The organism is Shewanella sp. SM20, assembly GCF_025654545.1.
Lineage (GTDB): Bacteria > Pseudomonadota > Gammaproteobacteria > Enterobacterales > Shewanellaceae > Shewanella > Shewanella oncorhynchi.
Genome location: NZ_JAKKRK010000021.1, coordinates 1 through 57671, shown reverse-complemented (window position 1 = coordinate 57671; position 57671 = coordinate 1). Strand labels below are relative to the sequence as shown.

Here is a 57671-nt window from a genome sequence, read left to right as displayed (position 1 = left end):
ATCATGGCCATACCATCGACATTGTCATCATTAGGCATACTAAAGTCTGTGATCAATAAGTCACATTCATGTTGTTCTAATGTACGCCATAATTCGGAAACATTATTTGCTTCAGCAACAATGTCACAACTTGGCTGCATTTCAGCCATCAAACTACGCACGCCAGTGAGTATAATAGGGTGATCGTCGGCAAGGATGATCTTAAAAGCCATATATAACTCCTCGTGATAATGTGAACTTATGGATGCCTTATCTATACTACTTGGCATCGGTGTTTTTTTCGAGACTTAATACACTTTGGTCATAGAGATGAGTGCTACTCAAAAAATGCGTTACCAACTTCTTTGCATCTTCAGTTGCTTATCCCTGCTATGCATGACTTTTATCACACATGCCGAACAGCCCAAAACCACAACAATTAGAGTAGGCGTACTCGCCAATGGCTGGGGACCTTTTCAACAAATTAATGACCAGATAACAACGGGATTTAGTGTCGAACTCATACAACTGCTCGCCAAAAATCTTAATTATCAAATTGACTGGAAGGTTTATCCCAATTGGATGAGCCTCTATTCTGCTGGCTGTAATGGGGAAGTCGATGTCTTGCTTGACGCTTTTCGTACTGTTGAACGTACTCAATGCCTTATGTTTAGCCGCTCATACTACACCTCCCCTACTGTTGTCGTTATTCGTTACGACAGCCGATTTTTTCGCGATGTGAGTGAATTTGGCCAAGCTCGGATCGCCGTTGAAAAAGGATTCTCGACGGAGAAATTAGTCAAACTGCATTATCCAACCGTAACAGAAGTAACATTTTCTAATACAGAACAAGCACTTTCCTCCGTCATTGATAAAACGACCGATGCCTATATCGGTAATCTTCATGTTGCTAACCAATACATTAGCGCACACCCTGAACTTCTTATCGTTGCCCAAGCCCCCCTGATGATGGAAAACTTACATTTAGGGATCACGAAGAACAATAGCCTGCTTGTAACACAACTCGATAACGCCTTAATGGCTCTGAGTGTAGAAGAGCGCAATGCTCTCGAAGTGACTTGGCTAGGTATGGGTGATCTTCATTTTTTAGGCCACAGTAATTTTCTACTTAGACCCAATGAACGCGAATGGCTGGCAGGTCTACCTTCACTCAGAGTCGGATTTGTAAGCCATTGGATGCCATTCTCTTCGGTTAACAATAACGGCATCTTGGTTGGTTTAATTGCTGATTACCTTGAGCAATTTAGAGAAAAACTAGGGCTAGATTATGCGGCGCAAAAAACCAGAACGTGGGATGAAATTCAAAGCGCACTCGTTAACCATGAGATTGATCTCGCCATTATTCCCACGCGATTGAAAGCACAATATCCAGACTGGCACATGAGCGAAGTGTTTACGTCTTTCCCTATTGTTATAGCCACTGCCCGCAACAGTCCGCGAATCGCGGGGCTGTCAGAACTGAACTTTCAACGCGTGGTCATCACAGATAATCTACTGCTGCCAAACATTAAAAAAGCCTATCCGAATATCGATGTTGTAGTTTCAGCCAATCCCGACGAGGGCCTGACCTTAGTAGCAAAGGGCAAAGCAGCAGCTTACATAGGTAATTTGGCCGTTGTGACTATGCTTATCGACGACAAATTTGACGATGAATTACGAGTAGCGGCACCAACGCCTTATAAAGATGAACTCGCTGTTGCCGTTCGTGAACCTTATTGGCCACTTATCCCATTAATTAACCGTGTTTTCTCCAGTATGAGTGAGAAAGAAAAACAGCAGATCCGCAATACTTGGCTAGCCGTAAATTACAGCGAAGGCATCTCTTGGCACACCTTACTCAAAACACTACTGCCGATTGCGATAGGGTTACTACTTTTCATTGGCGGCTTAACCATAGCCTATTTAAAACTCAGGCAAGAAATCAATAAACGGCGCATCGTCGAAAATGCTCTAGCCATCGCAAAAGAAAACGCCGAGCAAGCCACTAAAAGAAAAGCTGAATTTCTCGCAGCCATGAGCCATGAGATCCGCACGCCCATGAATGGGCTCGTGGGTATGGCAGAGCAACTCAGCTTTACCCCTCTTGGTATAGAACAAAAACAAATGGTGCAAATCATTAGCAATGGTGCGGAAGAAATCCTCCAGATCATTAATAACATTCTCGATTTCTCTAAAATAGACATGGGAAAAATGCGTCTGGAATCAACACCAATACTATTGCGTGAAGTTCTCGATAGTACGCTTAATATGGTCATGAATGATTTACGCACTAAAGGCTTAAGCCTCTACTTACACGTTGACCAAGGCGTAGCAGCACGGGTAACAGGAGACAGCCTTCGCATAAAGCAAATCCTATTCAACTGGGTAAATAACGCCATTAAATTCACTGAACGCGGGTTTATTGAAGTCTCAGTCAAGCTTGAAGCCGAACAAGAAGGTCAACAATTACTGCTCATTGGCGTACAAGATACGGGTATCGGCATGAACACTGAGACTCAAGCGCGAATATTCAATATTTTTGAGCAAGCTGATGTCTCGACAACACGTAGCTATGGTGGTGCAGGTTTGGGCCTTGCTATTAGCCATACACTCGCCGAAATGATGGGCGGCGACATTATCCTGAATAGCGCCCCTCATTTAGGCACATTTATTGGTTTACGCATTCGCTTACCTGTAGTGGCTCAGAATGAATTTGATGAACAATTGCAGGGATTAAAAGCATATATCGCCATCGGCGATATAAAATTACGTCACACTTTATCTTGGCATTTAGCTTCATTAGGCATTGTATTAACAGAGAATAAAGCCAATGCAGACCTGTTGTTTACTGATAATGCTTCGGATGATCGGCAACACATACTCTGCACTCACTTTAATGAAGCACTGGGTTATAGATATCAAAATGAGCAATGTTTATTGAATGCTAACCCCTTAACATCACAGGCTGTGAAGGATGTGTGTTACATCAACATGGGGTGGATTGATACTATTGTCTCAACCCCGCAAAGGGATATTCAATTTAAGTTTAACTGGCCAGAATGCAAAATATTATTAGTTGAAGATCATCAACTTAATCAGATATTGGTGCAGCGACAGCTGAAACAGTTACGCCTAACATGTGATATTGCAGATAACGGTGCCCAAGCGCTCGCCCTCATGCAAAAGACTCAATATGACTTAGTGTTATGCGATTGCCGCATGCCAGTGATGGATGGCTACACTTTTTGCCAACAAGTGAGATCGCAGGAAATCGAGGGGCAACATATTCCCATCATCGCACTCACGGCCAACGTGCTAAATGAGCAAAAACAAAAGTGCATGGCAGTTGGGATGGATGACTTACTGGCAAAACCACTGCACTTAGATGAGCTGTATGAAATGCTTTTGAAATGGCTACCGTCTGCAAAACCAGCACTTATCGATATAAAAATATTAGAGGATGCCTTTGGTCGCGAAGAGACATTAAGCAAAATGTTATTAATGTTTAAAACTGAGCTCGAAATCTCACTTCAGGATATTCAACTTAAAGCACCTCAACTTGCGGATAAGATCCATAGATGTGCGGGAACTATCAGTATGTTAGGACTCACATCAATAGCAGAGCACGCTTGGATACTCGAAGAAAAAATGAGGCAACAGGGAAATAATAATGCTGAAGCGGAATTGGCTCAATTTCAAACAACAATAGCCCAATTGATAACTGAGCTAGACGCGATAATGCGAAATCGCACCTAAATGGTGGCAGGTTTACTCAAAGTTATCATGGTGGACTAAGCTATTCCAAAATATGAATTTGTTCGGATTTGAGTGCCACCGTAGTTTGCATCCCCTTAGTAAGAGCAAGCTTTTGGGCAAAATGCAGCGAGACTTCGGTGTTAAGTTGTAACGGGGTGCCAGTGACGTAGCAGATAAGCCGAACGGATTCGCCCATCACCAGCATAGCGTCGATCGTGACATCTAATTTATTAAAACTGCGGCATAAACGCCCTTTGGAAATCGAATTAAAACGAATACCTTGATTGGGGATAACCCAACGGACTCGACTTCCCACAGGGCGATCTTTGCCATAGTCGCAGGCAATTAACTGCTCGCCAAATTTAAGCCAAGTGAGATTTTTAGTGCAGTCTTGAAATACCACTTCACCATCAAAAATATTTCTTAGCCCCATCTGCCTAGCCACAGCTTCATTTCGTGGCCGCGATAACACCTCGAAAGGTGCACCTTGCTGTAGCATCTTGCCTTGGCTGATCAAAATCATCGAATCAGCCAGCAGTAAGGCTTCATTTAAGTCGTGGGTGACCATAATCACTGGGCAAAGTAACTGTTCTTTGAGGCGCGCAAGCTCAAGGTATAAACGCTCGCGAGTTTCCCTGTCCACCGCAGAAAAAGGCTCATCCAGCAACAAAACCGACGGTTCGCGGGCAAGCGCTCTGGCAAGCGCAACGCGCTGGCGTTGGCCGCCCGATAAATGCGCCGGTAATCTATCAGGTAATCCCTGTAGATTGACCCGTTCGAGCCAATCTTTCGCGCGCGGTATGCGCTCCAATTTGGGGATATGGTCAAGTCCAGCGACTACGTTTTCTAAGGCAGTGAGATTCGGAAATAAGCCAAAATGCTGCGGCATATAACCGATATGGCGTTGCTGCGGGCTTAAGGCGATACGCGCTTTATCATCAAACCAAGGCCGATCGCCAAAGTGGATTTGTCCCGTATCGGGATGATTTAACCCAGCGATCATCCGTAGCAGTGTGGTTTTTCCACCGCCAGACGGCCCGACCACAGCAAGTACTTCACCCGCTTTACAGCGGAAATCGGCGTTGAGTTTAATGTGTTTATGATTTTGGATCTGACACTGCAGATCAGCGATGATTTGCGCCACGCTGACCTCCTAAACGCCGCGATAGACTGGTTGTTAGTGCTAACGCCGTCACGGCAAACAGCAATAAGACTAATGACATAGTGCCAGCAGCATTAAAATCGAATGATTGCACACTGTCATAAATTGCAATCGAAATCGTCTTGGTCTCGCCAGCAATATTGCCGCCCATCATCAGCACAACGCCAAACTCCCCAAGCACATGGGAGAAGCACAAAACTAATGCCGTTAACACACCCGGCCACACCATAGGCAATTCAATTTTAAGTAGAATTTTAAGTCGACTCATACCGCAACAAGCCGCTGCGTCGCGAACATCATTAGGTACAGTTTCAAAGGCGCGTTGTATCGGCTGCACTGCGAAGGGAATATTGACTAAAACGGAGGCGATAACCAGACCAGAAAAGTGAAACACGAGTTGCTGACCCATGACTTGCTCAATCCATTGTCCGAGCCAACTTTGACTGCCAAGCCCCACCAGCAAGTAATAACCAATCACAGTCGGCGGTAATACTAAGGGCACCATGATCAGCGCCTCGACCCAAGATTTGCCGACAAATTGACGATAGGCTAATGCCCGTCCAGCCAATATAGCTAGAGGAATCAACACTAAAACTGTGATGCCACTCAGCTTGACCGATAACCAAAGTGCCTGCCAATCCATCATGGTTGCTCTGGCAATGAAAAACCATAATCGGCCAAAACACGACGGGCACTATCGGCTCTTAAATAATCGTAAAAATGCTGAGCTGTTTCACCCGCCTTGGCCATTAATGCCATACGCTGAAACAGTGGGCTATGCATTTTTGCTGGCACTATGGCGTAATCACTATGTTTGGCAAAAGTAGGAGACATAGCTAAAGAGAGCGCAATAATCCCGCCCTGGGTTGAACCACTAATCGCAAACTGCCCTGCTTGGGACACATTTTCCCCAAGGATCAATTTAGGTTGAATCGCATCCCACAACTGCACAAACTGCAATGCTTCTTTGGCCTTTTCGCCATAGGGAGCGTGATCAGGATTAGCAATAGCAAAACGGGTAATTTTTCCTGCAGCGAGTGCTTCGGCTAACCCCTTAAGTTCAGGATCAACGGACAAACGACCGGTTTTAGGTACAACAATAGCGAGTTGCCCTTGGGCATAAAGAACGCCAGCATCACGGGCAACGCCAGCACTGTGCAATTGCTGAATATATTTTTCATCCGCAGATAAAAATAATTCATAGGGCGCCCCATTTTGGATTTGAGTAGCAAAATTGCCCGATGACCCATAGGATATTTTTACTTTTAGCCCAGTTTCATTGGTAAATTTTTGGCTAATATCATCGAGGGCAAAACGTAAATCAGAGGCAGCGGCAATTGCGGGAATCGCTGTATTATCCGCCGCTCGACTGCTAGATGGCGCGACCGCCAAGCACCAGAGTAATGCAAAAACACAGGTATGAAAGAAACGGGTCAAACTCTGCATTGGGTCACCTTAGTGCAATATTCGCGCGGGTCTTAAACTGGCAAGCTGCGTTGCGACTACGAGTTATCTGTCACACGACTAGTCTTTGTGTTGCCATAACTTAGCCGCTTGTTCATCGGCATCTTTCGCTTCAACCCAACTTTTACCTTGCTCGCCCGCTTCTAATTTCCAGAATGGCGCTTTGGTTTTTAAAAAGTCGATTAAGAATTCACAGGCAGCAAAAGCGGCCTTGCGATGGGCGCTGGTTACGCCGATAAACACAATCTGCTCACCCAGAGCCATAGTACCGACACGGTGAATAACCGTCACTTTATTGAGCGGCCAGCGGCTACGCGCCTCGGCAACGATTTGTTCTAACACGGCTTCGGTCATACCCGGATAGTGCTCTAAGGTTAAATCTGTCACCACGGCACCATCGTTAAAATCACGCACTTTGCCGACAAAAGTGACTACGGCACCATCGCTATCATCTTGAGCTAGCTGGCGATATTCGTCAGAAACACTAAAATCGACCTCTTGCACTCGAACTGCAGGTAATAAACGCATATTAACCTCCTGTAACCGGTGGGAAAAAGGCGACTTCATCACCATCGTTTACAGGTGTATCCCATTGGCTAATGGTCTGATTTACCGCCACCAGCAATTTGTCAGAGGTTAATACTTTAGCCCATTTGTCGTCGGTTGCCGCCAGCGTTGCCCGTAATGCTTCGGCAGTTTGTGTCTGCTCGCTCGCCTCTAGGCTTAATTTAGCTGTGCCCAACAATTCTCGAACTTGAGCAAAAAACAACACGTTAATCATAGTCTTCTCTCGTTTTTGATCTGCTAAACCTTAAAATGTCCCGACTTGCCGCCACGCTTTTCCAACAGACGGACTTGGGAGATCACCATATCTTTTTGCACGGCCTTGCACATGTCATAGATAGTTAACGCCGCCACTGAAGCCGCAGTTAACGCTTCCATCTCTACGCCCGTTTTGCCGGATAACTTGCACAGGCTAGTAATACGCACGCGGTTATGTTCAGGTTGTGCCTCTAAATCGACTTCAACTTTCGTTAGCATCAGCGGATGGCAGAGAGGGATAAGATCTGAGGTTTTTTTCGCAGCTTGAATGCCCGCAATACGCGCGGTCGCAAACACATCACCCTTGTGGTGGCTACCACTCATGATCATCTCGAGTGTCGTGCTCGCCATCTCGATAAAAGCTTCTGCACGGGCTTCGCGCTCGGTAACGGCTTTTTCAGTTACATCGACCATATGGGCATTGCCATCGGCATTAATATGAGTAAATACATTGCTCATTGGAGCGATCCTTTAATTGAGGTCAAAACAGGGTACAAGGGAAATTGAGCTTATACTCGCGCTAAATTGGCTATGGCAACAGACCTAAAATCAGGTCTAGCCGCCAATAGAGGCAAGATGCTGAGTGACACCTGTGATGCCTTGATGCAAGTAATGGGTTTCTTTCTTCTGGGCTAATTGACCGTGCAGACGCTCAATTAATTCCGCTTGCTGGTTAGAATGCTGTAGCAGATCACGTAAATCGACACCGGATTCCGTAAAGAGGCACAAGTGCAATTTACCCTTAGCAGATACCCGTAAACGGTTACAGGTAGCACAAAAATTATTGGCATAGGGCATGATCAAGCCGATACGGCCCTGATAATCGCTGCGGCTGAAATTTTGGGCTGGACCATCGGAGGCACTTGGCGTATCTAATTGCCAACCATCTGCCAGTAACTGTGCTTTGATGTCGGCGCCCGCTAGGTGATGGGCTTCAAAATACTCACGACCAAGACCCGTTTCCATCAGCTCGATAAAACGCAGGTCGATTGGCGTGTGTTTAATCCAGTGTAAAAAACGTGACAAATCTTTATCGTTTAAGCCTTTAAGCAGTACGGCGTTGATTTTTACTCGCTCGAAACCTGCCGACAAGGCGGCATCAATCCCCCGCATCACTTCATCAAACTTATTTTCGCCGGTGATCTGGTAAAACATTTTGGGATCTAAACTATCCACGGACACATTGATACGACGCAAGCCAGCATCGAACCATTCTTTGGCATGCTTTTCGAGTCGATATCCATTAGTGGTCGTCGCAATAGTATGAATGCGCGGGTTATCAGCGACGACACGAATGATGTCGGTAAAGTCTTTACGCAGGGTAGGTTCACCGCCTGTAATGCGGATTTTTTGGGTGCCGACTTGGCTAAATGCGGAGACTAAGTTTTCTATCTCATTGAGAGATAAGAATTTTGGTTTACCTTCAGGATGATAACCATCAGGAAGGCAGTAACTGCATTTGAAGTTACAAACGTCAGTGACTGACATCCGTAAATAGTGAAATTTTCGACCAAAGCTGTCTTGTAATTGAGACATGATCACCTTTCCAAGTGTGGGAGGTGAGAGCATTTCTTATCCCACCCCGGTGGCATTATTACCACGGCTACACCTCCATATCTTTCGACTTAGGCAGGCAAGCTCGGAGAACCGTCGTCGGTGATTATAGGCCGAAAGTACTCACTAGCTATACCCCTAAACAGGTATTTATTAACCTAGATCACGCTAGCGTGAATAATCTGTGACAGTCCTCACCTAAAGATTTGTATTGAATTAGACTAAACTGCAGCTTAATCCACTGTGACCTTATCTTATTTTCAGGTAAGGTGGTGCAAGCAATAAAACGCCCGTTTACAAACTACAACACTCGATAAAAATCGGGGAAACGTGAAGGAAGAGGTGAACTGATGGAACGCGAATCAATGGAATTCGATGTTGTTATCGTCGGTGCTGGTCCAGCTGGCTTGGCCACGGCATGTCGATTAATGCAAATATCACAGGATTCAGGTAAAGAAATTACCGTCTGTGTGGTAGAAAAAGGCTCAGAAGTGGGCGCGCATATTCTGTCAGGCGCTGTGTTCGAGACAAAAGTGCTAGACGAGCTATTCAGCGACTGGCGCGAAAAAGATGCTCCAATAAAAACCGCTGTCACCCACGACGAAATTTACCTACTCAGCTCCGCCACCGACGGCCGAGTGATGCCCAATGCCTTTGTGCCAAAAACCATGCACAACGACGGCAATTTTATTATCAGCGTCGGTAATCTGTCCCGCTGGCTTGCCAATCGCGCAGAAGAACTCGGTGTCGAAATATTCCCCGGCTTTGCCGCCAGTGAACTGCTATTTAACGCCGATAACAGCGTTAAAGGTATTTTGATTGGCGATATGGGAGTGGGTGCCGATGGCGAACCCAAAGACAGCTTTATGCCCGGCATGGAACTGCATGCTAAATATACTGTTTTCTCAGAGGGTTGCCGCGGCCACTTAGGCAAGCAACTGATCGAAAAATACCATTTAGATAATGGTAAAACACCCCAGCATTACGGCTTAGGCTTCAAAGAAATTTGGAAAGTCCCCGCCGAGCAACACGAGCAAGGCAAAGTGGTGCACACTGGTGGCTGGCCATTAACCGAGGGCGCGTCGGGTGGCGGCTTTCTGTATCACATGGAAGACAACCAGATTGCGGTCGGTCTCATTATCGATTTGAACTACAAAAATCCGCATCTGAGCCCATTTGACGAATTCCAGCGCTATAAAACCCATCCTGTGATTGCAAAGTATTTAACCGGCGGCGAACGTCTCAGTTACGGCGCCCGTGCTATCACTAAAGGCGGCTTGAACTCGCTTCCTAAGATGAGCTTCCCCGGCGGTCTTATCATAGGCTGCAACGCGGGTACGTTGAACTTTGCGAAAATCAAAGGCACTCACACTGCGATGAAGAGCGGAATTGTTGCAGCAGAAACCTTAGGTAAAGCCATGATGGCTGGGGTTGAAGGCGGTAAAGATCTCGACTGTTACCAAACCCACCTTGAAGAAAGCTGGCTATACGAAGAATTGCATAAATCCCGCAACTTTGGTCCAGCAATGCACAAATTTGGTACCTATTTAGGCGGCGCATTCAACTATATAGATCAAAACTGGTTTAGCGGAAAGTTCCCTATCACACTGCGTGATGAGCACCCAGACTATGCGCAAATGGCACCTGTGAGCGCTTACAGCAAGATTGATTATCCAAAACCCGATGGCAAGCTTAGCTTTGATAAACTGTCCTCAGTGTATCTGTCGAGCACTTATCATGAGGAAGATCAGCCCTGCCATTTACGTCTCAAGGACAGCAGCATTCCACTGGGCATTAACTTGACTCAGTTTAATGAGCCAGCACAGCGTTACTGCCCAGCAGGCGTGTATGAAATCGTCGAAGAGGCGGGTCAACCCAAGTTTGTAATCAATGCGCAAAACTGCATTCATTGCAAAACCTGCGACATTAAAGATCCGAGCCAAAACATCACTTGGGTTACACCGGAAGGCGGTGGTGGTCCAAACTACCCCAACATGTAACATTTGGATGATAAATGTAAATAATGGCGCTCAATGGAGCGCCTTTTTTCACCTTTTACACGAATAGTTCACTTTTTTTGCTTGCCCTTACTCACGACATTGGCCACAATTGCCACACAAAAAAGAGTTCGTTTTCAATCACCATCTCATTTCCATCTATACTCTACATAATTAGATCTACAGCAAGACCAACAGGTTAGGCCAAATAAGTGTTCTATACGCTGTTTTATTCGGCAACCGGCCTAGACTAAGGTTAACTTTTAACATTTCTGTCCGATAATCTTTTACCGTACAAGAGTGCGTTGACCGATAACTCAAAATAGTCCAACACAGGCATATTGATATTTATGATATTGAATAACCTCACCATTAAGCAGAAAATTCTGTTAACAGTGACATTTGCAGTACTGCTGTCGACCATACTCGTCGGTGTATTAAGCCAACGTAGCGCGAAAAATGTCGTACAACAAAGGATGTTAGGTTCGGAATTACCGAGCTTAATGATGCAAATTCGCAATAAGATCGATCTCGACATTTCCACTTTGATGAATGCTGCAGAGCAATTGGCCAGTAGCCGCATGTTACTGCAATGGCTCGAAGACGGTAGACCACAGGCCCAAGAAACCCAAGTCGTAGCCCAACTCAAAGACATCACTCGTCAATATAAACTAGCGCAAGCTTCCTACGCAGATAGACAAACTGCCGCCTACTACACTCAGGATGGTTTTCTGCGAGTGCTCACTCCTGCGCAGGATGGCTGGTTTTTTGGTTACCGAGACAGTGGCCAAGAACGTATGTTGAACGTATTTACTGAGGCCAACGGCGAAGTCAAACTCTTCATCAACTACCAACAACCCAATGGTCGTGGCTTAGTTGGGCTTGCTAAATCACTCGATGACATGGTGCGTTTGCTGAGCTCGTTTAAGATTGAAGAAACCGGTTTAGTCTACTTAGTGGATGCTAAAGGTGAGGTAAAACTCCACCCCGATACGAGTCAAATTGGTAAGAGCAGCCTAAGCAACTTATACAAGGATGCGAGTTCAAGCTCATTATTAAACCGCAGTGATTTCAATCTGATCAATACCAAAATCAATGGCGAAAACATGCTGGTTGCCAGTAGTTATATCGCATCTATGGATTGGTACTTAGTCGCACAGGTGCCAGAGGCCGAAGTATTCGCACTATTAACCGAAGCGGCTTATCAGATCTTAATCTGGACGCTAATCATTGCAGCGGGCTTTATTGTACTCGCCATCGTGGTGGCAGGTTCTGTGAGTCGTCCTATTGCCCAAGTTGCCGCCATGTTCCACGACATAGGCGAAGGTGAAGGTGACTTACGCCAACGCTTACCTGTTAATGGTGAAGATGAAATTGCGCAACTCGCCAAGGGATTTAACAGCTTTATCAGCAAGATCCAAGATTCGGTCATCGAAGTGGCACAAACCAGCGAACAGCTCGGTTTCTCGGCTAAGGATGTGTCGAATCAGGCACAGCAAACCTTAGAAGACAGCCATGAGCAGAAAGATCGCACTATGATGGTGGTAACGGCCATTAATGAAATGGGCGCGACGGTTAACGAAATTGCCAGTAATGCCGCCCAAGCTGCGGTTGCCGCCAGAGATGCAGATACTGAAGCCAGCAGCGGCCAAGTTGTGGTAACCCGTGCCCGCGATACCATTAACCAATTGTCAAAAGACGTTGGCCAAGTGGGTGAAGTGATTGAGTCCCTCGCGACCCACACTAAATCCATCGGTGGTATTTTAGATGTGATCCGCGCTATCTCTGAGCAGACTAACTTGTTAGCCCTCAACGCGGCCATTGAAGCAGCACGTGCCGGCGAAGCTGGACGCGGATTTGCTGTCGTAGCCGATGAAGTGCGTAACTTAGCCTCACGCACAGCAGCATCGACCAATGAAGTGCAAGGCATGATCGACAAGCTGCAATCGGAAGCCAGCCGCGCGGTTAATGCGATGGCCCAGAGTCGTACCCGCTCCCACGAAGGCGTTGTGGCCGTCGATGAAGCCAGCAAATCGTTAATTGGCATTAGCGCTCGCATTGGTCTTATCAGCGACATGAACATCCAAGTTGCTGCGGCAACGGAAGAACAATCCACAGTTGTGGAGGACATCAACCGTAACGTCACTGAAATCAATGACATTACTCAACGTACTGCCAATACTGCACAAGCGGCGGCACAGGCGAGTTTAGCCTTGAATCAACTGTCACACCGCTTAGATACCTTAGTGGCCAAGTTTAAGGTGTAAAACCTTAAAACTTACGCCATAAAAAACGCCTTAGATGTTTCCATCTAAGGCGTTTTTCTTTAACTCGCAGAGGTAATTAATCCATAGCAATAAATTTAATCGTTAATGGATAGCGATACACTTTACCTTCGCTGGCCTTAATAATCGCCAGCACAGTGCACACCAAATCGAATATGCCGAGTATGGCTAAAAAGATGAAACCAATGCCGACCAAAGCTAATACGCCACTGATAATCACATAAATCAACAGGCTCAATTTAAAGTTCAAACAACTACGGCCACATTGATCGACAAATGCGGACTCTTCACGCTTCATCAGCCAAATGATCAAAGGACCAAGAATAGAGCCCAACGGCACTAAGTATCCAATAAAACTTGAGGCGTATACCAGTAAACCAAAATCTTTATCACTTTTTGTAACGGGTTCAATCATAGGTCATCCCTGTTTTATCATTTTGAATATAAAGCCTTATTTTCCACTCGGCCCATATAAACGCATTTGCCAATCTTCTACTGTCTGTAATGCTAAGCGGCGTTGTAGGCTATTAACCCAACTCAGCGCTAATCCCTCGCAGGAAGCTAAACGATCATAGGCACTGGTATTAAACGTTGGCGAGAAATAGAGTGACATGGCCTCGGCAACACTGATATCAGTACGACGCTCAACTAATTCAATCCTATCGTTTAACTGAATAATCCCTGGGGTTAAGATTCTATAAAACCAACCACATAATTGGCTTTGCTGCATGGCGAGGGCGAATTCTCTGTGACCAAATTGCAGATTCAATTTAAAACAAGGTGAACGCGGCTGAGTCACTTGCACTTTTACTGCGCCAATTTGCAAGATATCGCCAATATTGACTTGAGTTTCGTTCAGTCCAACTGTGCTAATGTTCTCTCCCATGCTGGGCGCATCTTCGAGCTGGGTGATTAAGTCCCAACGACGATATTGGCCGTAGTGCTCGCGGGGGAAATGATGTAGCACGCGATCAAGGCCGCCATGGTGTTTTGGATCGGCCTGCGCGTCCCCTTCAACATGGTCGATATGCACTAACAGTTGTTGAGCCGCTTGCTTACCATCAATCCCCGTAGCAACACCGGACATTTCTTGAAGATGGGTTCCTAAGTACAATCCAGACAATTTATTAATCAACAACTTTGACATCTGCAACTCCAAATCAATGACCTATCGCGCATTACTGTCAGAGTGTAAACCGCGATACGCCAATAACACAATCAACCCGCGCCATAACCCACAAAGGTAGGCTAAACATTGCTGCCAAGAAGAACCGAGTAGAGTCTATGAATGATTTAACACCACTTGATTTCGGCCCGCTTCTTTTGCCTGATACAAGGCCAGATCGGCACGTTTGATAAGGTCCTCCGCAGGCTCTTGCACTTGATGCTCAGCAACACCAATACTGGCAGTAATAGAAATGTGTAATCCATTCACTTTAATTTCCCGCTGGGAAATGAGGTCACGGATCTGTTCTGCCAATTCTGCCGCTCGGGATAAATCCATCTCAGGAAGTAAAATTAAAAACTCCTCACCGCCCCAGCGACATAAAATATCCTGTTGTTGTAGTAAGCCACGCAGCATATTAGTCATGGTTTTTAATACTAAGTCACCAATCCCATGCCCATAACTGTCGTTCACTTTTTTAAAGTGGTCGATATCCAGCAAGAGTATTGAAATCGGCGATTGTGTCAGCTTAGCTTTATCTAACGCCTGCCTAAAGTACTCATCAAACACCTGACGGTTAGCGGCGCCAGTGAGCTTATCAGTAGACGCCATAATTTCTAGTTTGCGCTGATAACGACCTAAGGTCATGTTGGAGATGAATAAAATACCTAGGGTCACCATTAAGCTTAACGCCAAATTACCCCAAAACGTATTTAACAGTTCCCGCTCTTGTGGCGCATCCTCCTGCTCAACAATCAAATACCACTTAAACTCAGGAACTAAGCGACTATTGAGATAAACCGTTTTCCCGTTTTTCTGATAGCTGAAGGCGGCACTTGGGCTGGTTAAAATACGCGTAGCCAAATTATCAAGCCCTACGTTCGTTTGCAGCGAATCCGTACCGTCATATTGATCGCCATGCAAAGTGACATTACCTTGCCGATCGGTAAAGAACACTCGGCGGTTATAACGCTTTTGATATAACTCAATTAAGGCTTTAACCTTTTCAACCGCCAACCCCACACCGGTAACACCAATAAATTTCCCTTCAAAATCAAAAACTTTATAGTTAACAAATACGGTTGTCTTACTGCGGTCTGCCGTATCGGCATCAATATTGACCTCATAATGTTCAGATTCAGGTAAAGAACGCACTCGAAAATACCAAGCATCGTCAGGCTCTACATCTTGGATTTGTTTTAAAATGCCCGTGGAATGGTAATAATTTCGACTTTTCTCAGACACAAAAAAGCTAGTGACTGTACCGTATTTCTCTTGGATTTCCTTAAGGTAACGAATGAGTTTTTCGGGCTCTTGCTCATGACTTAAGGTCCAATCCCGAACAAAGGTATCCTGCGCCATCAGGGATGAAATAAAGATGGGTCGTAACAAATCCTGTTGAATTTCTGAATAAATATTGTCACTTGTGAGCGGTAAGGTATTGCTCTCTATTTGTTGGCTCAGTGAATCATGGGCCACTTTGTAACTGATACCGCTGGTCACTAAAAAGGCGACCAAAAGCAAAACAGACAGAAGCCAAATAAATTTATTTTTATCATTCCAAGCGTTATTGCCCATTCTCAACTCCAAAGACTACAGAACACCTTGAGTGGCTTATTATTTTAATTTAACGATAACTATTTTAGTTGAATAAATGTTAACGCAATTGCGCCATGGCCGCACAAGATTTCTGTCGTATTGGCGTTCTACGATGGAATAACTTTATTTTGAGCAAAAAAATGCCTCGTTGGGGAAACGAGGCAAAAACATACTAACCAATAAATGGGAGAAAAGTACAAGAAAACGTTAAGGGACAAGCTATGCGCCACAAGACATACTCTAGCAAGGACGTATGACAAAAAGATGACTCAAACTGGTCACAATAATACTTATCATGTCGTTTGCTTTGTCTCTAAATACTGTTTTAGTGCCTCACCCGGAATAGAACTATCGGTTGCCACCGCAAATGCCGCCCAAATCGCCCCTTCTGCCATGGCCTCAGTAATTGATTGGCCAATGCAGAGACTGTGGATCAACCCTGCCGCATAGGCATCACCCGCGCCAGTGGTATCAACAACTGTGGCAGGGATAGCAGCAACATGCTGCACTTGATCGTGCGTGTAAACCTTAGCCCCATTGATACCATCGGTGACAATAAAGTAACGCAGACAATCGCCACCAATGCTTTTGCCATATTCCCAAGATGCGCCATCACAACGCCCCTGAATATCACTCATGGAGGCCAATAAAATATGACAAGGTCTCTGTCTGTCGTCCTTGGCTAATTGCGCGACCACAAGACAATGTTCTAAAGCTGTTTTTGCCCAGCTGACAGAGCCTTCAGCGGAAGTATTAAAATACAACGCGTCCCATGGCTGCCATTTCGGCGGTACAGATAATTCAAATATGGGTCTTTGTGGCCGAATAATGGTGCGCTCGCCGTCTGGCGTCATTACAAGCAGCATTTCGCATGTATTGCCGGTGCGGCGCTGCACTAAGCGACAATCGAGCCCTTGCGTACTGGCTTCTGCAATGAGCCAATCCCCCATGTCATCACGGCCCACTTGACTCACCAGCGCGACGCTATGCCCAGCCCAGACTAAACCTAATCCGGTATTTGCCCCACCGCCGCCGAGCCTTTGGCCGCCATCTTGATAATGGAAACGTCCACCTGTTTTTAAAGGTTTATCAAGCAGTAAGATCCGATCACAGTTGAGATTGGCAACTAACAGAATATTAGCCATTACAAGGCTCCAAGGGGCAAAAAAGCATCAAGGCCAGAAGATAAAAACAAAGAAATATCAATCTAGAGCAAAATGCTCACAGGCACAATCCAATCATCGAGATAGAAACACTATAAGGATATGGCAGCGCCTTGATGTAAGCATTTGTCCCGAAGAAGACGAGGAAAACAGTTATACACCCATACGGTATAACATAGCTGTTAACTCTAACACTTTGTTTAAAATCGATTTATAGAAAAGATAACGTCTCAGGACAAAATGAAGCGTAACCATTTTGAAGCCGACTCGATTAATTATCAGTAGACATAGTTAAAATGCATGCAGGATACATATATTAAATTTATGAATGGAATCAAACGCTATGCTAATGGAAATATGGGATACCGCCGAAGAAAAATCTGAGCAGCTACGCCGTTATCAGCTCTGTATAGAAGAATTTAATGAATTGAATTTTCACGATGTTTATATTGCAGAAATCAAACAAGAATACCAACAACTTGCTGAACAAGTAAAAGTGCAGTCAACCTCGGATCCCGAGCGCTAACTGCACTTTGCCATCTAGTTACTCACGATAAACCTTCAATTACTTTATTGGCGTCAATGGTGATAAAGACGCAAATTGTACTGCTAATGTCCAATCTGTAATGACCATATCTGAAGGCTGCCAACTGTCATCAACCCACTCATAAACCAAGCCAGGGTTTTCCTCTGCGTTGACTAACAAACGCCGTCCATCTTGCAACACAAGCGTATAATCGAGCCCCTGCGCATCGACACTTTCAATGTCCCCCAAGACATTGTGCTTAATGGCCGAAATAGTTCCGGTTGCCTTAACGGCATCGTTTTCCTTTGCACCGCTGTAAAACTTTAACGCCTCGTTTGCGGCAGTCTTGTGAAAAACAAACTCCTCAGTCACACCCACTACGATCGACGGATCAAGCTCATACCAGGCGGGTATCCATAATGCGTTAATTGTCATCCCGTTATATCCTGCATAATAATTTTACGGACGGGATCATTCTGCCTTAACCCCGACAGAGAAAATACTCTTCAGGGATAAAATAATTTTAATCCCTGTAAGGGATAGCATCACTAAATTGAGCGCATCACTTTCTTTGTAAGATAATTCCAAACCAAAGGGTCATACCTGAGATGCTTTAAGCTCCAGCACTGATGTTGGACCCAATTGGTCTTTCTGTTAGTTTGTAAAACACTTTGCCTCAAACCGACACATTAAGCTGACAAAGTGATCCTGAGCTCAGTAATCGCGTATAGAGTCACACACGATAGATTAATCTTCCCATGCTTGCACCGCAGGCCGATAAATACGGAGTTTACTTGTCTATGGATAAGCCCATAACGCAACCCCCTCAAACCCTTAAGCTCATTGGTGAAACTGAGGCCGGAAAGCGTCAAGAGCTTAAGCAATACTTTAATCAGACATGGGCTTTATACGAGTCTCTGTATGATTTGATCCAAGAAGATAGCGCCTATTACCTCAAAGCCGAGCCGCTGCGCCATCCGTTAATCTTTTACTTTGGCCATACGGCCACTTTCTATATAAACAAACTCAAACTCGGTAAATTTCTCGATGAACGGGTAAACGACAACTTCGAATCCATGTTCGCCATTGGTGTCGATGAGATGTCTTGGGATGATTTGAACGAACAACATTATCCGTGGCCGGATGTAGCAGAGGTGCGCAGCTATCGCCAACAAGTTAATGCTGTCATCAATCGTGTTATCGATGAAATGCCTCTAGCGTTACCTATCACTCAAAATAGTCCAGCTTGGATCATTTTGATGGGCATTGAACATGAGCGTATTCATTTAGAAACCTCATCGGTGATCATCCGCCAACTGCCGCTGGAACATGTCGCGCCCAACCACCTCTGGCCTGCGTGCCAAGACACCGCCCCTGCCGAGACTAACAGTTTATTGGCTGTAAAAGGGCAAAAGGTGACCTTAGGCAAAACTGAACAAGACCAAACCTACGGTTGGGACAATGAGTACGGCCATAAAATATTTAACGTTAACGACTTTAAGGCTGCTAAATTCTTAGTCTCGAATCAAGAGTATCTCGCATTCGTCGAGGCTGGCGGCTATCGCTCACCCCAATTTTGGAATGAAGAAGGCCAAGCTTGGCTTGCCTATACCCAAGCACAAATGCCGCGTTTTTGGCGCTTCAGACAAGATAAATGGTGGCAACGTAACTTAGCGGAAGAAATCCCGCTGCCATTAAACTGGCCTGTTGAAGTGAATCAGCTCGAAGCTAAGGCCTTCTGTAATTGGAAAGCCGAACAAAAGCAAAGCAATATACGTCTATTAACTGAAGCTGAGTGGTATATCTTACGCGAGAATGTGCCCGCCGATGCGCCCGATTGGCATGAAGTGCCGGGCAATATTGCTTTGGCTTATTACGCCTCTTCTTGCCCAGTGAATCGCTTCGAACATAATGGCTTTTTCGATATTGTCGGTAATGTTTGGCAATGGACAGAAACCGCAATCGACGGTTTTGACGGCTTCGTCGTACACCCACTTTACGATGATTTCTCCACCCCAACCTTCGATGGCAAACATAATCTCATCAAAGGCGGCTCGTGGATCTCTACGGGTAATGAGGCAATTGCTTCATCACGCTATGCGTTTCGTCGACATTTTTATCAACACGCGGGCTTTCGCTATGTGGAATCCAGCCAAAATCCAGCTCAAATGGCCGAGGTCAATGTGTACGAAACAGATGAACTGATTTCCCAATACCTTGAATTCCACTATGGCGCCGAATATTTCGGAGTTGCTAACTTCTGCGTCAATGGTGTGCAGCAAGCGCTGAGTGAAATTCAATTGACTCATACAGCTAAAGCCCTTGATATCGGCTGCTCCGTTGGTCGCGCGAGTTTCGAACTGGCAAAAGTGTTTGATCATGTTGATGGTATCGACTTCTCGGCGCGCTTTATTCAACAGGCCTATGCGCTGACAGAACAAGGTGAAAAACGTTACACCATACGCACCGAAGGCGACTTACAGGAATTTAAGAGCGCGAGTCTCGCGAAACTGGGATATGAACTTGAGGCTAAAAAGGTCAACTTTATGCAAGGTGATGCCTGTAATTTAAAGCCCATCTACACAGATTATGATTTGGTTTATGCCTCAAATCTTATCGACAGGTTAAACGAGCCTAAGCACTTTTTAACCAGTATTGCCCAGCGGATTAATCAAGGTGGATACCTTGTGATTGCCTCGCCATACACTTGGCTTGAAGATTATACGCCCAAGGATAAATGGTTAGGTGGCGTTAAAGTCAAAGGAGAGAACTTCACCACCTTAGATGGTTTGACCGAAACCTTGATCGGCCAATTTGAGCTGGTCGCAGTGAAGGAAATTCCCTTCGTGATCCGCGAGACTAAACGTAAATTCCAACATTCCATCTCAGAAATGACAATTTGGCGTAAACGTTAATGCTCACTCATGGGATAACCAACTGAAGTCCTGATAAAAATATCCGCCAGAAATCCATTTCTGGCGGATGTGTAACATCCAGCTCAGTCACATTTACAGCACCAACTAAGGTGAGAACACTGTAAATGCAGCGAAAAATATCTACACCTTAAACTGTGCCGTTGTTAAACCAAGCTGATTTGCTAACCCCAACAGACTCCGCGTACTCGCTGCTACTTGGCTGATAGCCGCACTATTTTCCTCCGCCGCCACGCTTAAGCCCGCAATCCCCTGCGCAATCGTCGCCGAAACCGTTGTTTGTTCTTCCGCAGCGGTTGCGGTTTGAATCATTAATGCCTTTAAGGTTTCTAAGCGCAAAGCAATATCATCCACCGCGGTCTGCATTCCATCGGCATCTTCTGCGGTTTTAGAGGCTTCAGTGGAACAAGTCACACTATGCAACGCCAGCACGCCAGACTGCTGCTGAATGCCTTTTAGCACTTGGCCAATATCCTGAGTCGCTAATTGAACCTTCACCGCTAACTGGCGAACCTCATCGGCAACCACAGCAAATCCACGACCATGCTCGCCAGCTCTCGCAGCTTCAATCGCCGCATTAAGAGACAAGAGATTAGTTTGTTCCGCAATCGCATTTATCACAGCTAATACTGAGCCGATTTTCTGACTATCCGCCTCAAGACTGCCCACCTGTTGATGAATAGTTGCAAAACTGCTCAAGGTCACTTTTAAGCTTTTACGAGTACTGGCCAAGTTTTGCGAAAGAATTTCACTCGAATGGGTACAGGCGGACACTTCATCGGAGGATCTCATCGTATTCGTGCTGATTTCAGCTGCGGCATAACTCATTTCTTCAACGGCAGTGGCCAACATATCAGTTTCTTTAGCCTGCATCTGAATACTGCAATCGGCTTGGGTCATGGCGGCAGAGTTTTGTTCGGCGGCTGATTCAAGTTCATGCCCAACGCCCACCAGCTGACTGATAATTTCTTTGAGCTTAGTTTGCATCCGCGCCAACCAACTCATCAGGTGATTATCCGTTTGAACATGCGGTAAATTATGAGTTAAATCGCCAGAGGCGATCATACTGGTCAAGTTACACATGTCCTCAGGCTCACCGCCGAGCGGCTTTAATACAAACCCTGTAACTAACTTAGCGGCAGCGAACGCCAACACTAAGGCTGCTGCACAAACAGATAAGCCGATAAACATCATACGGTAGGCGGGAGCTGCTATTTCACTCACATCAATTTCAGCCATCAAACCCCAACGCAAACCAAGCTCAACGACAGGAGAATAAGCGGATAATACGGGATTATTGTTATAGTCATTCACTTGCATCACACCCGATTTACCAGCCAGCGCCTCCTTTACAGCCAGCGTATCAACACCATTCTGAGCTACCGTTCCCGCAAACGAAGCCGTAACAGTGCGATTAATGGGATCGAGAAAAGAATCAGAACGCATACGATTATTTGGGCCAATGAGATAAGTTTCACCACTTTGCCCCATACCCTCACGAATTTGCATAACTCTGTTTATGCGATCGATTGATACTTGAGCCGCCACCACCAATCTTTGCTGATTGAACTGAATCGACTGGCCAATAAATGCCGCAGGTTGACCATTTGAAGGCGCGTATGCGGAAAAATCTTGTAGTAATACTGTGCCCGCCGATCCCAATGCCTTATTAAATAACTGTGCTAATCCCGAATCATGGAAGGGTCCAGTACGCAAATTGGTGCCGAAATCAGACTCCTTCGCCACTGTATATAAAACGGTGCCATCGTCACTAATAATAAATAGGTCATAAAAACCGAGGGATTTATTTAATGACTGCAAGGTTTGATCTATGTCAGTAAGAGTATCGAGGCTTTTTTGGCTGGCAATTACGGCGCTGACGGCCTGCAGGTTATCGGAAAAGTCCTGAAACATGCCAACAATCTGCCGTTGCTTGATCTCACGCACAGCCACTAAACGAGACTGAGCCTCGGCAAACAATTCATCGCGAGCAATGTAAGTCACTATTGCGGTGGCAAATATGAGGGGTAATAGGACAATCAATAAACTGATAAGCTGAATTTTACGAGTAAAACCCATGGTGAGACTCCTTGTCGCGCGTCGAATTCCATTCCTTCAATCTTTGCAGAATTAAACCTGCCTTAAAACTATAGGAGAAGAATCTCAGCTAAACAAAGCGGTGCCGACTATTTTCATCAAAAGTTCACTAAAATTCCGACAACTCATTATTTTTAAGTAGAAAAATGATTAATAACTTTAAATGACAGCCAAGCCATACCGACCATTTCAAACAAAATGATATAGTGGGAAATAAGCAATAAACCGAACGTTAGCATCAACTTATATTGAATGCGCACATCCATGCGACAATAATGCATTGAAATTTATTAAATATGCATATAAATTCATATCAAGCCAATTTATAGAGGATTAATAATGAGTTTACTCGAGCAAGTGTCAGTATCTAAAAAAGCCAACATCTACTTTGATGGCAAAGTGGCTAGCCGTAGCGTATTTTTTGCCGATGGCAGCAAGCAAACCTTAGGTGTTGTATTACCAGGGGAATATGAGTTCTCAACCTCCCAAGGCGAAATCATGGAAGTGACTAGCGGCCGTTTTGAGGTGTTACTTCCAGAAACAACGACTTGGCAAGAATTTAGCGAAGGAACTCAGTTTGAGCTGGCTGCAAATGTTAGCTTTAAAATTCGTAACACAGCCATTGCCGAATATTGCTGTAGCTACCTCTAATCATCTCGATTGAGTGGCAGTACGATTAATATTTCACATCAATCGTGAATCGAATGCTCACAGTGACGGTTTATCTCAGCACTGTGAGTATGTTGTCCACCCGACCATTTCACCATTTCACCATTTCACCATTTCACCATTTCACCATTTCACCATTTCACCATTTCACCATTTCACCATTTCACCATTTCACCATTTCACCATTTCACCATTTCACCATCAGAATGCCTTATCCGTCTAACATTTATCAATTTGGCAATTTTATTAACTTGGCTCAAGGCAGCGCAAAAGTCACAATGCAAAGCATACTAAATCGAATATGTTGAAATCGTCGATAAAAACAACACTAGACGACCGGTCTAATTTGATTTATCCTAACCCCCATGAAAATTGAAACTCAATCCACTCGCCAACATATTCTCGACATCGGCTACAAGCTGATCGTACGCAAAGGCTTCTCCAGCGTCGGCTTATCCCTACTGCTGCAGGCGGCCGAAGTGCCAAAAGGCTCGTTTTATCACTACTTCAAATCCAAAGAACAATTTGGTGAAGCGCTTATTACTGATTATTTTGAAAAATATCAATTAGATTTAGACGCATTATTCAATGACTCAACACTGACAGGCCATCAACGCTTGATGCAATACTGGCAACAATGGTTGCACGTACAAGCCGATGGCTGCGTAGATCAAAAGTGTCTGGTCGTGAAACTCAGCGCCGAAGTGGCCGATTTATCCGAAGCCATGCGTGTTGCCTTACTTAAAGGCTCCGCCGGCATCATAGAGAGGTTAACGACTTGTGTTCAAGTGGGCATACTCGACAGTTCAATCGCCCAGCAAGATCCGCAATCAACCGCAGAAATGTTGTATCACATGTGGTTAGGCGCCAGCTTAATGAACAAGTTGGGCCACAGCCCTGCGGCACTCGAACGTGCACTCGTAACGACTGAATCCATTTTAACGCCTAAAACGGCCCTTTAACCTAATACCGACTCAAAACTAATATTTGCTGATATCGATCAGCCCAGATTTTTAAAGAATACATTTTCACGTCCCAAAATTAGACGACTGGTCTACTAATTTAACGGGCTATTAATTAATGCAGCTCAATTAACGCTGCTCATTTAAAGTAATAATAGGAATAACATCATCCATGCTAAATTTTAACTATTACAACCCGACCCGTATCCGTTTTGGTAAAGACACTATCGCCGAAATTGATTCTCTAGTACCGAGCGATGCTAAAGTGATGATCCTCTTTGGCGGCAGCAGTGCTAGAAAAACAGGCACGTTAGACGAAGTTAAACAATCATTGGGTAATCGTTTCGTTGTCGAGTTCGATGGCATTGAGCCAAACCCAACCTATGAAACCTTAATGAAAGCCGTCGCCCAAGTGCGTGAGCAGAATATCAACTTCCTCCTCGCGGTTGGCGGTGGTTCGGTTATCGATGGCACTAAATTTGTGGCCGCTGCAGCGGTATTTGAAGGCGAACCTTGGGACATTCTCACTAGCTGGGGCGCCAATGTGACTCAAGCTATGCCTTTTGGCTCAGTGTTAACCTTACCTGCGACGGGTTCCGAAATGAACAACGCCAGCGTAGTGACCCGTAAATCACTGCAAGCTAAACTGCCATTCCGTAATGATTTGGTTTATCCACAATTCTCAATACTCGATCCGACTAAAACCTTCACCCTGCCAGAGCGCCAAGTGGCCAACGGCGTGGTTGATGCTTTTGTACATATCACAGAGCAATACCTCACTTACCCAGTTAACGCCGCCGTGCAGGACAGATTTGCCGAAGGTCTGTTACAAACCTTGATTGAGCTTGGTCCACAGGTACTAGTTCAACCCGAAGACTACGACATTCGCGCGAACTTAATGTGGGTTGCCACTATGGCACTCAACGGCACAATTGGCGTCGGCGTTCCCCACGACTGGGCAACCCATATGATTGGCCATGAACTAACTGCACTTTACGATATCGACCATGCGCGCACATTGGCAATCATACTGCCTGCCCTGCTGCAATGTACAAAAGAGGCTAAACGCGACAAGTTACTCCAGTACGCCGACCGTGTGTGGCACATCAACACAGGTACAGATGACGAGCGTATCGACGCCGCTATCGCAAAAACCAAGGCTTTCTTCGAAGCCATGGGCATACCGACACATTTATCTGCCTATGATCTCGATGCCAGCCACGTTGATGCTGTAGTGAAACAGCTTGAACTGCATGGCATGGTGGCACTCGGCGAACATGGCAACATTGACCCAACCATGAGCCGTAACATTTTGACCTTAGCCCTATAACGTCAAATGAACTAAACCCAAAGCTCACACATATTGATGTGAGCAACTTAGGTAAAGGTATGAAAATGAATATATTAATGGTACTCACGTCGCACGATAAACTCGGTGATACGGGTTTAAAAACCGGCTTTTGGCTCGAAGAATTTGCCTCACCTTTTTATGTTTTTAAAGATAAAAGTTTTGACATTACCTTAGCCTCGCCACAGGGCGGTCAACCACCACTCGATCCAAAAAGTGATGAGCCAGACTTTCAGACCGAAGCTACTGCGCGCTTTAGCAAAGATCCTGAGGCTCAAGCACTGCTAGCGAATACCACTCGCTTAAGTGAAATCAATGCAGCCGATTATGATGCGGTTTTTTATCCGGGCGGCCACGGTCCACTGTGGGATCTTGCCGAAGATAAACATTCTATCATCTTGATTGAACAGTTTTATCATGCCAATAAACCCCTAGGGCTCGTATGTCATGCGCCTGCTGCATTGCTGCACCCTAAAACCAGTGATGGTAAGCCATTGGTCAGCGGCAAGCGTGTTACCGGTTTCAGCAACTCTGAAGAAGAAGCCGTGCAACTCACTCATGTCGTGCCATTTTTGGTTGAAGACATGCTGCAGAAAAATGGTGGCAATTATATCAAAGGTGATGACTGGACAAGCTTTGTCGTCGCAGATGCACATTTGATCACAGGCCAAAATCCGGGATCATCTGAAGCCGTAGCCGACACCATAGTTGCGCAACTGAATGCGAGAGGCTAAGCGACAAATACGCGACGTTCAGCTTGAAATGAACAAAGACAGGCGCACAAGTGTGCTAAATGCGTTAAAAAGAGCTGTCGCACCATAATGGTGCGATAGCCCAAATGTACTCTCACTGTCCAAAGGAAAGCCCATGATCACCTTGCACCATCTCAATAAATCACGCTCTAAACGTATCATCTGGTTGCTAGAGGAACTCGGTCAACCCTATGAAATTAAGAGTTATCAACGTGATAGCCAGACTTTTCTCGCGCCACCCGAACTTAAGCAAATTCATCCGTTAGGCAAATCACCCGTTATCGAAATGGACGGTCAAGTGATAGCCGAATCGGGTGCGATCACCGAATATCTTATTGAAAAATATGCGGCGGATACCTTAGCCCCCGCCAGAGACAGCGCAGACTATGTCAGTTATCTGCAATGGCTACACTTTGCCGAAAGCTCAGCCATGCTGCCTTTGTTACTGCGTATGTTCGTGCAAAAGGACGGTTGTAAAACCAATTTCCTTGAAGGTTATGCTGCGATAGAAGTCAGTAAGATAAGTCATTACTTCAATGATATGTTGGCCGATAAAACCTATCTTGTTGCAGACAAGCTCACGGGTGCGGATATCATGATGTCCTTCGTCGTAGAGCTACTGGCTAACAGTGGCGATCTCGCGAAATTTGAACACATTGAACGCTATGCCACTCAATTATCCCAACATGCCGCTTGGGTCAAAGCGAGTGAGATCGAGAAACAACTCGATGCAAGCCTGTAATTGATGGATCGAATTCGGGCACATGTTAGTGCCCGAGCTTAACCCACTTTAACTAACCCCTGTTTCTGCCTCCCCATTTTCTGTCGACTTTATACCTTCTCTGTGGTGACATCCTTAACCACTTAGCGCAACAAACACCATGATTTTTGGTGTAAAAGAGACTAATCTTGATTAACTCTATCTCAAGGCTACAGGGACTTTAGCATGCGTTCACTCACACTCATCGGCTTAGTGCTATTTAGCATGTTAGCGCAAGCGACTGTTTATAAATGGGTCGATAAAGATGGCAAAGTCCATTACTCCGATGAGCCGCAGCCAAATGCCCAAGTCGTTGAGCTAAAAGATAAGACCTTAAATCAAATTGCCCTTCCCCAGCCCAGAACAGACTTAAACAGCTCAAATCAAGCAATTGAATCTATTCAATATCAAGTCAATATTACCTCTCCGACCGAAGAGGAAACCGTCAGAGATAACAATGGCGATTTCGACGTCGTTGCGACTATCACCCCAGAGCTAAAAAGTCAGTATTTGATGGCCCTAAAGCTTGATGGCAACCCCATAGGTCAGCCGCAAATTGGCGGTACCTTCAAACTCAAAAACATCGACCGAGGTGAACATACCTTAGTCGTTGACGCTTTGACTCAAAACGGCAAAGTCTTTGCATCAAGTCCACCAAGAAAGATATTTCTTCATCAAGCAGCTAAGCGTTAATGTCACTATTTGTATAGTAAAAGTTAGTATAAAAACTTTAAATACATGAAGTTAGATTAACTCCTCCTGACTAAACCGTTTGATGAAGACAAGTTGCAGCTTGCACCAGATTGGTGCACCATAGTGGTGCAACCCTATTTCTAGGAACGGTCGATGGATAAAGAGACACTGCTCAATCATTTAGTTACCGCTGTACTTGTCATAGATAAGGATCTCAAGCCTTGTTATGCCAACGCAGCAGCAGAGCAATTATTAGGTGTTGGTAGCCATAGACTCGTAGAACAAACTTTGCCTGAGCATTATCAAATCCTCGGTGTCGACGCCAAGCTATTAATGGATGCAGTAACAGCCGGCCAAGGCTTAACGGTCAATACGGCAGCACTAGTCACGCTCGATGGCCAACATCATACCGTTGATTTAACCCTTATTCCCCTCGATGACGAGGCTGAACTCAGCCTGCTCGAACTGCGCCAAGTCGACCAACAAAGACGCATTCATCAGCAGTTGAGTCAAGATGCACAGCAACAAGCGGCGCAGTTTTTGGTGCGCAACTTAGCCCATGAAATCAAGAATCCTTTAGGCGGCCTTCGCGGTGCGGCGCAGTTGTTATCGCGGGAGCTGGATGATCCGGCGCTGAAGGAATTCACTACGCTCATCATAGAGCAGGCCGATCGGCTGCGTAATTTAGTGGACCGTCTGCTCGGCCCTCAAAGGCCGACACAGCACAGTCTGCACAACATCCATCAAGTGGTGCAAAAGGTCTATAAGTTAGTTGAAATGGCGCTGCCCGCTAACATTCAGCTCAAACGGGATTACGATCCATCCATTCCCGATATCGAGATGGATCCTGACCAAATGCAGCAAGCTGTGCTGAACATTTTACAAAATGCGGTGCAGGCGCTTGAACATACGGGCGGCGAAATTTTGATCCGCACTCGCACTCAACACCAAGTCACTATAGGTTCACAGCGCCACAAGCTAGTGTTAACCCTATCGATTATCGACAATGGCCCCGGTATACCGCCTGAGCTAATGGACACATTATTTTATCCTATGGTGACAAGCCGTGAGCAAGGTTCAGGTTTAGGCCTCTCGATTGCCCATAATATTGCCCGTTTACACTCGGGAAGGATCGATTGCCTCTCCAGCGCAGGGCACACAGAATTTATCATTTCATTACCAATTTTAAGCGCTAAATAATTTCGACAGTACCTACCCATACCGTATGAGGAAGCAAGATGCGAATTAGTGAACAAGTGTGGATCCTCGACGATGACAGCTCGATACGCTGGGTACTCGAAAAGGCACTGCAAGGTGCTAAGCTCAGCACCGCCAGCTTTGCCGCCGCCGAATCCCTGTGGCAGGCATTAGAAATATCGCAGCCGCACGTGATAGTGTCGGACATCCGTATGCCCGGCACGGACGGGTTAAGCCTGCTCGAACGATTGCAAGTGCATTATCCCCATATTCCCGTGATCATTATGACAGCACACTCAGACTTAGACAGTGCAGTGAGTGCCTATCAAGCGGGCGCATTTGAGTATCTGCCTAAACCCTTCGACATCGATGAGGCTATCTCTCTGGTTGAGCGCGCACTTACCCATGCCACTGAACAGAGCCCTGCACCCGCGCAGGAAACCCAAGTCAAAACACCCGAAATCATAGGTGAAGCGCCAGCGATGCAGGAAGTGTTTCGCGCCATAGGCAGGCTTTCACGCTCATCGATCAGCGTGCTGATCAATGGTCAATCGGGTACGGGAAAAGAGTTAGTGGCTGGCGCTTTACACAAGCACAGCCCACGTAAAGATAAGCCGTTTATCGCGCTGAACATGGCAGCGATCCCTAAGGATTTGATCGAATCTGAGCTATTCGGCCACGAAAAAGGTGCCTTCACTGGCGCAGCCAATGTCCGCCAAGGTCGCTTCGAACAAGCAAACGGTGGCACGCTCTTTTTAGATGAAATCGGCGATATGCCGTTAGACGTACAAACACGGTTACTCAGAGTGCTCGCCGATGGCCAGTTCTACCGCGTCGGTGGTCATAATGCGGTGCAAGTCGATGTGCGTATCATAGCGGCGACCCACCAAGATCTTGAATTATTAGTGCAAAAAGGCGGCTTTAGGGAAGATTTGTTCCATCGCCTCAACGTGATCCGCGTGCACTTGCCGCCACTGTCACAAAGACGGGAAGACATTCCCCAGCTCGCCACCCATTTTCTCGCCTCTGCAGCAAAGGAAATTGGCGTAGAAACTAAAATAATGACCAAGGAAACCGCGGTAAAACTCTCCCAATTACCTTGGCCCGGTAATGTCCGACAACTCGAAAACACCTGTCGTTGGTTAACCGTAATGGCATCGGGGCAAGAAATTTTACCCCAAGATTTACCGCCAGAATTACTGAAAGACCCTGTGAGTGTCACCCACACGGCGAAAGGCAGCCAAGATTGGCAATCGGCACTGACTGAGTGGATAGATCAAAAACTCTCGGAAGGAAACAGCGATCTGTTAACTGAGGTGCAGCCCGCATTCGAACGCATACTGCTAGAAACGGCGCTGCGCCATACTCAAGGCCATAAACAGGAAGCGGCGAAACGTTTAGGCTGGGGACGAAATACCTTAACGCGGAAATTAAAAGAACTGTCGATGGATTGAGTAGATAAAATAACGTTCTCATCAAGGCTAACTATACAAACGCATTAACCTTAAGCAACAAAAAAGGGATATTCACATATCCCTTTTTTATATCTAGATTGTGCTAACTAACATGACGACCACTAGCCCAAGCAGAATTAGAACTGATAATGCAGACCCACAGCAAACTGTTTAATATCAGTGTCGATATCTATAGAGTTGTGACGATCTGCTTCTAGATCACCCGTAGTCACATCGTAGCTTACGCGGATATTTAAGTGCTCTGTTACCGCAGCATTAACGCCAACACCATAGGTCCAACCGAAACCGGTGAAGTCTTCATCATCGGAGCCGTCATCAATCACCAGCGCCATAGAAGCGATGCCCACTTTCGCATAAGCAGAGAAGATATCATTGATTTGTGCGGTAAATTTAGGCGTGAAGCTTAATGCGCCGGCACCTATATCAACATCTCTGTCGCCAAGATCTCCAGTGGCGAACAGGTTGGCTTCTAAACCAAACCACTCATTGAAGTTGTAACCACCGTAAACGCCAAAGCCAGTACCCGACTCTGATTCATCTAAAACATCGACAGTCACTTTATTGAGGGCTCCGCCCACATAAAAGCCAGTTGTGTCGGTTGCAGCAGAGACTTGAGTCGCCAGAAATGCAGACAATAAAGCAGCGGCAACAATTGATAATTTTTTCATCATAATTCCCTAATGATTTAACGAAAGTATTAAACGGCGTGGATATTACAATAAGCAGATCTGGGGTGTCATCGTTTAAATGAGCAAAACACTAGCCGTACAGCATTTATTCAGCTTGAGTCAAAAACGAAAGCTATAGTTGATATTTATAGAGGGAAATCATACTCACTTTAGACATTATCTTTTTATATCTAAAATCATTAACGGCTTTAACTTAGCACCCGCAACAATCCTATAAAACTTGCATATAGCCAACGGATGAGGGAACGACGCCTTCTCACATCCAAACATTCGGATACGACAACTCTGCCAGACGCCACACAAGTAATACGTGTACGCCAAAGAAATAATGGCCAGACATGGACTCGATAAGCTTGGTTAGCAATGTCGAGCTCAATTTTCTGCGGTAAGTAATAAAGATGTTTACGCAGGACTAACTGACTCCAAGCTCCCGCTATCACAGGAGATACGGTACTATCTGCTTGATTTACTATCGAAGGTTTCTGTTCCATTAGGAGCGTGATTTCTGCATTCACAGGAATGCTAACGTCAGAAACCACAAATTCGGCTATCAACTCAAAGCGAGTCGATAGCCTATGATAGCGGCATATCAATCGAGTGGAATGATCCCATCTGTGACTTTGCTTCTGCATCCATGCCATAGCTTGCCCTTCATTTATGTTTCGTTTACATCAGGTTTAACCGGATCTTGGTGAATAATAACCTCGGCATCTTCGAAGGCAGCTTTGACTCTTATTCCTGTCGTGTCGGCAATACTGTGGGCTTCATTCAAACTCAAATTACCATCGAGTTCTAAATGAAATTGAATAAAAACAGTTTTGCCGGCTTGACGAGTGCGTAAATCATGCAGCCCTTGCACCCGTGGATCTTCCATCGCGATTTGCGTAATTTGCTGGCGAGTTTCTTCGTCTAGCTCTCTGTCTAACAAGGCTTGAATTGAGCGATAACCTAAGCCAAAGGCTTGATGACCAATATAAAATGCAATCATTACCGCAAATAAACCGTCAGCCCACCACCAACCGTATTGCGCTAATACTAGTGCCAACAATACCGCACCATTAAGGAATAAATCTGATTTATAGTGCAGCGAATCAGCTTCAACCACAGTACTTTTTGTCGCCGCTAATGCGCGTTTCTGCAACATGACTAAAGCTAACGTCATCACAATCGCTATGATAGAAACAACTACACCTATGGTGGCATTTTCAACCGGAACAGGTGTTAATAGACGCTCACCACCATAGAACAGTAATAAAAATGCGGAGCCCATAATAAAGGCGGATTGCGCTAGAGACGCTAACGGCTCAGCCTTACCATGACCATATCTGTGGTCATGATCCGGCGGCACAAGCGCGTAACGAATGGCAATAAAATTGATAATAGAAGCGAGAGCATCGGCAAAGGAATCCGTCAAAGATGCCAACATACTGGCAGAGCCGGAATAAAGCCAAGCGAACATCTTGATAAGAATAAGGATCAAAGCGGTAGCCACGGAAGCGCGGCTAGCCAGTTTGACCCAAAAATCATATTGGGAAGTTTGAGTCATAAGGGATCTATCTTGGGAAGCTATGACCCTATTGTATATCAGCTAAGACGCTTAACCGCGAGGTTCTTTACCAGCTTGTGCTTCAAATCGCGCTTTAAACTTAGCTTGCTGCTCTGGTGTCAGCAGATTAAATATTTGATTATGCAGCTTCATACGCTCAATGGCTTGAGTTTGACGCTGCTCTTGCTGCGCACTCATCAGTGCCTTTGCTTGTGTTTCATCAAAACTAGGCGCGGTAATTAAGGCCTGCATCTCAGTGCGATGGGCCAAGCGTTCCTCTTTCGTTGGACGATTATCAGCGCGCGTGGCTTTCTGATCGGCAAACAACTTTTTGACGTCAGCTTTCTGGGCATCCGTTAAATCGAGCCCTTCAAACATACGATGCATGCCACCGTGGTCCATATGTCGGCCGCCATGTTCCATGCGGTCGCCTTTATGGAATTCAGATTTAGAGAAGTCGCAGCCAGCATCCTTAGGTGCAGCATTAACTGCCGTCGCGAAAACCGCAGAACTCGCTAGAATGGCAAACAGGCTCGCTTTCAAAGGTGATAATGTTTTCATAGTGTTAACCTCGATGGTTCAACTTTAATATGGCAATTAATAAGACACAGTGACGACCCTTTTAAGCCGAGTCACTTTCGACCCTTCCAGTCTAAACCCCTATATGTAAGTGAGGGCGTTGCCTGAGTAAATCACTGTAAAGTTGCGGCAATAACTCTATTCTTTACTTTGGCTTACATTGCTACACAGCAATTGACATCAAAACAGGTATACTCAGCCAAAGCGCTAAAAGTGTCTATGATAAACAGGCACATGAGGCCACATTACAGAGATTAAGGAACAGTATGAGTCGGATATTATTAATCGATGACGATCTGGGGTTATCTGAGCTACTAGGGCAACTGCTCGAGTTAGAAGGGTTTCAATTAACCTTGGCCTACGACGGTAAACAAGGTTTAGATCTGGCACTGACCGCAGATTACGATCTGATCCTACTCGATGTCATGCTACCTAAATTAAACGGTTTTGAAGTGCTACGCGCACTGCGCCAACATAAACAAACCCCAGTATTAATGCTGACCGCTCGCGGCGATGAAATCGATCGCGTAGTTGGGCTTGAAATCGGCGCCGATGATTATCTGCCAAAGCCGTTTAATGACAGAGAGTTAATCGCCCGTATCCGCGCCATTATTCGTCGTTCGAACTTAACAACCCAAGAAATCCATGCCGCGCCCGCCCAAGAGTTTGGCGATCTACGCTTAGATCCATCGCGCCAAGAAGCTTACTGTAATGAGCAATTAATCATACTCACAGGCACTGAATTCACTCTGCTGCACACCCTAGCACTGCATGCTGGAGAGTTGATGAACAAGGAAGAGTTAAACGAGAAAGTGCTCGGCAAAAAACTCATGCCCTTCGATCGCAGCTTAGACATGCATTTATCGAATCTACGTAAAAAACTCCCCGAGCGTAGCGATGGTCGGCCAAGGGTGAAAACCATCCGTGGCAAAGGTTATATTTGGCTCCCATAACGGCGGTATCGACTGTGCCTAATCGTTTATTTATCAAATTATTGCTCGGATTTTGGCTTTGCAGCTCGCTAATCATCGCCTTAGTGGGTCTGTTACCATTGCTACAACAAAATCACGACCGTGCACCACTACCACCTCACCTTGAAAAAGTCCTATCGACGATAGCTAAGCGCATTCAAGAAAACCCCGCCTTGCTGGAATCCGATTTTCTTCGGCGCTGGGAAAGACACAGAGACATGGAAGGCAAACCTCTGCGGGTCTATCTTGTCAACAGCCAAGGCCAAGTGATCAACACCCACAGGGTGAGTCGCGGTGTACGCAGCTTTATGCTGATGGCAGATGAAGAAAAACAACCGATTAGCCATCAGTTTAAAGATGAGCTGGTGTTTGGTCCCTATCAATTTAATCTGGGCGCTGAAACGTATTCACTTTATGGCCGCCTACCGGATAATCATCCACGGCCTTGGTTCTTCTTCTTCGCCGAAAATAAGTTATTAACCTTAAGCCTAGCGATTTTCCTTTCGGGATTATTATGTGGCTTGCTCGCGTGGCATTTAGGTAAGGCATTAAATTCACTTAAAAAGAGTGCTAATGCCCTCGCAGAGGGCGACTTAAGTCACCGAGTCGATAAGTCCACCACTCAGCGCAACGATGAAATTGGTCAGCTCGCCACGGCTTTTAACAGCATGGCCGACTCCATCGAAGCTATGGTGAATAATCAGCAGCGGCTCATGGGGGATATTTCCCATGAACTACGCACCCCATTGACGCGGCTACAGTTATCCCTAGCCCTCGCACGTAAAAAAGGTCAGCAGACCACAGAAACGGAACGCATAGGTTATGAAGCTGAGCAACTCGAAAAGCTTATCAGTGAATTGTTAGAACTCTCGCGGGTCAAGCTCAGTACTAACGAAACCAAAGTACATTTAGGCTTGGCCGAATCCCTGAGCCAAGTTTTAGACGATGCGGAATTTGAAGCAGAACAGCAAGGTAAAAGCATTACTATCGATATCGATGAAGAAATTGAGTTAGCACATTTTCCTAAATCACTTTCCCGCGCGATTGAAAACCTGCTGCGTAACGCGATCCGTTATGCCGCAAGCGATATTCACCTGCAAGCGAGTGCGACGGCTGATCAAGTACAAATTACCATAAAAGACGATGGTCCAGGCATAGATGCCGCCGAACTCGATGCCATTTTTAAACCTTTCTACCGCCCCGACTCGGCAAGACAGAGAGAAAGCGGTGGCTGGGGACTTGGGCTGGCAATCACTGAAGCGGCGATTACCGCCCACAAAGGTAAGATTAAAGCCGAGAACCGTATACCAACGGGCCTTAAAGTGACGATTACACTGCCGAAATAGCCGATATACAGGGTAAATGTGACAACCAATGAACAAATGCTGACTTAGTTGGAATACGCTTATCTGAATGCCCCATTAACTGACTTAACGCATAACTAAATTGACAATAGAGTTGTATATCATCCGCTTTTCTATTGGAGTCGTCACTGTTGATCATAGCGCCACGAAGATAGTCCATGACTAATTCAGCTCGATTAAATCCAGATACATCACCGATTTCTGAAATAGTTAGCCGATTCCAGCGGTTGTATTCGACTGATAATTTTTCAAAGCGCTGTCGATAATTACTAGTCGTTTGCAATAACAAGGCCTGATTTGGCATTACTCGCTCAATCACGAACCGCTGTTGCGATAATACTTGATGAAGGCGGTAACAGTGATGATATAAAAAGCGTATAAAAGGGTCAGGATAACGCAATACATCTTGCTTAGCGGCAACTAACCACTCATCGTATTGAGCACATGCAATCGCAACCACAAGATCCGCTTCAGTTGTAAAGTGATTGTATATTGTGCCTTTCGATATTTGACTCGCCTCTACCAAATGAGAACGACATAAATCAAACGTTTTATGACCTCTTAAACTACGCTGTGCAACTTGTATCAAATAATCACTCCTTTGCTCCCAGCTACTCATACCGACCTCGTCACATTTCAACAAACAAAAAGGTTGCAACTTCACAATCAAACGATAACAGAGTTTAGAGTCAGCCTATATTGAGTAATACTGATACCACTATGAATAAACTAGGTAGCTAGATGCTAAAAATAGAATTACTTGAGAGTTTTATTGCAGTAGCAGAATGTGGCAACATGTCTAAAGCTGCCGACAAAGTCTGTCGCACTCAATCAACCTTGAGCTTACAAATTAAGAAGCTTGAGGAAGTGGTCGGCCAATCTTTATTGCTAAGGGATAACAAAGGTACGACATTAACAGAGTCCGGTTCGACCCTGTTAAATTACGCCTATAAAATGATGCAACTTAACTCGCAAGCTATTCATGAATTGAAAGACAGCCAAAATAAAGAAGTGATCCGGCTAGGAGTGCCTACTGACTATATTACATGCTATTTAAACAGCTGCTTACTGGAGTTTATCCGAGAGTTTACTTGTATCGAATTGGTCATTGATACTGACGTCAGTGGCAACCTTTATAAACGGTTGCAACAAGGTGAATTTGATCTGATCGTTGCTACCCACTGGCAAGCCCCTGCCAACGGAGAGTTGCTGTTTACACGCCGCTTTCATTGGGCAGCCGCAAAGTATGGTCAAGCGCATAAACGCAATACCGTTCCAATGGCGCTCTATCCCGAAAACTGCCCTATCCGAGCTCAGGTGTTTGCCAACCATCAGCTGTCAATGCGTCCAATCAATGTCTTACTGTCGACGCCTTCCCCCCATGCTCTGTGTATGGCAGTTGAAAATGACTTAGCCATCGCACCTATTGCAGAATTTAGGATCAATGAGCATATGCAAATATTGAATCCATACGAACATGGCTTGCCACCGTTACCCGAATTTAACGAATCCCTTTATCTCAATCCTGAAACGCAAACAGACGCCACAATGCAATTGATTACCTTGATTAAAGCAAATGTGTAACACTTTGCTAATGCTGTTAACTAGTCTGCGTGTAATGGCAAACGTATTTGAAAAAATGCCAACCCTAAGGTTGGCATTTTTATAACAGCGACAAAGTCTGTTAGATCTGCTTAGAAATAGTAACCAAAATTGATATTAACCCGCTTATCCCAACTGTCCCCCATTTCAGGCAACCCGACATGGCCGTTATCCCGAGTCGAGGCATACATATTTTTACCCATAATGAAATCAATCATAGTGTAAGTTGGGCCAGCAGAAATGGCACAGCCAGTAACATTTTGATAACTGGTATCAAAGCTGTCATCGGCAACATCCGGTGTCACCATACCGAAATCATTATAAAACTTCAGACTGCCCCAATCGGTCGTTACTGTCTTAGCTATATTTACGCTGTATGCCTGCGCTTTAGATGCAATCTCATACTGCCAATTGTAGGCTGCCACAGCGATCTTATTGCTGTCGACTGCATCGGCGGCGTCATATTCATATTGCATTGCTTGCAGTTGTAGGTTCCAGCCTTTATAACTACTGTCCATGTGGAGTGCTATGGCATAACGGTCACCATTGTTGCCAGTCTTGTTGTTATAGATCTGGCCATACTCAATCGACGCCCCCATCTGGGTTTTACCACCTTCGTAGCTCGTTTCATAAGTCTGGCGAAGATTTAACTGGTTAGTCTCTTCGTTGTTGTACTCGGTACCGTTGACTGCTCCACTATACAGATCGGTTGAATAGCGATCTGCGCGACCTGCCCCATATTCAGCATTCTTATAAAAGGCCATTTCAGTGCCCCAGGCACCACTCGAATACACCCCTTTAACACCCAAATCATAATCATCTTCGAAGCCTAGGTAATAAGGCACACCAAACCAGAAGCTATTAGAGATAAAACCTGGGTTGCCAAAAGGCACTTGGTTAACACCGAACTGCAGTTGCCACTCAGGGGTTAACTCATAAAAACCATAACCATAACGTAGTGCCTGCCAACCATCATAAAAGCGATATTCACTCGCTAAGCCCCATTCTCCCAGTTTACCGTTGAATTTAATCGCCGCCATGTCAAAAGCAAGGTCGCCAGCTTTGTCTTTTGAGCTCTCACTATAGTCTTTATAGGCATAATTCATCCTGACAGTACCAGCAACATCTATACCGTCTTGTTGTTCTTGTGCCGGTACTATTCCAGTCGTTAATGCCATTGGTATCATTGCAGCAACAAAAGACAAATTTAACTTTTTCATCATCTCACCTTTTAATTTTAATTGCCGTACGCCTTAGGTACACGGCACAAGCTTATATCGCCTTATACTTGGCCGTATTACGTAGTCGTTACCATTTCAAATGAGTCAGATCACACTGAATGACTTCATCTTTATTGGCTGGCGTACCAGGATTTTGTGCTGATTCGCAAAGCAGTGTGGTTCCATAATCATTACGCTTGTCATGGGCATTACTTCTTGCCCAGACAGAAACTATGGCTCTCTCTTCTGGCTTAGCTTCACAGCTACCATCAATATCGAATGCGTGTATTGTGTTTTCGTGGAAATACATCAGGGGGTCTTGGTCGTAACTTCCTGCTCACCACATCGTGTGGCCATTATGTTGTGCAGCATCAAACTGTACTCGACGCATCGTGGCATCTTTCTTGACTGTTTTTACTAGAGGTGAGTCTGCACGAACTGCAAAACTCTTAAACTGATTGGTACATGCTGGCACGCGCATGTTGTAGTACATCTCTGAGATAGCGTGATTATGGTAGGGGTAAAGCGTATCGACTGACTGTACTGTCATACCAACTTCGGCACCTACCTTTTCGCCATTGATCTCATCGATACGCAGCAGTCCCCAATGACCGAAGATCTCAGCGTAGGCGTAGCCACCGCGAATGTTGTTGAAGTTCTTGTCGTTACGCTTACTCTCCTCGGCATACATAGGGAACCAGCCTGCGGCTGCCCACAGATTGGGCAGAGCGTTAGCGCTGATGTCATAAGGGAATACCGAAGGCATCTTCACTTCATCACCAGTGACCATCTTATAGAAATTATTAGTGAAGGTTTTACCTAATTTCTGCACCTCTTCATTGGTCACCTTCGTCTTAAAGAATTCATCAAAAGTTGTACGCTTAAAGTGCTGCGCAACAGGTGAGTTCTTGGTTAATTCACCACCGGGGTTATAGATCCAGTTAACCTCTTCACGGACACCAAAACATTGCTTGGCCTTATCGGCGTTGTTGATCACCTGATAGATGTTTTTCACCATCAGCTTCATATCGCGGCGATCCATAATGCACATCTTTTGACCACCTTGGGTCGAATCGATCATGGCCTCATCTGAATTCAGACAATGACTGTTTTCGCCGTTAGTTAAAGCTATGGCATAAGCTTTTAGATAAGTTAGCGTCTCATCCCAAAGCATATTGACATACCTCTGATCGGCCTTTGAATAGGTTACTGGCTCACCCAGACACTTAAATTGTGCATTATCAATTTCACTCTGATCTAAGAAGTCAGGTAAGTCAGCAGCCATCGCCCCATTTACCGCAAACAATGACAACGCAATAATTGTCTTTTTCATTCATCTCTCCCTTATTTACATATTATTTTTCACCACTTTCTGGAGTGGAATAATATGCTTGGAATCCATTCCAAAAATTTAACCGGCACTGATTTGCAACAATTTAACAGCAGAAAACACCATTTAACCCACAAAACAGATAACAAATCGTTTATAAATGAAAAATATGGAATTAAATGGAAAAAAGCCCCTTAGCCATGACAACCAAGGAGCATATTAAGCGAAACGGTTAACAGTAAATTGTCTTTGCAGGGATAATAAAACCGCCAATGTTGCTAAACATTTTTCACAAGTTAAGAGGAGCCAACAACTTGTAATCCTAAAAATAAGGGGGAGAGCTAAGGTTAGGGATAGCCCATGATCAACATGGGCCTCTCACTAAGAGATCTTATTCTTTATGCTTGTCATACTTAAACGTATGACAGTTACTGCATAATGGCTTTTTAGCTTTATGCTCGCCATGACACTCTTGGCAAGGCAGTTCTTTGCCATAATGAAGGTTATTATGTGGGTTTTGCCACTTATCCTCTTCACTACGAGCAGTTTGCTCAGCTAACTTATCCAGATCGTGACATTGCAAACAAGCTTGGTCTGACGGAAATTGCTTTATACCGTTGTCATGGCAAGCCTTGCAGTCTTTACCAATTACATCTTTATGATAGTCTCGAAGTTCAACAGCCTGAGTTGATAGCGATAGCGTCGGTAAACACCCCAATACCAGCGCGAATACTATGGTTAATTTATTCATGGTTTATTCCTCGTATTATCGGGTAAATTTAGACGTTCATGATGCTGCGAGCTGCCGTCATACCCATCACCATACATTCAGGAATAGAGCAACTACCAAGACGGCTCACCCCATGAATACCACCACAAACTTCTCCTGCAGCATAAAGTCCAGGGATTGGCTTACCAGTTAAACTATCTTTAACCTCTGCCTTTGTTGTCACTTGGACACCACCTTGGCAGTAATGCACTTTCGGCCATAAACGAACGACGGTAAATGGAGCTTTAATGTATTTATCTTTAGCCTTCGCCATGTTCTTGCCAAACTGTTTATCAATACCCGTTTTGACATAATTGTTATATTCTTCAATTTGCGCCTTTAATGGCTCAAGTGGTACACCAAAGTGTTTCGCTAATTCATCAAGCGTATCGAACTTCCAGCCCACATTATATTTAAGAACTTTAGCAGTATTAGGATGCTGTTTAGAATCTTTGAAGCTGGTGATTAAAATGGGCGGTAGTGGCTCACCTTTAGTATCACGACACGCCAATTCTGCATCTGCTCGGGTTTTCCGATCAGCAATCTCATCCATAAAGCGCTTACCTGTCATGCAGTTAATTGCAATGGAGTGCGGGAAGTTAAAGATTGAATAATTTGAGACATACCCAAACCCACCCTCATCTGGAGATGCCCATGGGCCTGATTGAATATGTGCAAGATGCACAGGCACAGCCCCTAAACGGAACATCTCCAACATGCCTTCACCAGTAGCGCCAGGTATGTTGGTGCAACCCACTTCGGAAGTAAGGGTAGGATCTTGTGCCATGCGCAAATCAATGTTCTGTGCAAAACCACCTGTTGCCATAATTACGCCACGTTTAGCGCGAATATTTAGCACTTTCCCAGGTTGATCTTCACCAAAATGATAGTTCTCACGCATTTTCACGCCGACAACATTACCCTTTTCACCTAATAAGAAGCCTTCGAACTTAGAACGGTTATGAGTCCGTACACCGATTCTCTGACACTCTTTTAACAATGGCTGAGTAATACCTGCACCACAACTCACGCTTGTCTGGTAAGTACGCGCAACGGAATGACCACCTAACTGCTGCAAATATGGATGGTATTCAGATCCAGCATCTAACGTCATTTGCAATGCTTCTACGGCATGTGAGGCTACGTGCTGTAATAAGCTCTCGTCAGCAATGCCGCGGCCAGAGGCAATTTGATCCGCAACCATTTTTTCAACTGAATCTTCCACCCCTTCTTTTTTCTGCATTGGTGTGCCTGGGGCAGCGAATAAACCACCATTGATTGCAGAATTACCACCGAAGTAAGACATTTTCTCGAAAATGTGTACATCTTTTGCGCCCTTGCGCGTCGCTTCAATTGCAGCCGCTAATCCAGCAAAACCTGAACCCACGATTAGAATTTCAATCTCTTTATCCCACTTAATACCGTCAGCTTTCTCAGAAACTGCCATCGCAGGCGATACCATTGCTACGCCAGTAGCGGCACCTAAACCTTTGATAAAATTACGGCGTCCTAGCAGATTTGCGTTACTCATCTGTCATCACCCTTGTTGTTTTAATAGACATAAACATCATAACGATGGAATGCATTCCAAAACGTGAGTGCATCAAGAGTTGCCTCCGCTACAAATAAACAACATGGCAGAAACATTAACCAACTTCAGTTTTGTCTAAAAAAATGACTTAAACTGCATTATGGAAACCATTCCAAATGGTGAATTCAAAACAGAGTGAAAACTAAATAGACATAAATCCGCTTTATGATTGGAATACGAAAATGGCAACACATTAGTGTTGCCATTTATTTAAAGTAGAGAAAATCGTTAAATCTAACTTTAACGAAATAGTATTAGATTACAGCTTAACTAATACACGCCCCGTGACTTGGCCTTGGATAATTTTATTCGCGAAATCAGGCACCTCTGCCAATGAAATCTGCTGGCAAGCTTGCTGATAGAAATGTGCAGGCAGTGCTTTAATCACAGCTTCCCATGCCGCTTTTCGTTTCTCAAATGGACAAGAAACAGAATCGATTCCCAGCAAACTCACTCCCCGTAAAATAAATGGCATTACGGTTGTGGGTAATGCAAAACCGCCCGCTAAACCACAAATAGCGGCGGCGCCACCGTATTGCATTTGCGCTAATGCTTTGGCGAGGATCTTGTTGCCAACGGTATCGACCACACCCGCCCAGCGCTGCGCCTCAAGCGGCTTAGCATCTTGTTCAAGCTCACTGCGATCAATCACTTCTGCGGCACCAAGCTCCTTCAATAAAGGCGCATTCTGTTCAACCCGACCACTGCAGGCGACCACACGATAGCCAGCATTGGCGAGCAAAGTCACCGCCACAGAACCCACACCACCACTGGCACCTGTAACAAGAATATCCCCACTTTGCGGTGTTACCCCAGCCTGCTGCAGCGCTTGCACGCACAACATAGCCGTAAGCCCAGCCGTGCCTATCATCATGGATTTAGCGGCATCACAACCTTGCGGCATGGGCACCAGCCAGTCGGCTTTAACTCGCGCTTTTTGCGCCATTCCACCCCAGTGATTTTCGCCCACGCCCCAGCCCGTCAAAATCACCTGATCGCCAACTTGGTATCTCGCATCAGTCGATTCGCGCACCACGCCCGCAAAATCGATGCCTGGTACCATAGGAAACTGACGAATGATTTTGCCAGCACCGCTCACAGCTAAACCATCTTTATAATTCAGCGAGGAATAGGCGACATCAACCAAGACTTCCCCTTCTGGCAAATCAGCTTCTGTAATTTGTGAAACTTGAGCAAACGTGCGTTTATCTTCTTGCGTCAGTAGTAAGGCATCAAACATGAATCGCTCTCCGAAGGCCAAGCCGTATTAAACGATATTCAAAAAGTTACCATAAAAGGCATAGACATCATTAACAAGCAGACTTATTGCTAATAGTAAATGCTGAGATCTAAACAGATTAAAGATAATGACCAAGAGTGATCGAGCGCAAGAGATAGCAAGATTTAGCGTCTTTATTGCTTTAAACTCGCTTGCTGTAAAGCGCCACTTTGACCCCAGTAGCGGGCAAACTCAGTCAAGGTCATTCCGGCATTATTCGTTAGGTTCACATCGCATTCTTTCGCGTATAGCCGCTTTACAATAGTGAATTCGGCCTTAATCACAGCGCCCATCATTGCCGTATTACCACGCTTATCTTGCAAACAAGCATTAGCACCATGCTCAAGCAATAAATCCGTTGCAGCCTCTTGGCCGTTATAAGCCGCCACCATTAGCGCGGTATAGGTTTGACTATTTCTCTGGTCAATAGGGAAGCCTGCATCGAGAAAATGCTCAAGCACTGTGATATCGCCGGTACGCGCTGCTGCAAAAAAATAGTCCACCAGCAATTGTACTTGTGCGGTATCGGGCTTGTCCGTTTGACTGACAGTTGCGGATGTAACCAATGGTGCTTGAAGCGAACCCGCCCCCATTGCCACCGACATACTCAGGGCCACAATAATCAATAATAAGATAGCAATAGTGTGTTTCATCAATGGCTCCCAGCACAGCTAAAATAGAGATTTAAACAATGAGACGTGACGAAATGCCCGCAAGACGCCCTCTTAAACTGGGCAGAAAAGAGCTTGTTTACGTCTTGCGGGACTTACTAGGTTCGGACTGTTAACGCGCAAATCTCTTCGACCAAAACAGTCCTAAAAATAACGACATCAGATTGAACGCTGTTTAACGTCAGCCAGATCACCCTTTACGGCCTTGGTTAAAAGCTCACCAAACTCTGGGTCTGCACGATAAAAGTGACTGAGCATCTGATGTTTCACATTGGCATCGTTCACTTTGCCTAAGTCTCCGGCCAAGTTAGTGATCAGATCTGCTCTATCTTGCTTGCTCAAGCTGCGATAAAAGACGCCCGCTTGGCTAAAGTTATCCTGCTTGCTAATAGCCGTTTGTTGCACAGTCCCCGTTAGCGCAGTCGTTACCGCACGATAACGATTATCTTCGGCCAAGGCTAAATGTACGCTCGGTTGATAGTTCACATCGGACTGGGTATGCCCCATATTGCCCGCACCTTCTTGGTTGTGGTTTGCCACCGCCACTAAGGGTTTATTAATCGGCAATTGCGACAAATTCGCGCCGAGTCGATACAGCTGAGTATCGGCGTAGGAGAACATACGGCCTTGCAGTAATCTGTCTTCCGACGGCTCAATCCCTGGGATCAAATTCGATGGCGCAAATGCCGCCTGCTCAGTCTCTTGGAAGAAGTTTGCAGGCATGCGGTTCAGCGTCATAGTGCCCACTTTTTGTTCTGGCACATCTAGCCACACCTTAGTGGCATCTAACGGGTTGTAATCAAACTTATTAAGCTCAGTCGGGTCGAGTAATTGAACGTACAGATCCCACTTAGGATAGTTACCCTTGTTGATCTCACTATAAAGATCATCAGTTAAATGGTTAAAGTTTTGCCCTTGGACTTTAACCACTTCATCGGGACGTAAGCCTTTAACACCTTGCAGACTCTTCCAGTTAAATTTCACGTATTTAACTTGGTTATCTCGATTCACAAATTTGTACGCATGCACACCGAAACCGTCCATTTCACGATAACTGGCAGGTACACCTAAGTTACTGTAAACCTGAGTCAACATATGGGTTGAACCCGCTTCGTGACTGAAAAAATCGAAGAAACGATTCGGATCTTGCATATTGGTCACTGGCGATGGTTTGAGTGAATGCACCATGTCAGGAAACTTGATCGCATCGCGAATGAAGAATACGGGTAAGTTATTACCGACTAAGTCCCAGTTACCTTGGTCCGAATAAAATTTGGTCGCAAACCCACGGGGATCACGCAGCGTTTCTGGCGAACCTTTCGAGTGGATCACAGTAGAAAAGCGCACAAATACGGGCGTCACTTTACCTTTTTGTGCAAAGGGTGCCGCTTGGGTTAGGTTACTAAAATCGCCACTCGATACAAACTCACCATGGACACCTGTGCCTCTGGCGTGGACGACACGCTCAGGAATACGTTCACGGGCAAAGCGTTGTAGCTTCTGGATAAGCTGCACATCTTGCAATAACACGCTGCCATTACTGCCCGCTGTGGTCGAGTTTTGGTTATCACCCACAGGTGCACCATTGTCACGTGTCAGGGTATTTGTTGGTAAAGTTTGAGCCTGCACATTCAATGTCAGACCCATAGAAATAATTAAAAGGCTTTTAGTAAGATGCATAACAGTTCCTCTTCTATGCATAACGCCAAGCTCTTTTCTGCCTGCCCGCAGTATAGTTCTGAATTTGTAATTAGAAGAAACGATCTTTATCGATTATATGAATCAATAAAACCTATTAGACATAAATTGGCAACAACAAAAAGTCACATTATCAGATACTGAAGCTAGATATTGTGGACTAAAACCTCTCGGTTTTAGTCTATTGCGAAGTGGATAAACGTGGGGTGATTAAGAGATATTTGGCGATTGATTGAGCTTCGCAACAAGAGCCGTAAGCTAACATTAATCCTTAAGCCCCATCTGTTTTAATCGACGGTACAAAGCATTACGGCTGATCCCTAAACGCTTAGCGCATTGGCTCACATTGCCATTACAGGCTTGGTATGCCTGCAGCACATTGCTATAAATCGCCTCATTTAGGGAATCCGATTGAACCTGTGTGACATTCGGCTCCACAACGAACTTGCCACTTGGCAGGGGTGATACTGAATGTTGACGGCTTACCTCCTTAAATTCTTCAAATAAGGGGGCTGCTTGTAACAGGCCTACTTTTAACGGCTCGCATGTGAGTTTGGCCGCCAGATAATCAGGTAAATGCTGCCAAGTTAAAGTGTCATCGCCTTCAGCCATCAAGCAAGCGACTTGCATGAGGTTATCCAGCTCACGCAAATTCCCCGGCCAGTCGTATTGCATCATTTTCCCTAACAGTTCTGGGCAGATATCCTGCGCAGCGATACGATGTTTACGATGCAATTTATGGATAATACGCTCGATATCCAGCCGCTCCCGCAGCGCAGGCAAGCGCACTTGCAAGCCATTGAGTCGGTAGAACAGATCCTGCCGAAACAGCCCTTGAGTCACCTGTTGTTCTAAATCCATATGGGTTGCGGCAATGATTTGGATATCGACTTTAAAGCTTTGATTACTGCCAACGGGTACCACTTCGCGCTCCTGCAGTACCCTCAGTAAACGACTCTGGGCCGCCAGCGGCATTTCGCCAATTTCATCTAAAAACAAAAAACCGCCGTGGGCTTGGCGAATTTTGCCGATAAATCCAGTGCGGTTCGCCCCAGTAAAAGCGCCTGCCTGATAACCAAAAAGTTCAGATTCGACTAACTCGGCAGGCAATGCGGCGCAGTTCACTGCCACTAAGGGCTCGCTGCGACGTGCACTTTGGGCGTGGAGCTTTTTAACAAACTGCTCTTTACCTACGCCGGTTTCACCGAGCACTAACAGCGGAATTTGTTTAGTGATCACCTTATTGGCATGTTGCCATGCGCGCTCAAGTTGAGGATCGCGAAACCGCACGCCCAGTTGAGTGAGCGATTTATTGCTAATCGCAACTAGCTCCTTAGCGCTGGGAATATTTAAGGGCTGAGTCTGTAAATGCAAAGCTAAATGTGGATTAAAACCGCCCGCACGGTTCCAATTATCACCTAAGTACTGCTCAACGCTATCACCCACCTTGGCTTGATTAAGCAATTGTCTCGCCATGGGATTGCACCCCACGATACGGCCATCGCTGTCGGCAATCACTATGCCCTGCCAACCCGAACTGAGCAGATTGGGCTGCGCCGCTAAATCGATTCGATAATGGCTATCGGGCAGATGGCACAAAAGCGCGGTCTCGACCTGCTGCGCCAAACTGGACACTAACATCAGCGTCTGCTGGGTGTGCCTTTGCTGCTCGCTGGTGATATCAATCACCCCGAGCATCTCACCTTGGGGGGAAAATATCGGGCAGGCGGTACAACTCATAAAACGATTCTGGCGAATAAAATGTTGCTCACCCACTACAGATACCGCTTGTTTGGCGGTAAGTGCCGTCCCTATCGCATTGGTGCCCTTGTGCTGCTCAAGCCAATTCACCCCGATATCCAAAGCCACGTCCGCCAATTTTGTGGAGTAACGGCTCACGCCCCAATGCCTAAGTACATAACCCTCGGCATCGGAGAGCAAGAGTCGGCTATTAGAATGCGCCATCAACTGATTAAACAAAGGCAAGGCATGGGATTGCACTAATGCGATGAGCATTTGATATTGCTCATGTTTCTGCTTTATTTCGCAGGCATCGAGCCTAAGCTCCTGGGGTAACTGAAATTCTGACAAGCCAGCGCCAATGCTGCGCTGCCACGAATCGGCCAACCACGCCTGTGTCGATGGTAAATGCGGTTTAACTGTCATAGCCGTGTCCCCCGAGCTGTGTTCCGTTTCGGCACAATTGCTGTGTGCCACTCAATGACAAAGTAACCACAGGACACACTTCTCTCCCTGAGTGCCCATACTTATTCAAATCTGCAAAATTAGCTTTTCATCATACTGTTAGCACAACAAGTGTACAACTCCTGCCAGTTTGGCACTCTCCTTGCGATGCTCACTTGGTATGCAAGCCTAAGGTGTTGCATAAGAGAACACTAAGCCAATCAATAGGATTGGCTTAAAGCAAAACGAAAAATATTTAAAAAGGCATCCAGCAGAGATGCATCAACAAGACTCCCTTGCTGAAGCCAAGAGCGTAAAAATCGCCAACGCCCAGCATGCCATCCACAAGAAGGAATGATTCTATGATTTATGCTCAACCCGGAACCGCAGGCGCAATCGTTAACTTCAAAGAAAAATACGCCAACTTTATCGGCGGAAAATGGGTCGCCCCAGTCAATGGCAAATACTTCGACAATCGCTCCCCCGTGAATGGCCAAAACTTTTGCCAAATCCCGCGATCCGATGCACAAGATATTGAATTAGCGTTAGATGCCGCCCACGCAGCCAAAGAAGCATGGGGTAAAACCTCAGTTACCGAACGCTCAAACCTGTTACTGCGCATTGCCGATCGCGTCGAGCAAAATCTCGAATACTTAGCCGTTGCCGAAACCTGGGAAAACGGTAAAGCGGTGCGTGAAACCTTAAATGCTGACTTGCCCTTATTCGTCGACCACTTCCGCTACTTTGCAGGTTGTATCCGCGCACAGGAAGGCAGCGCTGCCGATATCGACGGCAACACAGTCAGCTATCACTTTCCAGAGCCTTTAGGCGTGGTCGGCCAGATCATTCCTTGGAACTTTCCGCTCTTAATGGCGGCATGGAAAATCGCCCCTGCGCTGGCGGCGGGTAACTGTGTGGTACTCAAACCTGCGGAGCAGACACCGGTCTCGATTCTGGTCTTGCTCGAGCTGATTGAAGACCTATTACCCGCGGGTATTCTTAACGTAGTCAACGGCTTTGGCGCCGAAGCAGGACAAGCTTTGGCCACCAGCAAACGCATCGCTAAATTGGCCTTTACGGGCTCCACCGAAATTGGCTATCACATTTTAAAATGCGCCGCCGAATCCTTAATTCCATCGACCGTTGAGCTTGGCGGCAAATCGCCTAACGTGTTTTTTGCCGATGTGATGGACCATGAAGACGAGTATTTAAATAAAGCCGTCGAAGGCATGTTGCTGGCCTTCTTCAACCAAGGTGAAGTCTGTACCTGCCCATCTCGGGTGCTAGTCCAGGAATCGATTTTTGATCGCTTTATCGAAAAAGTGCTCGCCCGTGCGCAAACCATTAAGCAAGGCGATCCCTTAGATACCGACACTCAAGTTGGCGCTCAAGCCTCTAAAGAACAGTTCGATAAAATCTTAAGCTACTTAGCCATAGGTAAGGCTGAAGGTGCAGAAGTGCTACTGGGCGGCACACTTTGCCAACTCGATGGAGGCCAAAGCGAAGGTTATTACATCAACCCGACGATTATGAAAGGCCACAATAAGATGCGTATCTTCCAAGAGGAGATCTTCGGCCCCGTCATTTCGGTCACCACCTTTAAAGATGAAGCCGAAGCCTTAGCGATCGCGAACGATACTGAGTACGGCCTAGGTGCTGGTGTGTGGACACGGGACATGAACACGGCTCAACGTATGGGACGTGGCATTCAAGCTGGCCGTGTGTGGATTAACTGTTACCACGCCTATCCTGCCCATGCCGCCTTTGGTGGATACAAAAAATCCGGCATTGGCCGCGAAACCCATAAAATGATGCTCAACCACTATCAAAATACCAAGAATCTCTTGGTGAGTTACGATGTTAATCCTTTAGGTTTCTTCTAAGGTTTTTGGGGCTCAAACAAGCTGATGTGAGGAAGCTTTTATTAGGTTTTTAAACGTCTTTGCAAGCAAGCTTATAAAACTTTCCGCATGAGTAATCGATACAAGTGATAAACATGAAAGGGCGAATAGCCCTTTCTTTTTTAACTGAATTTAATTCAAACCTCACTCAGTTTATATTATCAATCCGCGCTAAACGCTGAGCTAATTCAGCAAGAGATGAGGCTGTTTGTGGATCGCTTTGGGGATCGACAACTTCAACCAGTTTAAGTTTTGGCTGAAAAGGTAACCAAGAACTGCCCGTTGTCATCACTAAATCCAGCACAAACTGACCGTAATAGTGCAATCTCAGTCGGTTATCCGTCATAGGCCAATGGGCATAAAGCAGAAAAGAATCGTACATTTGCGCCAAAGAGGTTGTCGCAATGAGCTGAAACCCTTCATCAAGCAGACTAAACTCGGTCGATTCTTCGAAGGGACAATCGAAAGAAGTGATGACCAAATACCCCGAGGTTTTATTGGATAAAACGCAGCGATATTGGCCTTCAATCACTAAGCCAGCAATAAAGGTATGAGTAGGTTGGCCATTGAAATACAGAGGCATTTTCAGTGGGTTAGGCTCAAGTCCATCAGTACGTGCTATTAGCAGTGAAAACCCCGTTATCGGCTGCATCCCTTACCCCACTTATCTGCCTACCTATCTCGCATTCCTATCCGCGAAAACACACGTCACGCGACTCTTGTGAACTCAAATCACTAGGACTGACGGCTTTTCCAATAACAGCCCAGTAAGATCAAGTAACCGACAAAATATGCCACGAGATCAAGTGGATCAAAATGGCTACCTATCACTATCCGCGCCAATCGATTTCCACCCAAGCCCAGCTTATCGACTAAACCCCAATACTGACCAAACTCGATAGCAAAGGCAAACAGCAATACCGCAAACGCCAGCCAAGGAGTTTGAAAAAAGCGTTTAATACCCTCGCCTGTGTTTTGTGCTAGGGGCTTTTCTACTGGGCTGGCAACCGGAACGACAGCCCGCACCATGCAAAACAGTAAGATCACCACCAATACATCGCCCACAAAACCACGAATAAAACCCGCAGGTGCATATAAGGCGATTAAGACTTCGGTCAAAAATAATAAAACGACATAAATACAAAAGGATTTACGACTCGGATTGCGGCTGATAAAAGCGCGAATAACGGCGGTAGACATAGGTAAGTTAATCCCTTCACTCGATTAAAGTGGCAGAATTTACCGTAATACCAAGAGGTTAACAAGCAAGCTTTCGTTGATATTTAAGGCTCGTCACCTAGGCAAGCGCACCACTCAACCCCACCAATTCACTAAATGTTCGCCCCTCAAAATTTAAGCGAGGTTTAAGTTTGGGTTAAGTAGCCTACACCTAAACCCACTTAGGAGCGTCACACCATGTCATCAAACACACTGCAAACCATCAAAGTCTGGGACCTGTTGATCCGCATATTCCATTGGTCACTCGTCGTTTTTTTTGCCTTAGCCTACCTCACTGAAGGCGAAGACGGGTGGATGACCATACACAGTTACGCAGGTTACAGCATCTTAATTTTACTGGTGTTTCGCCTGCTGTGGGGCGTGATTGGTACCCATAATGCGCGCTTTAGCAACTTTATCACTCGCCCTAAAGAAGTGCTGGTGTACCTCAAAGGGCTCATCACAGGCAAAGCCAAAGACTACATAGGCCATAACCCCGCTGGAGCAATGATGATAGTAGCCTTGATTGCTAGCATCGCCATCACGGGATTCTCAGGCATAGCTCTATACGCCACCGACGGACACGGCCCATTAGCCACGAGCTTTTTCGCCACTTGGCCTGAAGGCGCCATAAAAGAAGTCCATGAATTCTTTGCCAACTTCACCGTGTTCCTTGTGGTCATCCATGTTGGCGGCGTCATCGTCAGCAGCCTGTTACACAAAGAAAACTTAGTCAGAGCCATGGTCACGGGCAAGAAACAACGCCCTGTGGAACAAAAAGATTAATCCATTAGCCATTTTGCTTAGCCACAAGACATCCAGCCCAAAAGGAATGCCCTATGAACAAATTCACCAGACACACGAATACGAGTCGCCTTGCCACAGTCGCAATTGCCACCTTGCTGCTGACTAGCCTCAGCGTTAGCGCCGCCAACAGTAAAGTGCAAAGCCTGCCACTTAGCGCCGAGCGTATTGGCACGCAGTTGCAAAGCTATCAAGCCCAAGGCGCTGGACCCTTTACCGCCGCCGCAGGACAAAAGCTTTGGCTACAGGACATGGACGGTCGCAGCTGCGCCAGTTGTCATACCGCTAAAGTCACCGACATGGGGATGCACCAAAATACCCGTAAACCCATTGACCCTATGGCGCCGTCGATTACCGCAGATCGGTTAACCGACTCAGCCAAAATCGAGAAATGGTTTACCCGTAACTGTAACTGGACCTTTAAACGCGACTGCACGCCACAGGAAAAAGGCGATGCTTTACTCTGGTTAAGCCTGCAATAACCGCCAAATTTCGACTTTATAACTCATTCAATGAGATCAATTAATTTCAATACCTTCCACAGAAGGTAACGGCACAAAAAGGAAGATGTCATGACTCAACAAGCACACCCTATTAGCTGGTTCTTAGGTTCATCACTCACAGCTGCGGCATTAGCCATTGGCGTTATCGGCATCAGCCTAACCTTAACCGGCACAGGCTATGCCGACGATGGCCGCGAGCTCAGCCGCGCTGTTCCACAAAATGCGGAATATACGGCAGAATGTGGCAGCTGCCACATGGCTTATCCCGCGAACTTACTCCCCGCCGACAAGTGGCGCGCCATTACCGCAAATCTTGATAATCACTTTGGTGACAACGCCAGTCTAGATCCTCAAGTCACTGCTAGAATTGAGGAATATCTGGTTCAACATGCGGCGCAAAATGGTAAGGTGATGAAAAACAGCACGCCGCTGCTCGTAGGGTCTGGGCCGCAGAAGATCACAGAACAGGCATTTTTTATTGGCAAACACGATGAGATCCCAAGACGTATGGTGCAAGATAACCCCAAAGTCGGCTCATTCAGTCAATGCAGCAATTGTCACAACCTCGCAGAGAAGGGCATATTCGATGAAGATACCGTTAATATTCCTGGTTTTGGCCGCTGGGATGATTAGCAGTCCAAGCACTGATGCCCACGACGATGATCTTTCCAGCAAGGTGGTCGAGTGGGTTAAGGAGGGCAAGGTTTTGCCCTTCGACACCATAATGCAACGCTATGAATCACGGCTAAAGGGACGGTTGCTCGATCTCGAAGTCGAGCAAAAACATGGAAGGATCATCTACGAGCTCGAAATCCTTCGTGACGATGGCATAGTGTATGAAATCAAGATTGACGCCAAAACCGGCGAGTGGCTAAAGGAAAAGGTCGACTGATGCGTTTGCTATTGATTGAAGATGATACAGATCTGGTCGCACGCCTCATTCCCGCCCTTAACAAGGCGGGTTATACCGTCGAGCACGCCGATAACGGTATCGACGGTGCCTTTTTAGGCGAAGAAGAAAACTTCGAAGCCGTGATCCTCGATCTCGGTTTACCCGGCAAACCCGGTTTACACGTCCTCGGCCAATGGCGACAAAAAGGCTTGGCTATGCCAGTGCTTATTCTCACCGCCCGCGATGCGTGGCACGAGCGGGTCGATGGCCTCAAGGCGGGTGCGGATGATTACCTCGGCAAGCCTTTTCACATTGAAGAACTACTCGCAAGGCTCGAAGTGTTGATCCGCCGCCACTTTGGCCGCGCCGACAATGTGTTGCAGCATGCGGGCGTCTCCCTCGATGTCGACAAACAAGCCGTCACCAATGTTGATGGTGAAGTGATAGAGCTGACTAAGATTGAATATCGTCTGCTGCATTACTTAATGGTCAATCCCAGCAAAATCGTCTCTAAGTCAGAGCTCAGTGAACGCATTTACGAAGAAGATCAAATCAAAGACAGCAATGTCATCGAAGTGTACGTCAACCGCCTGCGCCAACGCTTAGGCAAGGATTATATCGAAACCCGCCGCGGCCAAGGTTATCGACTCAAGGAGTAAAGGCGTGTATTCACTCAAGGGTTATCTGACGCGCAATCTGCTGATCACGCTCACCTTTACCATGGTGCTGTTATTGTATTTTCTATACCAAGGCATCCAAATATTAACCCAAGACTTTGTCGCTTCGCGTCTACAACACGATGCCGACAGCCTGATCTCCGCCCTGAATCACAATCCCGATGGCACATGGGCGCTCACCACCGACCGTTTACCCAATGTGTACCACAGGGTTAATTCTGGGCATTATTTTGCAATTCAAATCGGCGAGCAAACTCTGCGTTCACGATCCCTTTTCGACCATAACGTGAACATGCCAAAACTGACCGCTGGTGAGCAACACCAAGCCACTGAGTTTGTCAGCAAAGAACACTGGCTGATGTTCAGTCAGGCCGTTATCAAAGATGATCAATTAGTTACTCTGTGGGTGACAGAAGATATTAGCTCGCTTGAACAAACCCAAGTGCAGTTTTTAGCCTTTGCCAGCGCAGCCGTGTTGCTCACGATTGTCATTCTATTAATAGCACAGTATCAATTACTTAAACGCGGTTTTAAACCCTTAGAGCAGATGCCAGAAGCTATCCGGCAAATGCGCACCCAAGGGCAAGAAATCAATCCTGACCAAGTGCCAAGCGAGATAGTCCCGCTGATCGAAGAGATAGATCGCTTAGTTAATCAATTGGGCCAGCGAGTACAACGCTCCCGTAATGCCTTGGGTAACTTGGCCCACGAGATGAAGCGTCCACTACAAGGGCTGCAGTCCTACCTAGAAAGCCTTCCACCTGAACAGCGGAGTGAGGGCAGTAAAGTGCTCGCAAACCTGCACCACATCATTGAGAGAGAGCTTAAGCGCACTAAGATTGTCGGCCTATCCACTCCAGGGCGTTATACCGTGCTCGATGACGATCTTGCGCCGCTGATTCAAGTAATGCAGCGCATTTACCCAGACCGCATTATTCACAGTCATTACACGAGCGGCTTAGTAATGCCGTTTGATCGGGATGACTTACTCGAACTCTTAGGCAACTTGCTGGATAATGCCTGCAAGCATGGTCGCAAAAATATTGAGATCCATATCAGTCAGCAAAACGTGCCAGCTACTGGCTATGGGATAGAAGTGAGTGATGATGGCGAAGGCGTCTCCGATGCCGCGCTGTCCGTTATCATTGAGCGCGGCATTCGGCTAGATGAAAGCATCCAAGGCCATGGTTTAGGATTATCTATCTGCAAAGATATCGTCGACAGTTATCAAGGCGAACTCGGTTTTAGCCATGCGAAACAAGGCGGACTTAAAGCCAGCGTATTTCTGCCGCTCCCGAATTAAACGGTATACTCACTCGGCTTGTGCCCACTGAGTTCATGCAAGCCAATAGAGGGTATAATTTGCCCGTTCAAACCCCTTTCCCCAATCAGTCTAGAGATTTATATGAAAGTTATCGACCTAAAATCGGCCCCGCAACACATTCCACAATTGGCGGAGTGGCATCATCAAGCATGGGCACATTTAAGTTCTGCGGACGCCACAGTCACCACACTCATTGAGCAAATGAGCGAGTACCTCTCTGACGCCGCCATTCCTAAGATGTTTATCTGTGAAGACGCTAACCAAGTCATGGGCTCCTCCTCATTAACCGCAGCAGACATGGACACCCGAACAGACCTCAGCCCTTGGCTCGCCAATGTGTATGTTAATGCACACTATCGAAATAAAGGCTTGGGGAAAATATTAGTCAATGCCGTCGTTGATTATGCCAAAGCACTCGGATTACAAAAAATCTATTTGTTTACAGCAGACAAAGCAGATTTTTATCGATCGCTGGGTTGGTCAAAGATTTCACGGGAAGATTATATGGGCGAGATGGTCACGATAATGGAATATGAATTTAAGAAGTGAATGCTTAAGGAGAGTGAGCAAGCCCCACGACGGGCGTCGTGAAGCTGTACATACTGGCGAAATATCTAGATGTGATATCCAATACTTAGCGACAAGCCAATGGCTTTAGTCAATTTCTATATCCACGCCGAAACGATTGGATAGTTGGCGTTGCTCGTGCAGAATTTCAATTCGGCGGCGAGTGTCTTGGGTCAACTTGTCTTTGAGGCGCAAACCACTAGTAATGGCGGCTTTTTTTGCTTTCGTGCTCTTTATCGGTAAATCAGTTGTCGTTGCATCCGTTGGACTCTCGACGGCTTGAGATTCGATAGACATAGCTAACTCCTTTAATTAGAACCTTAAATAGGCTCTTCCAGTAAATCCCTGCTCAAAACAAACAGGTCATCTTTAATGAGTCAATTCGCCATTCACTATTTAAGTAATAGATAATTTGGCGACTCATAAACTTACGGCCCCTATCATTCACCTAAGCCAACAAGATTAAATACATGCTAACAGGATAAAAATAATCGAGACGTAAGGTTGAAATGAAAAACTGAGTATTGATTGACTTCATCGGCGTAACAGAACTCTAACGAGCCCTAATTATCCAGCGATAAAGCGGCATAACATAGGTAGAGAAAGAACAGGTGGTAATGCAGAAAGGTTGGTAAGCTCGAGCGGCAAAGCGCTGCTGCGCAACAATTAGGCTACGCAACAGTACTACATCTAGCCTAGATTTACGACTTATATGGCATAGCGCCGAGGTAATCTTTCTTGCCAATTTCAACACCGTTGTGGCGCAAAATCGCGTAGGCTGTTGTTACATGGAAGTAAATGTTCGGAATCGCATGCTCAATGGCAAACTCATAACCGGTAAGATATTTTCCTTCCCAGCGTGGTTGTGAGACATGGATCGTGGCCGCATTAGCAAAATCATCCGCTTTGAACGTCGCTAAGTAAGCTAACACTGAGCTAATACGAGCTTGTAACTCAGCTAACGTCGTTTCGCTATCATCGTGCTTTGGCACTGTATCTAAGTTATCGGTCAAGCGTGCCACGCCAATTTTGGCAGTATCGCAGGCAATCTGAACTTGGCGAATAAGGTTAAATTGATCCGGCGCTAAACGTGAGTTTAATAGCACCGCCATATCGACTTTCTTGAGGTTTGCGAAGCATTCGCCCTTTTCAAGAATAACGCTTAAATTTTTCAGCATCTTGCTAAATTGTACAACCGTTAAATCATAAAGCATGGCATGGACCTCATTGATGGACGCTACAAAACTGCAGCACTTAAGACTATCTTGGGGCAAATAATTCAATTTCAATCATTCTTGGAATTTAAGTATCTGCTTAATAATAAATACTTCAATATAAACGATATTAAGTCAATTAGGACAAGAAAAAGATAGACGTTACCTATAGGGATAGAGCGTCAGCTACAAGCTAAGAGATTAAAATTATCTCGGACTGATCCGAATAACAATAACGTACACTCGTAGGAATTGGGATGGCTGGGTATGAGGATAACCACATGCTTCGAGCACGAAGCATCAACGTCACTGACACTAATTATCTGCGACACCATAACGAAAAAAGCCTCATCTTTCGATGAGGCTTATCTCTTAATGTTGGCGGAGCGGACGGGACTCGAACCCGCGACCCCCGGCGTGACAGGCCGGTATTCTAACCAACTGAACTACCGCTCCTTTAGCTTAGCGTCTACACGTTAACCTAAATTAGGCGCTTGGCGATGACCTACTCTCACATGGGGAGACCCCACACTACCATCGGCGCGTTTGCGTTTCACTTCTGAGTTCGGGATGGGATCAGGTGGTTCCACAAGGCTATTGTCACCAAGCAAATTCTGTTTATTACCGTGTCCATCTCTGGCTCACGTTAATAATAATTCGGAAAGCTGATTTGCTTTGTTTGAGTTCAAACTTTATCAAGTGTCGATATTCTGTCCTGTC

General features: G+C 45.8%; 54 protein-coding genes, 1 tRNA gene, 1 rRNA gene, 1 pseudogene and 1 riboswitch (1 of these 58 running past the window's edge). Of the genes and pseudogenes, 24 read left to right on the top strand and 33 right to left on the bottom strand.

The window, feature by feature from the left end; all coding sequences use genetic code 11:
* Positions 1–212, bottom strand: the 5' portion of a protein-coding gene (locus L5M18_RS10675) for a response regulator transcription factor (protein WP_168826430.1). The gene continues 427 nt to the left of window position 1, outside the view; 212 of the gene's 639 nt are visible here — the first part of the coding sequence; it begins with the start codon at positions 210–212; the stop codon falls past the left edge of the window.
* Between the two features lie 163 nt (positions 213–375).
* On the opposite strand from L5M18_RS10675, the gene L5M18_RS10670 reads away from it, so the two are divergent.
* Entirely contained in the window at positions 376–3735 is a 3360-nt protein-coding gene (locus L5M18_RS10670) for a transporter substrate-binding domain-containing protein (RefSeq protein WP_263196898.1), read from the top strand.
* 40 nt (positions 3736–3775) lie between these two features.
* On the opposite strand, the gene L5M18_RS10665 is transcribed toward L5M18_RS10670, so the two are convergent.
* The 7 genes from L5M18_RS10665 to moaA all read right to left on the bottom strand — a co-directional run bounded on the left by L5M18_RS10665 (position 3776) and on the right by moaA (position 8719).
* Complete coding sequence (locus L5M18_RS10665; protein ID WP_263196896.1) at positions 3776–4879, bottom strand: ABC transporter ATP-binding protein; 1104 nt, start codon at positions 4877–4879, stop codon at positions 3776–3778.
* Positions 4860–5540, bottom strand: a complete 681-nt coding sequence (gene modB / locus L5M18_RS10660; protein ID WP_105251087.1) for a molybdate ABC transporter permease subunit — start codon at positions 5538–5540, stop codon at positions 4860–4862. The genes L5M18_RS10665 and modB overlap by 20 nt, the downstream gene beginning before the upstream one ends.
* Positions 5540–6343 (bottom strand): molybdate ABC transporter substrate-binding protein, encoded by an 804-nt coding sequence (gene modA, locus L5M18_RS10655; protein ID WP_263196894.1) that lies wholly within the window; start codon positions 6341–6343, stop codon positions 5540–5542. The genes modB and modA overlap by 1 nt, the downstream gene beginning before the upstream one ends.
* Positions 6344–6421: 78 nt before the next feature.
* On the bottom strand, positions 6422–6889 hold the full coding sequence (moaE, locus tag L5M18_RS10650) for a molybdopterin synthase catalytic subunit MoaE (RefSeq protein WP_198572494.1): 468 nt from the start codon (positions 6887–6889) through the stop codon (positions 6422–6424).
* Between the two features lies 1 nt (position 6890).
* Positions 6891–7142: a molybdopterin synthase sulfur carrier subunit gene (gene moaD, locus L5M18_RS10645; RefSeq protein ID WP_006079756.1), complete on the bottom strand. Its 252-nt coding sequence runs from the start codon at positions 7140–7142 to the stop codon at positions 6891–6893.
* Positions 7143–7165: 23 nt separating this feature from the next.
* Positions 7166–7642 carry a cyclic pyranopterin monophosphate synthase MoaC gene (moaC, locus tag L5M18_RS10640; RefSeq protein WP_006079755.1) on the bottom strand — a complete coding sequence of 159 codons (477 nt, stop codon included), beginning with the start codon at positions 7640–7642 and terminating at the stop codon, positions 7166–7168.
* A gap of 96 nt (positions 7643–7738) precedes the next feature.
* Positions 7739–8719: a GTP 3',8-cyclase MoaA gene (moaA, locus tag L5M18_RS10635; RefSeq protein ID WP_263196892.1), complete on the bottom strand. Its 981-nt coding sequence runs from the start codon at positions 8717–8719 to the stop codon at positions 7739–7741.
* A riboswitch (molybdenum cofactor riboswitch) is annotated at positions 8707–8840 on the bottom strand. It overlaps the preceding gene by 13 nt.
* Positions 8841–9087: 247 nt before the next feature.
* On the opposite strand from moaA, the gene L5M18_RS10630 reads away from it, so the two are divergent.
* Entirely contained in the window at positions 9088–10737 is a 1650-nt protein-coding gene (locus tag L5M18_RS10630) for an electron transfer flavoprotein-ubiquinone oxidoreductase (protein WP_263196890.1), read from the top strand.
* Positions 10738–11084: 347 nt separating this feature from the next.
* A complete protein-coding gene (locus tag L5M18_RS10625) occupies positions 11085–13001 on the top strand; it encodes a methyl-accepting chemotaxis protein (protein WP_263196888.1) in 1917 nt (638 codons plus the stop codon).
* A 76-nt stretch (positions 13002–13077) separates the two neighbouring features.
* On the opposite strand, the gene L5M18_RS10620 is transcribed toward L5M18_RS10625, so the two are convergent.
* The 4 genes from L5M18_RS10620 to L5M18_RS10605 form a co-directional block, all read right to left on the bottom strand.
* Positions 13078–13434: a DUF4870 domain-containing protein gene (locus L5M18_RS10620; protein ID WP_105251079.1), complete on the bottom strand. Its 357-nt coding sequence runs from the start codon at positions 13432–13434 to the stop codon at positions 13078–13080.
* Positions 13435–13470: 36 nt separating this feature from the next.
* A complete protein-coding gene (locus tag L5M18_RS10615) occupies positions 13471–14166 on the bottom strand; it encodes an MOSC domain-containing protein (protein WP_263196886.1) in 696 nt (231 codons plus the stop codon).
* 135 nt (positions 14167–14301) lie between these two features.
* Positions 14302–15762: a diguanylate cyclase gene (locus tag L5M18_RS10610; RefSeq protein WP_105251077.1), complete on the bottom strand. Its 1461-nt coding sequence runs from the start codon at positions 15760–15762 to the stop codon at positions 14302–14304.
* Positions 15763–16076: 314 nt separating this feature from the next.
* Complete coding sequence (locus L5M18_RS10605) at positions 16077–16928, bottom strand: PfkB family carbohydrate kinase (RefSeq protein ID WP_263140851.1); 852 nt, start codon at positions 16926–16928, stop codon at positions 16077–16079.
* Positions 16929–17289: 361 nt separating this feature from the next.
* On the opposite strand from L5M18_RS10605, the gene L5M18_RS10600 reads away from it, so the two are divergent.
* On the top strand, positions 17290–17472 hold the full coding sequence (locus L5M18_RS10600; RefSeq protein ID WP_105251075.1) for a hypothetical protein: 183 nt from the start codon (positions 17290–17292) through the stop codon (positions 17470–17472).
* Positions 17473–17511: 39 nt separating this feature from the next.
* Here L5M18_RS10600 and L5M18_RS10595 read toward each other — a convergent pair whose 3' ends face one another.
* Complete coding sequence (locus L5M18_RS10595) at positions 17512–17907, bottom strand: hypothetical protein (protein WP_105251074.1); 396 nt, start codon at positions 17905–17907, stop codon at positions 17512–17514.
* 365 nt (positions 17908–18272) lie between these two features.
* Here L5M18_RS10595 and ovoA point away from each other — a divergent pair, with 365 nt between their 5' ends.
* Complete coding sequence (gene ovoA / locus L5M18_RS10590; RefSeq protein WP_263196884.1) at positions 18273–20387, top strand: 5-histidylcysteine sulfoxide synthase; 2115 nt, start codon at positions 18273–18275, stop codon at positions 20385–20387.
* A 141-nt stretch (positions 20388–20528) separates the two neighbouring features.
* Here the strand turns inward: ovoA and L5M18_RS10585 are convergent, their stop codons facing one another.
* Positions 20529–22484, bottom strand: a complete 1956-nt coding sequence (locus L5M18_RS10585) for a methyl-accepting chemotaxis protein (protein ID WP_105251072.1) — start codon at positions 22482–22484, stop codon at positions 20529–20531.
* 357 nt (positions 22485–22841) lie between these two features.
* On the opposite strand from L5M18_RS10585, the gene L5M18_RS10580 reads away from it, so the two are divergent.
* From L5M18_RS10580 to glnG, 8 genes are all read left to right on the top strand, one after another.
* The gene (locus L5M18_RS10580; protein WP_063884943.1) at positions 22842–23153 is read left to right on the top strand and encodes a pyrimidine/purine nucleoside phosphorylase; all 312 of its coding nucleotides are present in this window, start codon (positions 22842–22844) and stop codon (positions 23151–23153) included.
* A 383-nt stretch (positions 23154–23536) separates the two neighbouring features.
* A complete protein-coding gene (locus L5M18_RS10575) occupies positions 23537–24133 on the top strand; it encodes a TetR/AcrR family transcriptional regulator (protein WP_219251321.1) in 597 nt (198 codons plus the stop codon).
* A gap of 172 nt (positions 24134–24305) precedes the next feature.
* Positions 24306–25463 (top strand): iron-containing alcohol dehydrogenase, encoded by a 1158-nt coding sequence (locus tag L5M18_RS10570; protein WP_263196882.1) that lies wholly within the window; start codon positions 24306–24308, stop codon positions 25461–25463.
* Between the two features lie 59 nt (positions 25464–25522).
* Positions 25523–26215 carry a type 1 glutamine amidotransferase domain-containing protein gene (locus L5M18_RS10565; protein WP_263196880.1) on the top strand — a complete coding sequence of 231 codons (693 nt, stop codon included), beginning with the start codon at positions 25523–25525 and terminating at the stop codon, positions 26213–26215.
* Between the two features lie 133 nt (positions 26216–26348).
* Entirely contained in the window at positions 26349–26975 is a 627-nt protein-coding gene (locus tag L5M18_RS10560) for a glutathione S-transferase family protein (RefSeq protein WP_168826402.1), read from the top strand.
* 204 nt (positions 26976–27179) lie between these two features.
* A complete protein-coding gene (locus tag L5M18_RS10555; RefSeq protein WP_263196878.1) occupies positions 27180–27686 on the top strand; it encodes a DUF4124 domain-containing protein in 507 nt (168 codons plus the stop codon).
* Positions 27687–27839: 153 nt separating this feature from the next.
* On the top strand, positions 27840–28886 hold the full coding sequence (gene glnL, locus L5M18_RS10550; protein WP_105251067.1) for a nitrogen regulation protein NR(II): 1047 nt from the start codon (positions 27840–27842) through the stop codon (positions 28884–28886).
* A gap of 38 nt (positions 28887–28924) precedes the next feature.
* Positions 28925–30337: a nitrogen regulation protein NR(I) gene (glnG, locus tag L5M18_RS10545; protein ID WP_198572483.1), complete on the top strand. Its 1413-nt coding sequence runs from the start codon at positions 28925–28927 to the stop codon at positions 30335–30337.
* Positions 30338–30474: 137 nt separating this feature from the next.
* Here glnG and L5M18_RS10540 read toward each other — a convergent pair whose 3' ends face one another.
* The 4 genes from L5M18_RS10540 to L5M18_RS10525 form a co-directional block, all read right to left on the bottom strand.
* Positions 30475–31026, bottom strand: coding sequence for a porin family protein (locus L5M18_RS10540; protein WP_113941367.1), 552 nt, complete (start codon positions 31024–31026; stop codon positions 30475–30477).
* Between the two features lie 209 nt (positions 31027–31235).
* Positions 31236–31688, bottom strand: coding sequence for a hypothetical protein (locus L5M18_RS10535; RefSeq protein ID WP_263140869.1), 453 nt, complete (start codon positions 31686–31688; stop codon positions 31236–31238).
* A gap of 14 nt (positions 31689–31702) precedes the next feature.
* On the bottom strand, positions 31703–32593 hold the full coding sequence (locus tag L5M18_RS10530) for a cation diffusion facilitator family transporter (RefSeq protein WP_212600228.1): 891 nt from the start codon (positions 32591–32593) through the stop codon (positions 31703–31705).
* A gap of 51 nt (positions 32594–32644) precedes the next feature.
* On the bottom strand, positions 32645–33154 hold the full coding sequence (locus L5M18_RS10525) for a Spy/CpxP family protein refolding chaperone (protein ID WP_113941370.1): 510 nt from the start codon (positions 33152–33154) through the stop codon (positions 32645–32647).
* 284 nt (positions 33155–33438) lie between these two features.
* On the opposite strand from L5M18_RS10525, the gene L5M18_RS10520 reads away from it, so the two are divergent.
* Together L5M18_RS10520 and L5M18_RS10515 are read left to right on the top strand one after the other, a co-directional pair.
* A complete protein-coding gene (locus L5M18_RS10520) occupies positions 33439–34125 on the top strand; it encodes a response regulator (protein ID WP_105251061.1) in 687 nt (228 codons plus the stop codon).
* 14 nt (positions 34126–34139) lie between these two features.
* Positions 34140–35489: an ATP-binding protein gene (locus tag L5M18_RS10515; protein WP_113941371.1), complete on the top strand. Its 1350-nt coding sequence runs from the start codon at positions 34140–34142 to the stop codon at positions 35487–35489.
* On the opposite strand, the gene L5M18_RS10510 is transcribed toward L5M18_RS10515, so the two are convergent.
* Positions 35473–36126 carry a TetR/AcrR family transcriptional regulator gene (locus L5M18_RS10510; RefSeq protein WP_212600227.1) on the bottom strand — a complete coding sequence of 218 codons (654 nt, stop codon included), beginning with the start codon at positions 36124–36126 and terminating at the stop codon, positions 35473–35475. The two genes, L5M18_RS10515 and L5M18_RS10510, sit on opposite strands and share 17 nt — an antisense overlap.
* A gap of 122 nt (positions 36127–36248) precedes the next feature.
* Here L5M18_RS10510 and L5M18_RS10505 point away from each other — a divergent pair, with 122 nt between their 5' ends.
* Complete coding sequence (locus L5M18_RS10505; protein WP_212600226.1) at positions 36249–37091, top strand: LysR family transcriptional regulator; 843 nt, start codon at positions 36249–36251, stop codon at positions 37089–37091.
* A gap of 110 nt (positions 37092–37201) precedes the next feature.
* Here the strand turns inward: L5M18_RS10505 and L5M18_RS10500 are convergent, their stop codons facing one another.
* The 8 genes and pseudogenes from L5M18_RS10500 to L5M18_RS10460 all read right to left on the bottom strand — a co-directional run bounded on the left by L5M18_RS10500 (position 37202) and on the right by L5M18_RS10460 (position 47833).
* Positions 37202–38332: a hypothetical protein gene (locus tag L5M18_RS10500; RefSeq protein ID WP_263196876.1), complete on the bottom strand. Its 1131-nt coding sequence runs from the start codon at positions 38330–38332 to the stop codon at positions 37202–37204.
* 85 nt (positions 38333–38417) lie between these two features.
* Positions 38418–39662: pseudogene (locus L5M18_RS10490) on the bottom strand (hypothetical protein).
* Positions 39663–40050: 388 nt separating this feature from the next.
* Positions 40051–40410 carry a cytochrome c3 family protein gene (locus L5M18_RS10485; protein WP_212600223.1) on the bottom strand — a complete coding sequence of 120 codons (360 nt, stop codon included), beginning with the start codon at positions 40408–40410 and terminating at the stop codon, positions 40051–40053.
* A 28-nt stretch (positions 40411–40438) separates the two neighbouring features.
* Positions 40439–41959, bottom strand: a complete 1521-nt coding sequence (locus L5M18_RS10480; RefSeq protein WP_263196870.1) for a flavocytochrome c — start codon at positions 41957–41959, stop codon at positions 40439–40441.
* Positions 41960–42278: 319 nt separating this feature from the next.
* On the bottom strand, positions 42279–43259 hold the full coding sequence (locus L5M18_RS10475) for an MDR family oxidoreductase (RefSeq protein ID WP_263196868.1): 981 nt from the start codon (positions 43257–43259) through the stop codon (positions 42279–42281).
* Positions 43260–43432: 173 nt separating this feature from the next.
* Positions 43433–43951: an ankyrin repeat domain-containing protein gene (locus tag L5M18_RS10470; RefSeq protein ID WP_263196866.1), complete on the bottom strand. Its 519-nt coding sequence runs from the start codon at positions 43949–43951 to the stop codon at positions 43433–43435.
* A gap of 177 nt (positions 43952–44128) precedes the next feature.
* A complete protein-coding gene (locus L5M18_RS10465; protein ID WP_317629896.1) occupies positions 44129–45649 on the bottom strand; it encodes a catalase in 1521 nt (506 codons plus the stop codon).
* A gap of 282 nt (positions 45650–45931) precedes the next feature.
* Positions 45932–47833, bottom strand: coding sequence for a sigma-54-dependent Fis family transcriptional regulator (locus L5M18_RS10460; protein ID WP_263196864.1), 1902 nt, complete (start codon positions 47831–47833; stop codon positions 45932–45934).
* A 380-nt stretch (positions 47834–48213) separates the two neighbouring features.
* On the opposite strand from L5M18_RS10460, the gene L5M18_RS10455 reads away from it, so the two are divergent.
* Entirely contained in the window at positions 48214–49734 is a 1521-nt protein-coding gene (locus L5M18_RS10455) for an aldehyde dehydrogenase family protein (protein WP_263196863.1), read from the top strand.
* A gap of 166 nt (positions 49735–49900) precedes the next feature.
* Here the strand turns inward: L5M18_RS10455 and L5M18_RS10450 are convergent, their stop codons facing one another.
* Positions 49901–50404 (bottom strand): hypothetical protein, encoded by a 504-nt coding sequence (locus L5M18_RS10450; RefSeq protein WP_263196861.1) that lies wholly within the window; start codon positions 50402–50404, stop codon positions 49901–49903.
* 83 nt (positions 50405–50487) lie between these two features.
* Entirely contained in the window at positions 50488–50952 is a 465-nt protein-coding gene (locus L5M18_RS10445) for a DUF2809 domain-containing protein (protein WP_263196859.1), read from the bottom strand.
* 216 nt (positions 50953–51168) lie between these two features.
* On the opposite strand from L5M18_RS10445, the gene L5M18_RS10440 reads away from it, so the two are divergent.
* The 7 genes from L5M18_RS10440 to L5M18_RS10410 all read left to right on the top strand — a co-directional run bounded on the left by L5M18_RS10440 (position 51169) and on the right by L5M18_RS10410 (position 55719).
* Complete coding sequence (locus L5M18_RS10440; RefSeq protein ID WP_263196857.1) at positions 51169–51756, top strand: cytochrome b/b6 domain-containing protein; 588 nt, start codon at positions 51169–51171, stop codon at positions 51754–51756.
* Between the two features lie 53 nt (positions 51757–51809).
* Positions 51810–52256: a DUF1924 domain-containing protein gene (locus tag L5M18_RS10435; RefSeq protein ID WP_198572476.1), complete on the top strand. Its 447-nt coding sequence runs from the start codon at positions 51810–51812 to the stop codon at positions 52254–52256.
* A 90-nt stretch (positions 52257–52346) separates the two neighbouring features.
* Positions 52347–52910, top strand: coding sequence for a diheme cytochrome c (locus L5M18_RS10430; protein ID WP_198572475.1), 564 nt, complete (start codon positions 52347–52349; stop codon positions 52908–52910).
* Entirely contained in the window at positions 52903–53169 is a 267-nt protein-coding gene (locus L5M18_RS10425; RefSeq protein ID WP_173242639.1) for a PepSY domain-containing protein, read from the top strand. Before L5M18_RS10430 ends, L5M18_RS10425 begins: the two co-directional genes overlap by 8 nt.
* Complete coding sequence (locus tag L5M18_RS10420) at positions 53169–53828, top strand: winged helix-turn-helix domain-containing protein (RefSeq protein WP_012586486.1); 660 nt, start codon at positions 53169–53171, stop codon at positions 53826–53828. Before L5M18_RS10425 ends, L5M18_RS10420 begins: the two co-directional genes overlap by 1 nt.
* A gap of 4 nt (positions 53829–53832) precedes the next feature.
* On the top strand, positions 53833–55149 hold the full coding sequence (locus L5M18_RS10415) for a sensor histidine kinase (protein WP_263196854.1): 1317 nt from the start codon (positions 53833–53835) through the stop codon (positions 55147–55149).
* 102 nt (positions 55150–55251) lie between these two features.
* Positions 55252–55719 (top strand): GNAT family N-acetyltransferase, encoded by a 468-nt coding sequence (locus L5M18_RS10410; RefSeq protein ID WP_263196853.1) that lies wholly within the window; start codon positions 55252–55254, stop codon positions 55717–55719.
* Between the two features lie 105 nt (positions 55720–55824).
* Here the strand turns inward: L5M18_RS10410 and L5M18_RS10405 are convergent, their stop codons facing one another.
* The 4 genes from L5M18_RS10405 to rrf all read right to left on the bottom strand — a co-directional run bounded on the left by L5M18_RS10405 (position 55825) and on the right by rrf (position 57559).
* Entirely contained in the window at positions 55825–56034 is a 210-nt protein-coding gene (locus L5M18_RS10405) for a hypothetical protein (protein ID WP_220591706.1), read from the bottom strand.
* Between the two features lie 404 nt (positions 56035–56438).
* The gene (locus L5M18_RS10400) at positions 56439–56951 is read right to left on the bottom strand and encodes a DUF1993 family protein (protein WP_106648446.1); all 513 of its coding nucleotides are present in this window, start codon (positions 56949–56951) and stop codon (positions 56439–56441) included.
* 379 nt (positions 56952–57330) lie between these two features.
* Positions 57331–57407: transfer RNA gene (locus L5M18_RS10395), tRNA-Asp, on the bottom strand.
* A 36-nt stretch (positions 57408–57443) separates the two neighbouring features.
* A 5S ribosomal RNA gene (gene rrf, locus L5M18_RS10390) occupies positions 57444–57559 on the bottom strand.
* Positions 57560–57671 lie beyond the last annotated feature (112 nt).

Excerpts from the sequence above, each read along its gene's own strand:
- L5M18_RS10670 (WP_263196898.1), top strand. The coding sequence starts at position 376 with ATGACTTTTATCACACATGCCGAACAGCCCAAAACCACAACAATTAGA.
- modB (WP_105251087.1), bottom strand. The coding sequence starts at position 5,540 with ATGGATTGGCAGGCACTTTGGTTATCGGTCAAGCTGAGTGGCATCACA.
- modA (WP_263196894.1), bottom strand. The coding sequence starts at position 6,343 with ATGCAGAGTTTGACCCGTTTCTTTCATACCTGTGTTTTTGCATTACTC.
- moaE (WP_198572494.1), bottom strand. The coding sequence starts at position 6,889 with ATGCGTTTATTACCTGCAGTTCGAGTGCAAGAGGTCGATTTTAGTGTT.
- moaD (WP_006079756.1), bottom strand. The coding sequence starts at position 7,142 with ATGATTAACGTGTTGTTTTTTGCTCAAGTTCGAGAATTGTTGGGCACA.
- moaC (WP_006079755.1), bottom strand. The coding sequence starts at position 7,642 with ATGAGCAATGTATTTACTCATATTAATGCCGATGGCAATGCCCATATG.
- moaA (WP_263196892.1), bottom strand. The coding sequence starts at position 8,719 with ATGTCTCAATTACAAGACAGCTTTGGTCGAAAATTTCACTATTTACGG.
- L5M18_RS10630 (WP_263196890.1), top strand. The coding sequence starts at position 9,088 with ATGGAACGCGAATCAATGGAATTCGATGTTGTTATCGTCGGTGCTGGT.
- L5M18_RS10625 (WP_263196888.1), top strand. The coding sequence starts at position 11,085 with ATGATATTGAATAACCTCACCATTAAGCAGAAAATTCTGTTAACAGTG.
- L5M18_RS10620 (WP_105251079.1), bottom strand. The coding sequence starts at position 13,434 with ATGATTGAACCCGTTACAAAAAGTGATAAAGATTTTGGTTTACTGGTA.
- L5M18_RS10615 (WP_263196886.1), bottom strand. The coding sequence starts at position 14,166 with ATGTCAAAGTTGTTGATTAATAAATTGTCTGGATTGTACTTAGGAACC.
- L5M18_RS10610 (WP_105251077.1), bottom strand. The coding sequence starts at position 15,762 with ATGGGCAATAACGCTTGGAATGATAAAAATAAATTTATTTGGCTTCTG.
- L5M18_RS10605 (WP_263140851.1), bottom strand. The coding sequence starts at position 16,928 with ATGGCTAATATTCTGTTAGTTGCCAATCTCAACTGTGATCGGATCTTA.
- L5M18_RS10600 (WP_105251075.1), top strand. The coding sequence starts at position 17,290 with ATGCTAATGGAAATATGGGATACCGCCGAAGAAAAATCTGAGCAGCTA.
- L5M18_RS10595 (WP_105251074.1), bottom strand. The coding sequence starts at position 17,907 with ATGACAATTAACGCATTATGGATACCCGCCTGGTATGAGCTTGATCCG.
- ovoA (WP_263196884.1), top strand. The coding sequence starts at position 18,273 with ATGGATAAGCCCATAACGCAACCCCCTCAAACCCTTAAGCTCATTGGT.
- L5M18_RS10585 (WP_105251072.1), bottom strand. The coding sequence starts at position 22,484 with ATGGGTTTTACTCGTAAAATTCAGCTTATCAGTTTATTGATTGTCCTA.
- L5M18_RS10580 (WP_063884943.1), top strand. The coding sequence starts at position 22,842 with ATGAGTTTACTCGAGCAAGTGTCAGTATCTAAAAAAGCCAACATCTAC.
- L5M18_RS10575 (WP_219251321.1), top strand. The coding sequence starts at position 23,537 with ATGAAAATTGAAACTCAATCCACTCGCCAACATATTCTCGACATCGGC.
- L5M18_RS10570 (WP_263196882.1), top strand. The coding sequence starts at position 24,306 with ATGCTAAATTTTAACTATTACAACCCGACCCGTATCCGTTTTGGTAAA.
- L5M18_RS10565 (WP_263196880.1), top strand. The coding sequence starts at position 25,523 with ATGAAAATGAATATATTAATGGTACTCACGTCGCACGATAAACTCGGT.
- L5M18_RS10560 (WP_168826402.1), top strand. The coding sequence starts at position 26,349 with ATGATCACCTTGCACCATCTCAATAAATCACGCTCTAAACGTATCATC.
- L5M18_RS10555 (WP_263196878.1), top strand. The coding sequence starts at position 27,180 with ATGCGTTCACTCACACTCATCGGCTTAGTGCTATTTAGCATGTTAGCG.
- glnL (WP_105251067.1), top strand. The coding sequence starts at position 27,840 with ATGGATAAAGAGACACTGCTCAATCATTTAGTTACCGCTGTACTTGTC.
- glnG (WP_198572483.1), top strand. The coding sequence starts at position 28,925 with ATGCGAATTAGTGAACAAGTGTGGATCCTCGACGATGACAGCTCGATA.
- L5M18_RS10540 (WP_113941367.1), bottom strand. The coding sequence starts at position 31,026 with ATGAAAAAATTATCAATTGTTGCCGCTGCTTTATTGTCTGCATTTCTG.
- L5M18_RS10535 (WP_263140869.1), bottom strand. The coding sequence starts at position 31,688 with ATGGCATGGATGCAGAAGCAAAGTCACAGATGGGATCATTCCACTCGA.
- L5M18_RS10530 (WP_212600228.1), bottom strand. The coding sequence starts at position 32,593 with ATGACTCAAACTTCCCAATATGATTTTTGGGTCAAACTGGCTAGCCGC.
- L5M18_RS10525 (WP_113941370.1), bottom strand. The coding sequence starts at position 33,154 with ATGAAAACATTATCACCTTTGAAAGCGAGCCTGTTTGCCATTCTAGCG.
- L5M18_RS10520 (WP_105251061.1), top strand. The coding sequence starts at position 33,439 with ATGAGTCGGATATTATTAATCGATGACGATCTGGGGTTATCTGAGCTA.
- L5M18_RS10510 (WP_212600227.1), bottom strand. The coding sequence starts at position 36,126 with ATGAGTAGCTGGGAGCAAAGGAGTGATTATTTGATACAAGTTGCACAG.
- L5M18_RS10505 (WP_212600226.1), top strand. The coding sequence starts at position 36,249 with ATGCTAAAAATAGAATTACTTGAGAGTTTTATTGCAGTAGCAGAATGT.
- L5M18_RS10500 (WP_263196876.1), bottom strand. The coding sequence starts at position 38,332 with ATGATGAAAAAGTTAAATTTGTCTTTTGTTGCTGCAATGATACCAATG.
- L5M18_RS10485 (WP_212600223.1), bottom strand. The coding sequence starts at position 40,410 with ATGAATAAATTAACCATAGTATTCGCGCTGGTATTGGGGTGTTTACCG.
- L5M18_RS10480 (WP_263196870.1), bottom strand. The coding sequence starts at position 41,959 with ATGAGTAACGCAAATCTGCTAGGACGCCGTAATTTTATCAAAGGTTTA.
- L5M18_RS10475 (WP_263196868.1), bottom strand. The coding sequence starts at position 43,259 with ATGTTTGATGCCTTACTACTGACGCAAGAAGATAAACGCACGTTTGCT.
- L5M18_RS10470 (WP_263196866.1), bottom strand. The coding sequence starts at position 43,951 with ATGAAACACACTATTGCTATCTTATTATTGATTATTGTGGCCCTGAGT.
- L5M18_RS10465 (WP_317629896.1), bottom strand. The coding sequence starts at position 45,649 with ATGCATCTTACTAAAAGCCTTTTAATTATTTCTATGGGTCTGACATTG.
- L5M18_RS10460 (WP_263196864.1), bottom strand. The coding sequence starts at position 47,833 with ATGACAGTTAAACCGCATTTACCATCGACACAGGCGTGGTTGGCCGAT.
- L5M18_RS10455 (WP_263196863.1), top strand. The coding sequence starts at position 48,214 with ATGATTTATGCTCAACCCGGAACCGCAGGCGCAATCGTTAACTTCAAA.
- L5M18_RS10450 (WP_263196861.1), bottom strand. The coding sequence starts at position 50,404 with ATGCAGCCGATAACGGGGTTTTCACTGCTAATAGCACGTACTGATGGA.
- L5M18_RS10445 (WP_263196859.1), bottom strand. The coding sequence starts at position 50,952 with ATGTCTACCGCCGTTATTCGCGCTTTTATCAGCCGCAATCCGAGTCGT.
- L5M18_RS10440 (WP_263196857.1), top strand. The coding sequence starts at position 51,169 with ATGTCATCAAACACACTGCAAACCATCAAAGTCTGGGACCTGTTGATC.
- L5M18_RS10435 (WP_198572476.1), top strand. The coding sequence starts at position 51,810 with ATGAACAAATTCACCAGACACACGAATACGAGTCGCCTTGCCACAGTC.
- L5M18_RS10430 (WP_198572475.1), top strand. The coding sequence starts at position 52,347 with ATGACTCAACAAGCACACCCTATTAGCTGGTTCTTAGGTTCATCACTC.
- L5M18_RS10425 (WP_173242639.1), top strand. The coding sequence starts at position 52,903 with ATGATTAGCAGTCCAAGCACTGATGCCCACGACGATGATCTTTCCAGC.
- L5M18_RS10420 (WP_012586486.1), top strand. The coding sequence starts at position 53,169 with ATGCGTTTGCTATTGATTGAAGATGATACAGATCTGGTCGCACGCCTC.
- L5M18_RS10410 (WP_263196853.1), top strand. The coding sequence starts at position 55,252 with ATGAAAGTTATCGACCTAAAATCGGCCCCGCAACACATTCCACAATTG.
- L5M18_RS10405 (WP_220591706.1), bottom strand. The coding sequence starts at position 56,034 with ATGTCTATCGAATCTCAAGCCGTCGAGAGTCCAACGGATGCAACGACA.
- L5M18_RS10400 (WP_106648446.1), bottom strand. The coding sequence starts at position 56,951 with ATGCTTTATGATTTAACGGTTGTACAATTTAGCAAGATGCTGAAAAAT.